We start from the raw sequence: 41,367 nt of genomic DNA, 5'->3' as shown, positions 1-41,367 counted from the left end.
CGTCCGCCACCAGCCGCCGGATCAGAGCCCAATCCTCCACAGAGATCACCCATCCAATCTGTCTGGGTGGCCTCGTTTTCGACCGTCGCTATGGCCTCGTTTTCAAGCGTCGTCGACAGGGCCACCGCTCCCCCGCGCACGCCGTACGACACGCCCGCGGGCGGTGCCAGAGCCACACCCAGCAGGCCCCGAAGGTGGCTGGGCCACCGCTCCCCTCCGCGCCGCCGTACGACACGCCCGCGGGCGGTGCGTGAGACATGTTCTGGGGCACGAGACCCTGCCTCACTCACCGCTCCTCCGCGCACGCCGTACGACACGCCCGCGGGCGGTGCCAGAGCCACATCCGACAGGCCCCAAAGGTGGCTGGGCCACCGCTCCCCCGCGCGCCGCGGGACGCTCAGGAGAGCGCGGAGCCCTGCTCCCACTCGGCGGCGGAGAGGTTCCAGTCCCCGAAGCCGTTCTCGAGGGTCATCTGCCGGTTCGAGCCGGTGACCTCGACGACGTCGCCCCGGCTGGTGCGGTCGTAGAGCCACTGGGCGTCGGCCAGGCTCATCCCGACGCAGCCGTGGGACACGTTGGCGCTGCCCTGGGAGCCGGTCGACCAGGGTGCGGCGTGGAGGAACTCGCCGGAGTAGGTGACCCGCATCGCGTACTGCACGTTGGAGAGGTCGTAGAACTCCGGGTCCGACTCGTCGACGCCGATCGTGGCGGCGCTCATCCTCTTGCGGCGGAACTTCTCGATGATGACCTTGGTGCCCGAACGCGTCTCCCAACCCGCCTTGCCCGCGCTGATCGGCATGGTGCGGGCGAGCTCGCCGTTGACGAACGTGCGCATCGTGTGGGTGCTGACGTCGACACGGCTGACGACGGAGTCGCCCACCTGGAAGTCGATGCTGCGCGACTCCTGCCCGTAGATCCCGTTGCCGGCGGGCAGGCTGTTGATGTCGAGGTCGACGGAGACGTCGGTGCCGGCCTTCCAGTAGCGCGCGGGCCGGTAGTGCACCTCGCGGTCGCTCAGCCAGTACCAGGAGCCCTTCTGCGTGGGCGTGCTGGTGACGCGCATGTGCTTCTCGAACAGCGCCCGGTCGGTGACCGGCAGGTCGAAGGTCACCACCACCGGCATCCCCACGCCGACGGTCTCGCCGTCGAGCGGCGCGACGGCGGCGTACGTCTGCTCGTCGAGGGTGAGGTCGACGGTGTGGAACGAGCGCGTGCGCTCGACGCTGCGGCCGTCGGCACGCGTCGCGGTGGCGGTGATCGAGTAGTCGGTGCCGGGCTCCAGCAGGCTCGAGGACGTCCACGTGCCGTCCGCCACGGTGCCCTCCACAGGTCCAGCGGGCGAGGTGACACGTACGGTGTCCAGCGAGCCACCACTGGCGGTCACGGTGACGGGCTCGTCGATCGGTACGGCGGCCGCGTCGGCGAAGCTGGTCGTCAGCCGGACCGGGGCCGGCCTGGCGTCCTCGGTGGCGCCAGGGGCTCCCGGACCGCCCTCGGCGTTGTCAACGGAGCCGGACGGCGTGCTGCACGCGGCCAGGCCCCCCGACAGCACCAGCAGCGTCGCCGCGACGGTCGTACGACGGCGTGCGGCGTGCGTGGAACCGAGTGCGCGTGAGCGCATGCGACCAACCCCCGTGCAGAGCGCCCGCCCGGGACGGGCGGTGGAAACAGAAGAACCCGTCCAGAGTACGTCCTGGACGGGTCCTTCCGAAAAGTGCGCGTGGCTCAGTGGGCGTGCTCGCCGCGGTAGTACTCGAAGACGAACCCGCACGTCACGACCGCGCCGACGGTGAAGCCGATGATGACCAGCCACCAGGCCGACATCGCCGTGCCGTAGACGATCACGCCGAGGGCGAGGGCGCACCACAGCGGCCACCACGAGTAGGGCGGGAAGAACCCCAGCTCACCGGCGCCGTCGGCGATCTCGCCGTCCTTGCGGTCCTCGGGGCGTGCGTCCATGCGCGAGGCGTGGAACCCGAGGTACATCGTGACCATGCCGAACAGCAGGGCGGTCATGACGAGCGCGGTGGTGCCGGTCCAGTCCTCGGCGAGGAACCAGTAGGCCGGGGTGACCACCGCGATGAACAGCGCGGTGATACCGAAGATCCATGCCTCGGCCTTCATCGGTCGTCCTCCTCGGTGGGCTTGTGGGGCTCGGCGGGCGAGTCGGCCCGGTTGCGCAGCATCTCCTCGCGACCGTCCACCTCCGGGGCGTCGGCGACGTCACCGTTGCGCTCGGCCTCGTTGTCGGCCAGCTCGAGCAGCGCGATCTCCGGGTGGTGCAGGTCGAAGGCCGGCGACTCGGAGCGGATGCGCGGCAGCGTGTGGAAGTTGTGGCGCGGCGGCGGGGAGCTGGTGGCCCACTCCAGCGAGCGGCCCCAACCCCACGGGTCGTCCACCTCGACCTTCGGCCCCTTGGCGGAGACGTAGACGTTGTAGAGGAACGGCAGCGTCGAGGCGCCGAGCAGGAAGGCACCCACCGTCGAGATCTGGTTGAGGGTGGTGAAGCCGTCCTCGGGCAGGTAGTCGGCGTAGCGGCGCGGCATGCCCTCGACACCCAGCCAGTGCTGGACGAGGAAGGTGGTGTGGAAGCCGATGAACAGGATCCAGAAGTGCAGCTTGCCGAGACGCTCGTCGAGCATCTTGCCGGTCATCTTGGGCCACCAGAAGTAGAACCCGGCGAACATCGCGAACACCACGGTGCCGAACACGACGTAGTGGAAGTGCGCCACCACGAAGTAGGAGTCGGACACGTGGAAGTCCAGCGGCGGGCTGGCCAGGATGACTCCGGTGAGACCACCGAAGAGGAAGGTCGTGAGGAAGCCGATCGACCACAGCATGGGGGTGTCGAAGGACAGGGACCCGCCCCACATCGTGCCGATCCAGTTGAAGAACTTCACGCCTGTCGGCACGGCGATGAGGAACGTCATGCCGGAGAAGAACGGCAGGTCGACCGCGCCGGTGACGAACATGTGGTGGGCCCACACGGCCACCGAGAGCATCGCGATGCCGAGGGTCGCGGCGACCAGGCCGACGTAGCCGAAGATCGGCTTGCGGCTGAAGACCGGGAGGATCTCGGAGATGATGCCGAAGAACGGCAGGGCGATGATGTAGACCTCGGGGTGGCCGAAGAACCAGAAGAGATGCTGCCACAGGATCGGCCCGCCGTGGGACGGGTCGAACACGTGGGCGCCGAGGATGCGGTCGGCCTCGAGCGAGAGCAGCGCGCCGGCGAGGATCGGGAAGACCAGGATCACGAGCATGCTGGTGATCAGCGTGTTCCACACGAAGATCGGCATCCGGAACATGGTCATGCCGGGCGCGCGCATGCAGATGATCGTGGTGATGAAGTTGACGCCACCGAGGATCGAGCCGAGGCCGGCCATCCAGAGGCCCATGATCCAGAGGTCGCCACCGACGCCCGGGCTGCGTACGGCGTCGGACAGCGGCGTGTAGGCGAACCAGCCGAAGTCGGCGGCGCCCTGCGGTGTGAGGAAGCCGGACGCCGCGATGAGGCCGCCGAACAGGAACAGCCAGTAGCTGAACATGTTGAGGCGGGGGAACGCCACGTCGGGCGCACCGATCTGCAGCGGCATGATCACGTTGGCGAAGCCGAAGAACAGCGGCGTGGCGAACAGCAGCAGCATGATCGTGCCGTGCATCGTGAACAGCTGGTTGTAGAGCTGGTCGTTGACGACCTGCGAGCCGGGGTAGGCCAGCTCGGAGCGGATCAGCATGGCCATCAGGCCGGCGATCAGGAACCACGCGAACGACGTGATCAGGTACATCTTGCCGATCAGCTTGTGATCGGTGGTGGTGAGGATGCGCACGGCCTGCTCACCCAGGGGCTTGCGCTCCGGCGGCGGTGCCGCGGCGTGCGGCGTGGCGGTGGTTGCGGCACTCACTCGCTGTGTCCTTCCGACTCGTCATCGAGACCGGCCTGGTCCCGGACGTAGCTGCCGCCGAGAATGGGCGCCTCGGCGGTGTTGCCGGCCTCGGCCAGGTCGGCGAGGTAGGCCTCGTAGTCCGACTGGCTGACGACCTCGACGTTGAAGAGCATCCGCGAGTGCGAGACACCGCAGAGCTCGTAGCACTTGCCGACGTACTCCCCCTCGACGGTCGGGGTGACCTGGAGCTTGTTGACCCGGCCGGGGATGACGTCCATCTTGACGAGGAACGACGGCACGCCGAAGTCGTGGATCACGTCGGGCGAGTGCAGGTTGAACTGGATGGTCTGGTCGACCGGGATGACCAGCGTCGGGATCTGTGCGCCGGTGCCCGAGGTGTAGACGTAGGAGCTGTAGGCGAACTCGCCGTCCTCGCCCGAGGCGGACGGGTTCTCCTGCTCACCGACGCCGTGGTTGAAGGTCCACGACCACTGCTGGCCGAGCACCTCCACGGTCATGTCGGGGTTGTCGTCGAGCTTGATGACCTCGTCCTGGACGCGCACGGTGTGGAAGAAGAACACCACGCACATCAGCACCGGGGCGATCGTGTAGAAGACCTCGAGCGGCAGGTTGTAGCGCGTCTGCCGCGGGACCTCGTCGTCGCTGCGGCGACGGAACTTCACCACGGCGTAGAAGATGAGGCCCCAGACGATGACGCCGGTCACCATGGCGGCGACCCAGGCCCACTTCCACAGCTCGTAGGTGTAGGGACCTTCGGCGCTGGCGCGGTCGGGCATCGCGAGGTTGCGGATCTGGTGCTGGTCGGCCTCGGAGCATCCGGCCAGAACCAGCATCGTCACGCCCAGCAGCGCGACCTTCAGGGTGCGCCTCGCAGGCACGCCTGAAAGGTTGGGGACTTGCAGACCCACTGACGAGCCTCTCTCTCGGTCCTTTTCGACGTACAGAGAGTATCCCCAACCGGCCACAGCGTGCCGGGCAGGGTCGGGTGTCGGGCGATCCGTGCAGGTCAGGCTCCGTCCTCGCGCCTGCACCGGGCGTCACGTGGCATAAGTTGCCCCTGTGACTGCCGCTTCGACCGGCCCAGGCGACCTCGACGCCGCCTCGTCCGCGCCGCTGCACCCCGCGGCCCGCGAGGTGCTGCTGGCCGCCCTCGACCGGGGGTACGCCGACCCGCGGCGGCTGCACCGCGCCGGCCGGGAGGCGCGGCTCCTGCTCGACAACGCGCGCGAGGCCACGGCGGACGCGCTCGGCGTACGCCCCGACGAGGTCACCTTCACCCCCAGCGGCACCCACGCGGTCCACCTCGGGCTGCTCGGGCTCGTGCGCGGCTCACGCCGTGGCGACGGGGTCGTGCACTCGGCCGTCGAGCACTCCGCGGTACGGCACGCCGTGGCGTGGGGCGCCCGGGGCGACGAGGTGGGCGTCACGGGAGACGGCCGCGTCGATGCCGGCGACCTCGTCAGGGGCGCGATCGCTCCGGGCACCGGCGTCGTCGCCCTCCAGACCGCCAACCACGAGGTCGGCACCGTCCAGGACGTCGGGGACCTCGAGCTGCCCGACGACGTGCCCCTCTTCACCGATGCCTGCGCGTCCATGGGCCGGCTGCCGCTGCCCGACGGCTGGGCCGCGGCCGCCGGTTCGGCCCACAAGTGGGGCGGGCCGGCCGGGGTCGGCGTGCTGCTGGTCCGCAAGCGCGCCAGGTGGCGCAACCCGTTCCCCGGCGACGACCGGGTCGACGAGCGTTCCACCGGCTTCGAGAACGTCCCCGCCGTCCTCGCCGCGGCCGCCTCTCTGCAGGCGGTCGTGGCCGAGCGCGACGAGGTCAACGCCCGCCAGCACGAGCTCGTCGACGTCGTACGCCGCCGCGTCACCGCCGAGGTGCCCGACGTCGAGGTCGTCGGTGACCCCGACCGCCGCCTCCCCCACCTCGTGACGTTCTCGTGCCTCTACGTCGACGGCGAGGCGCTGGTCACCGAGCTCGACCGCCGCGGGTTCGGGATCGCCAGCGGATCGGCGTGCACGGCGTCCACGCTGATCCCCAGCCACGTGCTGGAGGCGATGGGCGTGCTGACCCACGGCAACGTGCGCCTCTCGCTCCAGCGCGGGACGACGCGGGCCGACGTCGACGCGTTCTGCGACGCGCTGCCCGGGGTCGTGGCCGAGATCCGTTCGCGGGTGGGCCTGTGAGCCCCGCCCACGAGGTCGCGCTCGAGCTCGACTGCCGCGAGATGCCGTGCCCGATGCCCGTCATCGAGCTGGCCAGGCACCTCGCCGACGTCGAGGTCGGCGAGCTGCTCGCGGTGGTCGCGCGCGACCCCGCCGCCGCGGTCGACGTACCGGCCTGGTGCCGGATGAAGCAGCAGGAGTACGTCGGCGCGGACGCAGCCGACGACGGCGCCCCGCGCTACGTCGTACGACGCGTCAGGGTCGGATCGTCTTGAGGTGCGGCTCGAAGTCGGCGACCGCGTCGTCGCCGTAGGTCGCGGCGCAGCGGGCGAGGAAGTCGCTGCGGGAGATCTCGTACTCCTGGGTGCCGACCTGCTCCACGACGTAGACCGCGAGCAGGCAGCCGAGCTGGGCGGCGCGCTCGTGGCCGAGGCCCCAGGTGAGCGCGGCCATGAAGCCGGCGCGGAAGGCGTCGCCGACACCGGTCGGCTCGATCTTCTCGATCTCGGGCACCGCGGGCACCAGGACCGACTCCTCGCCCTCGCGGTCGATGCGGACGCCGGCGGGCCCGAGGGTGACCACCCAGGTGCCGACGCGCGAGAGGACGTCCTCGCGGGACCAGCCGGTCTTCTGGGTGATCAGGCTCGCCTCGTACTCGTTGGAGAACAGGATGTCCGCGCCGTCGATGAGCGGCCGGATCAGCTCGCCGTCGCCGAACGCGAGCTGCTGGGAGGGGTCGGCCAGGAAGCGGTAGCCGCGCTGGCGGCACTCCTCGGTGTGGCGCAGCATGCCCATCGGGTCGTCGGGACCGATGATCACGTAGTCGGGCTCGCCGACCCGGTCCACGATCGGCTTGAGCTCGATCTCGCGCGACTCGCTCATCGCCCCGGCGTAGAAGCTGGCGATCTGTGCGTGCGCGCTGTCGTTGGTGCACACGAAGCGTGCGGTGTGGCGGGTCTCGGAGACGTGCACCGAGTCGCAGTCGACGTTGTGCCGCTCGAGCCAGGAGCGGTACTCGGCGAAGTCCTCGCCGACCGCCCCGACGAGCACCGGACGCAGGCCCAGGTTGCCGAGGCCGAAGCAGATGTTGGCCGCGCACCCGCCGCGACGCACCTCCAGGTCCTCGACCAGGAAGGACACCGACAGCTTGTCGAGCTGGTCGACGACCAGGCTGTCGTTGAACCTGCCCGGGAAGGACATCAGGTGGTCGGTCGCGATGGATCCGGCTACGAGGAGGGACACGACTCGAAACACTACCTTTCGGTACAGCTCGGGATACGCATCAGTAGCCAATACGGTCGCTTGTATGACGACTTCGCGACGCCCCTCCTCCCTCGCCGGCGACGAGCTGGGGACCCCTGCCGAGATGGCCGCCGACGGTCGTGAGGCCAGCCGCAACCTCGGCCTGCAGGGTCGCCTCGAGCGCGCCGCAAAGGCGGCCGTGACCCCGGCCCCGAGCCTCCGGTTCGACGACTACCCGATCGAGGTCGGCAAGCGCGAGATCCGGGTCTCCGACGCCGCCGCCCGTATCGCCAACGCGCTGCACCTGCACCTGGATTGACGACTCCGCTGCGTACGGCGACCGTACGCATGACGAAGGGCCCCAGCCGACCGGCTGGGGCCCTACGTCGTGTCAGATCAGTGGAAAGAGTCGCCGCAGGCGCAGGAGCCGGTGGCGTTGGGGTTGTCGATCGTGAAGCCCTGCTTCTCGATGGTGTCGACGAAGTCGATCTCGGCACCGTTGAGGTAGGGGACGCTCATCCGGTCGACGACGACGGTCACGCCGTCGAAGTCGGTGGTCACGTCGCCGTCGAGCGTGCGCTCGTCGAAGAAGAGCTGGTAGCGCAGGCCCGAGCAGCCACCCGGCTGCACGGAGATGCGCAGGGCCAGGTCGTCGCGACCCTCCTGCTCGAGGAGGCTCTTCACCTTGCCGGCGGCGACAGCGGAGAGGTTGATCTGGTCGGTGCGGCGCTCGGTGGTCTCGACCTGCTCGGTCATCTCATCACTCCAGAAGTCTCGGGTTACTGCTTGCTTCAATGGTCGCACACCGGCCGATATTCCCCGTGCTCGCGCCCGCGCCCGTACACACGCGGACAGAAGTCACGCCGGCGCGAGGTGCTGAGCGTGGGACGCCGCCGAGTCGAGAGGTTGTGTCCGCGTGTCTACGCGGGCCCGGCGCGCCGCTCAGCGCGACCAGGTCCGCGCAACCCGGGCCGCGAGGTCCGCGAGGGCCTCGGCGGGGGCGCCGAGGGCCCGCTCCTCCCCCACCAGCTCCACGAGCGAGTACGCCGACTCGATGCCGAGGGCCCGCATCTCGCGGGAGCCGACGAGCACCTGGCCGGCGAGGGCGACACAGGGACGCAGGGCCTCCGACGCGATGCCGGCGACGCCGTAGGGGACCTTGCCGGCACGGCTGGAGAAGTCGAAGGCGCCCTCCCCCGTGACCACCAGGTCGGCAGCGCGCGCCCGTGAGGCCAGGGAGACCGCCTCGGCGACCAGGGCGATGCCCGGCTCGCGGGTGGCGCCGAGCGCGAGCAGCGCGTACCCGATCCCGCCCGCGGCGCCCGCCCCCTTCTCCAGGGACGTACGCCGGTCCGTGGCCGCCGCGAAGGACTCCAGCCAGCCGTCCACCTCGGCGATCCGGTCCTCGGCGAGGCCCTTCTGGGGGCCGAAGGTCTTCGTCGCGCCGAAGAGCCCGGTCAGCGGGTTGTCGACGTCGCTGGCGGCGACCAGCGTGACGCCGGCCAGGCGCGCCCGTGCCGGGGCGAGGTCGACCGACGTCACCCCGGCGAGCGCGGCGGGCCCGCCGTCGAGGACGCAGTCCGCCGTGGCGCCCAGCGCAGCCAGGACGCCGGCGCCCCCGTCGTTGGTGCCCGACCCGCCGAGGCCGACCACGACCGTCGTCGCACCGCCCTCCACCGCCGCCAGGACGAGCTCACCGACGCCTGCGCTGGTCGCGGTCTCGACATGGCCGGTCCCGGCATCGCCGGTCCCGACATCGCCGGAGTCGGAGCCGGAAGGCCCGGAGGTCAGGTGCAGGCCGGCGGCCTGCGCGCTCTCGACGTACGCCGTGTCGCCGACGCGGAGCACCACGGCGGGCACCGGCGACCCGTGCGGGCCGCTGACGGTGACGGCGGACAGCTCCCCGCCGAGGGCCGCGTGCAGCACGTCGACGAAGCCGGGGCCGCCGTCGGCCATCGGCGCGAGGTCGAGGTCGTCGCCGGGCGCCTGCCGACGCCAGCCCGCGGCGATCGCCTCCGCGGCCTGGACGGCGGTCAGGGTGCCGGCGAACTTGTCGGGGGCGATCAGCACGCGCATGGCGCCCATGATCCAGCACTGCCTCGCAACGGGTGCGTCGGGCATGCTTGGGCCATGAGCCTGGACACCGCATGATCGAACCCGTCGTCGCCGAGGTCACGGTCCCGGTCAGCACCACCGAGGCCTTCGTCGGCTTCACCGCCCAGATGGGCGAGTGGTGGGACCCGATGCTGACCCCCGAGCCCGCCACCTTCACCGGGATCTCGATCGACCCCGAGGGCCCCGTCGCGTCCGTGCACGGCGACGATGAGTTCGTCTGGGGACGCGTGATGAAGTGGGACCCCATCGGCCACTACACGCAGGAGCTCTGGCTCGACCACCCCGAGGACGAGGCGACCGTCCTCGACGTCCGCTTCACCGAGGGACCCGAGGGCACGCTGGTGCGGCTGGTGCACAGCGGCTGGGTCCCCGGCACCGAGGAGGTCCGCGAGAAGTTCACGCACTGGGGCGAGCTGCTCGAGCGGTACGCCGCCCACGTGTCGTGACCGCTCCGGTCGTCCGGCCGATGCGCGAGGAGGACCTCGAGGCGTTCGGCGAGATCACCGCGACCAGCTACTTCGAGGTCGACGCGCGCACCTACCAGCGGGCCTGGCCCGACCCCGTACGCCGTCCGCCCGGCCGCAACGCCCACTGGATGCGACGGACCGGCCGCGCGCTCGCCACCGACCCCGGCGGCTGCTGGGTGGCCGAGGTCGACGGCGAGGTCGTCGGCGGTGCCGTGTCACGCGTGCGCGAGCTGATGTGGATCCTCGCCTCGTTCGCGGTGCGGCCCGACCAGCAGGGCCGAGGCATCGGCACCCAGCTGATGGCCGCGGCCATGCACCACGGCCGGGGCTGCCTGCGCGGCATGTTCGCGGCCAGCGCCGACCCCGGGGCCGTCCGCCGCTACCGGCTCGCCGGGTTCGACCTGCACCCCCAGATGCTGCTCACCGGCGTCGTCGACCGCAGCGCCATCCCCGTCGTCGAGCGCGTCCGCGAGGGCACCGCCGCTGACGTGGAGCTGATGAACTCCGTCGACCGCAGGACGCGGGGCGCCGCGCACCTCGACGACCACGACCTCTTGCTCGACCAGTTCCGGCTGGTCGTCACGGACCACACCACCGGCTCGGGCTACGCCTACGTCGACGACGACGGCGTCCCCGTGCTGGTCGCCGCGACCAACCGGCGCACGGCGTCGGGGCTGATGTGGGAGGCGCTCGCGTCCTCCACCCCCGGGGCGCAGGTCGAGGTCCGCCACATCACCGCGGCCAACGCGTGGGCGCTCGACGTCGGGCTGGCGGCCCGGCTGGCGATCTACACCAACGGCTACCTCTGCGTGCGCCAGATGAAGCCGCCGGCACCGTACGTCCACCACGGCTCGCTGCTCTAGACCCTCAGGTCGCGGACCCCGGCTCCAGGCGTGCCCCGGCCGCGATGCGGCCCGACACCCGCGAGTCGCGGCCCACCAGCACGAGGTCGTCGTCGTGGGCGAGCCGACGCGTCGGCTCCGCGCCGACCCGTGCGCCCGCGAGCACCTCGCAGCGCTCGTCCAGCACGGTCGTACGGACCACGGCGCCAGCGCGGATGACGCAGTCCTCCATCACGACGCTGTCGTGGACCTCGGCACCCTTCTCGACCACGACGCCCGGGCCGAGCACGCTGCCCGAGACGAGCCCGGCGACGTCGGCGCCCGGGGACAGCAGGGAGTCGCGACACTCCCCCGTGGCCCGTACGCGCGAGGCGGGCCGGTCCGGCCAGTGCGAGATGACGGGCCGGTCGGGGGCGTCGAAGACGTCCACCTTGCCGGCCAGCAGGTCGCGGTGGGACTGGAGGTAGAGCCCCGGCTGGCCCACGTCGCGCCAGTAGCCGGTGAGCGGCACGGCGACGGCCCGACCGGTCGCGGCCAGTCGCGGGAGCAGGTGCTCACCGAAGTCGCCGATCCCGCTGTCGCCGTCGGCCTCGTCCTGGCCGTCCGAGGCCGCGCCCGACAGCTCGCGCCGCAGGTCGCGCAGCGTGTCGAGCAGCACCTCGGTGTCGTAGACGAAGATCTCGGTCGCGACCCTGCCCGCCGACGGGCGTGACGGCTTGTCCTCGACTGCGGTGATCGTGCCGTCCCGGCCGGCGAGGACGACGACGTTGTCGGACGCGTCCTTCTTGGTGACCTCGCTCGTCAGGACCGTGGCCACCCGGCCGGCGGCGACGTGCTCCTCCACCACCGGGGCGAGGTCCATGTTGAACACGTGGTCGGCGCTGCACACCACGAGCGTGCGGGCTCCGAACGACTCGATGTCGGCCGACATCCGCAGCAACAGGTCCCCGTTGCCGTGGGCGAACCCGCTCTCGGTCGCCGGCCCGGTGCCGGTCTGCGGGACGATCCGGCGGAAGCCGCCGCGATTGCGGTCCAGGCTCCAGGGACGCCCGCCCGAGAGGTAGTCGTCGATGGACGTCACCTGGTACTCCAGGGAGACCCAGACGTCCGCGAGGTCGGCGTGCACGAGACCCGACAGCGCGAAGTCGATGAGCTTGTGCACCCCGCCGTAGGGCAGCGCCGGTTTGGCGCGCTCCCTCGTCAGGACGTCCATCCGGGACCCCTGTCCCCCGGCCTGCACCAGGGCCAGCACCTCACCGCGTCGTGGCATGCCGAGAGCATGGCACTCCTGCGGGTGTGGCGCGCTCACCCCCTCGGGCAGATGGTACACGGGTGACCAGACTGCTGACGACTCTCGTCGCCTCCCTCGCTGCCGTGACGGCCGCCGCGTTCCCGCTCGTGGGCCCGGCGAGCCCCACATCGGCCCGGCCGGCGCAGGACTCCCGCGCCCTGCCCGCCTTCACCGACGTCTCGACCACCTGGCAGGCCAGCTGCGCGACGGCCTCGGGCGGTCGCGGTTCCGGGGACCGGGTGTGGTGCTGGGGCAGCAACGGCTGGGGCGCGCTCGGTCCCGAGGGGACGGACGGCTTCGTGCCACGTCCCCAGCGCATCGCCGGACGCTGGGTCCAGTTCGAGAACGCCGGCGGCGTCAGCTGCGGCGTACGCACCCGTGGACGCGGCTACTGCTGGGGACGCAACGACATGGGCCAGCTGGCTCGACCGGTCTCGGGCTACTCCCAGCCGCGGCCACAGCGGGTGCCGGGCCGGTGGCGCGAGATCCGCACGGACGGCGACACCACCTGCGGCATCCGCACCGGTGGCGCCCTCTACTGCTGGGGGCACGACAACAACGGTCAGGCGGGCGGCGTCGACACCCTCTACGTCGTCGAGCCCAAGCGGCTGGGGCGGGGCTTCACCTCGGTCACCCCGGGCGCCACCTCCTGCGCCACCGGGCGGGACGCGTCCGCCTGGTGCTGGGGACGCGGCGACCACAACCAGCTGGCCAACGGCAACAACACGAGCACCGGCGTCCCCCAGCGGATCCCCGGGCGGTGGCGGACCGTCGCGGTCGACGGCGGCACGGGCTGCGGCGTACGCCCCTCCGGCCGCGCCGCGTGCTGGGGGGAGAACACGACCGGACAGGTCCGACCCGGTGCCCCGAGCGACGTGGAGGTCGTGCGCACCCTGCCCGGCCGGTGGCGGGACGTCGATCCCGGCGGTCCGACCACCTGCGGGATCACCGTCACCGGACGCGGAGCCTGCTGGGGCTGGAACGGCGTGGGTACGGCCGGGGCGGGCCCCGGCACCGAGGTCACGGGCCTGCACCGGCTCCCCGGGCGGTGGTCCGAGCTGGAGACGCTGGGCTCGGGCACCTGCGGCGTACGCACCGACCGCCGCGCGTGGTGCTGGGGCTCCAACGAGCACGGCACCGTCGGCAACGGGTCCCTCGAGCCCCGCTTCACGCCGTACCGGCAGGACGGGCGCTGGACCACGGTCCGGCTGGCGCTCACCCACACCTGCGGCATGCGAGGCGGTACGGCGTGGTGCTGGGGGTACGGGACCGCGGGTCAGCTCGGCCACGGAGGGCTCGACAACCGCCTCACCCCCGTCCGCGTGCGCTGAGCGGGTGCCGGTCCCGCTGGGCGCCGCCATAGGATCGGGACATGAGCCTCGTCGACCTGCCGCTCCTCCCCCTCGGCAAGGGCCGTGACCTCGACGCCGAGCGCGGCGTCGAGTGCCCGGGCGACCTGCCCGCGGCGTCCGACCCCGACCTCGTCGCCCGCGCCCGCGCGGCCAAGGAGGCGCTCGGAGAGCGCGTCTTCGTGCTCGGCCACCACTACCAGCGTGACGAGGTCATCCAGTTCGCCGACGTCACCGGGGACTCGTTCAAGCTCGCCCGCGACGCCGCGGCGCGACCCGACGCCGAGTTCATCGTCTTCTGCGGCGTGCACTTCATGGCCGAGTCGGCCGACATCCTCACCGCGCCGAGCCAGCAGGTCGTGCTCCCCGACCTCGCGGCCGGCTGCTCGATGGCCGACATGGCCCGGCTGCGCCAGGTCGAGGACGCCTGGGACGCGATGGCCGACGCGGGCATCCAGGACGCGGTCGTCCCGGTCACCTACATGAACTCCAGCGCCGACATCAAGGCGTTCTGCGGCCGCAACGGGGGCGTGGTCTGCACGTCCTCCAACGCCGACGTCGCGCTCGACTGGGCGTTCGCCCAGAAGGGCGACGGCGACGCCAAGGTGCTCTTCCTCCCCGACCAGCACCTCGGCCGCAACACCGCCGTGCTCCAGATGGGCATCGGACTCGACGAGTGTGTCGTGTGGGACCCGCTTCAGCCCGGCGGCGGCCTGACCGTCGAGGAGCTCCGCAACGCGCGGATGATCCTCTGGAAGGGCCACTGCTCGGTGCACGGCCGGTTCTCCGAGGACGTCGTCGACGAGCTGCGGGCCCAGCACCCCGGCATCAACATCCTGGTCCACCCCGAGTGCAAGCACGAGGTGGTGCTCAAGGCGGACCTGGTGGGGTCGACCGAGTTCATCATCAAGACCATCGAGGCCGCCGAACCCGGCACGGTCTGGGCGATCGGCACCGAGCTCAACCTCGTCAAGCGGCTGGCCGACGCCCATCCCGACAAGACGATCGTCTTCCTCGACCGCAACGTCTGCTACTGCTCGACGATGAACCGCATCGACCTGCCGCACCTGGTCTGGGCGCTGGAGAGCCTGGTCGCCGGGACGGTCGTCAACCAGGTGACCGTCGACCCCGAGACCGAGGCCGACGCGCTCGTGGCGCTCCAGCGGATGCTCGACCTGCCGGGCAAGTCGCACCGCGACTGAGTCGGACCACGGGGCCCGATGACCGCACTGCGCACGATCGGCGACGCCGAGCGCCGCCGCCGGATCGCGGTGCGCCACGGCCTCGCGCCGGCGTACCGACTCGACTCCGTCACCGCCGTCACCGACGCGATGACGGTGCTGCACGCCACCGAGGCGGCCACCGTTCACCTCGCCGTGGCGGCGCGCTCGGACGGGCTCGAGCCCGCCGACGTCGACGACGAGCTCTACGAGGCGCGTCGGGTGGTCAAGCAGCTCGCCATGCGCCGCACGCTCTTCGTCTTCCCCCGCGAGCTGCTGCCCGCGGCGTGGGGCAGCGCGTCGGCCCGGGTCGCGACGTCGGAGCGCAAGCGCATCGCCAAGGCCATCGCGGGCGCCCGCATCGCCGAGGACGGCGACGCCTGGCTCGACGCGGCCCGCGCGGCCGTGCTCACGCGCCTGGCCGCCGGGCCGGCCTCCACCTCCGAGCTCCGCGCCGAGCTGCCGGAGCTCGCCGGGATGATCGGCGGCGACACCGACAAGCCGTACGACCGGCCCGTGCCGGTCGCTCCGTGGGTGCTCACGCACCTCGGCCTGGAGGGCGCGATCCTGCGGGGCCGCAACGCCGGCCACTGGCGGTTGAACAAGCCCACCTGGACGCGGACCGTCGACTGGCTGGGGCCGGTGCCGGACCCGCTCGAGGAGGCCGCCGGCTACGCCGAGCTCGTCCGCCGCTGGCTGGCCACCTTCGGGCCGGGCACGGCCGCGGACCTGCAGTGGTGGCTCGGCTCCACCAAGACCGCCGTCACCCGCGCCCTGGCCGACGTCGGAGCGGTCGAGGTCGTGCTCGACGACGGCTCGACCGGCTGGGTCAACCCTGACGACGTCGACGACACCGGTCCGGTCGAGCCCTGGGCCGCGCTCCTGCCGACCCTCGACCCGACCGTCATGGGGTGGAAGTCGCGGGCGTTCTACCTCGACCCGGCCCACGTGCCCTTCCTCTTCGACACCAACGGCAACGCCGGCACCACCGCGTGGTGGGACGGACGCGTCGTGGGCTGCTGGGTGCAGGACGACGCCGGCACCGTACGGCTGTCGCTCCTCGAGGAGGTCGGGCCCGACGGCCGGGCGGCCCTCGAGCAGGAGGCGCAGCGGCTCACTGCGTGGCTCGACGGCGTCGTCGTGGGGCACGTGTACGCCTCCCGGCAGATGAAGCACGCCAGGCTGCCCTAGCGACTGCGGGCTGGGCTCAGGCCACGACGAGCGGCAGCTCGAACCAGAAGACCGACCCGCCACCCACGCGCTCCTCCACCCCCATCGAACCGCCGTGGGCCTCCACGATCCGCCGGCACGTGGCCAGGCCGATGCCCGTGCCGTCGACGGTCTTGTCGAGCCGGGAGAGCGGGGCGAAGACCCGCTCGTGCTTGTCGTCGGGCACGCCGCGGCCGCGGTCGCGCACCTCGACCCGGCTGTGGCCGTCGCGGAGCACCGCCTCCACCTCGATCTCGGGCTCTGCCCCGTCGACGGTGAACTTCGCCGCGTTGTCGAGCAGGTTCATCAGCACCGACCGCAGCTGGGCCGCGTCGCCGCGGGCGGGCGGGAGCGGTCCGGTGCGTACGCTTCCGCGTGGGACCCGGCCGTCGAGGTCGTCGAGGGCCGAGGCCAGCTCGGCGTCGAGGTCGACGACGTCGTCACCGGGCGCGACCCCCTGCGACGCGAACTCCAGGAGGTTGCTGATCAGCTCGCCCATCCGGTCGACGCCCCGACGGGCCCGCGCGAGCGTGTCGGTCTGGTAGGGGTCGGTGATCTCGAGCTCGAGCGCCTCGAGGGACAGCGAGATCGCCGTCAGGGGGTTCTTGAGGTCGTGGCTCACCTGGCCGGCGAAGTGGGCCAGGCGGTCGTTGGAGGTGCTGAGCCGCGCATTGACCTCGCTGAGGCGGCGGGAGGCGAGCTCCAGCTCCAGCACGTCGACGACGCGGTCGGCGAGCTGCTCGAGGCCCCTGGCCGCCTCCGGCGTGACCTGGTGCACCTCGTTGTCGAAGACGCACAGCGTGCCGATGACGACGCCGGAGGGGGTGCGCAGCGGCTGCGAGCCGTAGTAGCGCACGTCGGCGAGCTCTCCGGTCGTCCACGGGTTCCCCGCGAACCGCGCGTCGCGCGCGGCGTCCTCGACCATGATCGGCTCGCCCGACTCGACGACGAGGCGACACATGGCGTTGTCCATCGGCGTGCTGTGTCCCTCGAAGCCCGACGTGGCCACCGGGTGCTGGGCGTCGCTGCTGAAGAGGTTGACCGCTGCGAAGGGCACCCCGGCCACCTGGGCGGCGAGCTCGACGAGCGCGTCGAGCTCGCGGCGGGGTGGACGCCCCAGCACGTCGTACGCCGCCAGCACGCGCTCGCGACGCCGGTCGTCGGCCGGTGCGCTCACAGCCCCGGCGCCTTCCAGACCGCCAGCCACCGCTGCAGGTCGGGCTCCATCGGCAGCTCCTCTCCCAGCAGGTCGCGCACGGACAACTCGAGCAGGGTGTCACGGGACTGATCGCCGGTGGGTGCGAACGGGTAGAACGTGCCCTGCTTGTAGAGGTAGGTCAGGCCGAAGCGCTGGCCGGAGGCGTTGACGAACGGCACCATCGAGCACAGCAGCCCCGACTCGAAGCCGTTGAGCTCGAGCGTGGTGTTGACGGCGTGGAGGTCCGTGCACAGCCCCGCCATGTCGGCCTTGTCGCCGGTGACGACGAGCCAGGTGAAGCCGAAGTCGTCCTCGGTGACCTCGACGTCCGGCGCCTCCGGGTCGTCGCGGATCAGCGCGAGCATGTCGGCTTGGGTCTGCGCGAAGGCGGCCCCGGCCGCGGAGCGGTAGCAGACCGACCCGGTGCCCGTCGGCTCGAACCCGAGCGCCGTCTGGAGCGTGATCGCCGCGCTCGGCACGTGGAAGAGCGCGTCGAGGTTGTTGCGTCGCGGCTGCACCCGACCCCGCATCGCCTCCCACAGTCCCATCGTCGCGCCTCAGCCGGTCGGCCGGCTCAGCTCGGCCTGGATGCGGGCCAGCTGCTCGAGCCGCTGCTGGAGCGGCGGGTGGGTCGCCATCAGGCCGCTGAGGCCGCCGCTGAGGGCCGGGACGATGCACAGGGCGCTGGCGGCGCTGCCGGCTCGCAGGTCACGCTGCGGGGTGGCGGCCGCCTCTCCGCTGATCTTCTGCAGCGCGCGGGCCAGCGCCCCCGGCTTGAGCGTCAGGTAGGCGCCCGCGCGGTCGGCGCTGAGCTCGCGGTAGCGCGAGAGCAGCCGCAGCAGCAGGTAGCTCACGGCGTACACGACGAGGCTCACGACCACGGCCACCAGCACGGCCGGGAGGCTGCTGCTGTTGCGGGAGCGTCCCATCCCACCGAACTGGGCGAAGCGCATCAGCAGGCCGGCCGCGATGCCGGCGGAGGAGGCGACGGTCATCACGAGCACGTCGCGGTGCGCGACGTGGCTGAGCTCGTGGGCCAGGACGGCCTCGAGCTCCTCCGCGTCGAGCGTCTGGAGGATCCCGGTGGTGACGCACACGACCGCGCGGTCGGGCGAGCGACCGGTCGCGAAGGCGTTGGGCACCGCGAGGTCCGAGATGCCGACCCGTGGCTTCGGCATGTCGGCCAGTGCGCACAGCCGGTCGATCATGCCGTGCAGCTCGGGCGCCTCCTCGGTTGACACCTCCCGGGCACGCATCGCCCGCATGGCGACCGAGTCGGAGCTCCACCACTGCCAGAACGCCATGCCGATCGCGATCACCGCCACGACCGGTGCGTAGCCCCAGCCGACGGCGTAGATCACCCCGACCACGAGGCCGACGAAGAGCGCCCCGAGCAGGAACATGGTGAGGGTCATCCGGGCGGTGAGCCCGGAGTCCTTGATGAAACGCGAGGTGGCCACCGGAAGGGGCCTGTCAGCCAGGGATCAGGCCGTCGTCGCCCAGGAGCTCACGGACCTCGTCGATCGTCGCGTCCGGGGGCGGCAGGATCAGGTCGGACTCGTCGAGGGACTCCAGCGCGTGGTGCGTGCCGCTGGAGCGCACGGCGGCGAGCAGGCCCTCGAGCGCGGTGCGGAACATCGCCTCGTCACCGGACTCGATGGCGTGCTCGATCTGGTTGTCGAGGCCGTTGAGGGCGTCGAGGGCGTGGTCGTCGAGGTCGTACTGACCCTCGCCGAGGATGCGGACGATCATGCCCGTCCGCCCTCGGTGGACTCGCCCTCGGTGCGCACGGCCTCGGGCTCGGCGGCCAGGATGTCGCCGCCGTCCTCGCCCGCCTCGATGGCCTGCGGGGTGCTGGAGGCCTTGAGCCGGGCCAGCTCGGCCTCGACGTCGGAGCCGGAGCTGAGCGCGTCGAGCTCGCGGGAGATGTCGTCGCCGGCGTTGAGCTGCGAGGCGTCGTCGAGCGCGCCGGAGGCGATGAGCTCGTCGATGGCCTGGCCCCGCGCCTGCATCTGGGCGGTCTTGTCCTCGGCCCGCTGGATGGCGAGGCCGACGTCGCCCATCTCCTCGCCGATGCCCGACATCGCCTCGCCGATGCGCGTCTGCGCCTCCGCGGCGGTGTAGGTCGCCTTGATCGTCTCCTTGCGGGTGCGGAACGCCTCGACCTTGGCCTGCAGCCGCTGCTGGGCCAGGACGAGCTTCTCCTCCTCGCCCTGGAGCGTGGCCTGCTGCTCCTTGAGGCTGGTGATCTGGGAGGCGAGCCCGGACTTGCGGGTCAGCGCCTCGCGGGCGAGGTCCTCGCGGCCCGCGCCGATCGCCTTCTCGGCCTGCCCCTGCAGCTTGGCGGCCTGCTGTTCGAGCTGGTTGACCTGGAGCTCGACCCGCTTGCGGCTGGTGGCGACGTCGGCGACGCCCCTCCGCACCTTGGAGAGCAGCTCGAGCTGGCGCTGGTAGCTGTAGTCGAGGGTCTCGCGGGGGTCCTCCGCCTTGTCCAGGGCCTTGTTGGCCTTGGAACGGAAGATCAGGCTGATGCGCTTCATGAGACTCATCGGGGTGGAGACCCTCTCTTGGTCATGCGGGGGTGGTGGCTGTGACGTCCGGAGACGTGCGGACTGTGTCCTCACCCTAGAACCAAACCCAAGCCGGAGGTAGGGCATCGGCGCGACACCGGTCCCGGCGGGTCGCGGCGATAGGCTGGTCGCCACATCCCCCCGGCACCCCGATCGGCCCCTGCCGATCACCGTCCGGTCCCTCCCCGAAGTCACGTGAAGGCAGCACCCGTGTTCCGACGTTCCACCCCCGAGCCCGACCTCCCGCCGACCACCGACAAGGTGGGCGGCAAGGGCCGCCCCACTCCGTCGCGCAAGGAGGCCGAGGCCGCCGCACGTGCTCGCGCCAAGGTGCCGCGGACCCGCAAGGAGCAGGCGGCCGCCCAGCGCGCCGCCCGCGGCGACGCGTCCCGCAAGATGCGCGCCGCGATGAAGACCGGGGACGAGCGCTACCTGCCGAGCCGCGACCGGGGCCCCGTACGCCGCTTCATCCGCGACTTCGTCGACTCGCGCTTCTCGTTCATCGAGCTCATGGTCCCGCTGCTGATCGTGTCGATGGTGCTCGGCTACTCCGGCAACCCGAGCATGATCCAGCTCGGCAACACCGTCCTGTTCACCACGCTGCTGGTGATCGTGTTCGACATCGTGATGCTCCGCTTCCGCCTGCGCCGCGAGCTCTCCCGCCGCTTCCCCGACGAGCCGCTGAAGGGCACGACGCTCTACGCCGCGATGCGCTCGCTGCAGATGAAGTTCCTGCGCCTGCCCAAGGCGCAGGTCAGGATCGGCGAGAAGCTCCCCGAGACCTATCGATGAGCCCCCGCCGATGACACACAGCCACTCCGGCGGCCCGACCGCCGACGTCTCCGTGCGAGTGGCCTGGGCCGACGACGCCGACGCGATCGCCGCCGTGCAGGTGCGGGCGTGGCCCGAGCTGTACGCCGGCCTGCTCCCCGCTGAGGCGTTCCCCAACGACGTCGAGGCGGTCGCGGCCCAGTGGCGCCAGTCCCTGGCCAGGCCTGCCGACGCCCGCAACCGGGTGCTGGTGGCCCTTGAGCGCAACCGCGTGGTGGGCTTCGCGCTGACCTGCCCGGCCGCCGACCCCGACTGCGACCCCGTGGCCGACGGAGAGCTGGCCGAGGTCACCCTCGACCCCGCCGAGCGCGCCAAGGGGCACGGTTCCCGGCTCCTCCAGGCGGCCGTGGACACGTTGGCCGCCGACAGGTTCAGCCGCGCCGTGACGTGGGTCAACGCCGGCGACGACGCGCTCCGCACCTTCCTCACCGAGGCTGGATGGGCCCCGGACACGGCCCACCGCGAGCTCGACCTCGACGGCACCGGCGCGACGACCGTCAAGCAGGTCCGCCTCCACACCGCGATCGCCTGAGGCCGACCAAATCCACCCCTACGGTGCTTGATTTTCCTGTGACGCGCGTCACTATGGAGTGCCGGCTACTTCGCCGGCCGACCACGGGGGTCCCCAGATGCTCGGTCCGCTTCCCGCACTGCACAGGTTCCTGCTCATCATCGCCGCGCTCGTCGTCTGCGTCGGCCTCGGGCTGTGGTTCGGCGCCATCCCCGAGGTCCCCGTCAACCTCCGCCTCGGCCTGCTCGCCGGCGGTGCGGCCGGAGCCGCCGCGGCCTTCGTGCTGGTCCACGACTTCCACCACCGCGAGGCACGTCCGGCCCGCGCCCGCCGTCGCGCCCACTAGGCGACCACCAGGCGACCACCAGGCGTCCGACCGGCCCGTCGCACCGACGTCGGCATCACCTAGCCTCGGGGCGTGACCGAGGCCGCCCTGACCCCGAGCGAGCGCTCGGCGATCGTCCGCGACAGCTTGGCGGTGGGGGTGGCCACCGGGGCGTACGGCGTCGGGTTCGGTGCCGTGTCGGTCGCCTCCGGACTGAGCGTGGCGCAGACGTGCGTGCTGTCCCTGCTCATGTTCACCGGCGCCAGCCAGTTCGCGCTCGCCGGGGTCGTCGCCGCCGGCGGCGCTCCCCTGTCCGGCGCGGCGACCGCCCTCCTGCTCGGCACCCGCAACACGCTCTACGGACTCCGGATGGGGCCGCTGCTCCGGTGGCGTGGGTGGCGGCGGGCGGCGGCGGCACACGTGCTGATCGACGAGTCGACGGCGATGTCGGTCAACCGCGAGACCACCGAGGCGGCGCGACTCGGGTTCCTCACGACCGGCGTCTCCGTCTTCGTCCTGTGGAACCTCGCGACCGCGATCGGAGCAGTCGCGGGCGAGGCCGTCGGCGACCCGCGGACCTACGGGCTCGACGCCGCCGTCGGCGCCGCCTTCCTGGCCCTGCTCTGGCCGCGTCTCAAGGACCGTCGCAACGTCCTCGTGGCTGGGCTGGCCGCCGTGGTCGCGCTCTCGATGGTGCCCCTGGCCGCACCGGGCGTGCCGGTGCTCGCAGCCGGTGGGGTGGCGCTCCTCGTCGGTGTGTTGGCGAGGCGGCAGGACCCCACCGAGATCCCGGGGCCCGACGACGTGGCAGGAGGTCACCGCTGATGTGGACGGCCGTCCTGCTGGCGGGAGTGGGCTGCTACCTGCTCAAGCTCGCCGGCCTCTCCCTCCCCGAGAGGGTGCTCAGCCACGCCACGGTCGAGCGCGTGGCCGACCTCATCCCCGTCGCCCTCCTCGCCGCCCTCGTCGCCGTGCAGGTCGGCTCCTCCGGCACCGCGCTCACCCTGGACGCGCGCGCCCTCGGGCTCGGCTTCGCGGTGGTGGCGCTGCTGCTGCGACTGCCGTTCCTCGTCGTCGTCGTGGGAGCAGCCGCCGTGGCAGCACTGGCCCGCCTGGTCTGAGGCCGCTTCCGGGCCGGGTCAGCCGATGTCGAGGAACGCGTCCAGCCCGACCGTGAGTCCGGGGTGGTCGCCGATCGAGCGGACGCCCACGAGCACCCCCGGGGTGAAGGAGACCCGGTCGAGCGAGTCGTGCCGGATCGTGAGGGTCTCCCCCGCCGCGCCGAGGACGACCTCCTGGTGCGCCACGAGCCCGCGGATGCGCAGACCGTGCACGCGTACGCCCTCCACGTCGGCGCCGCGGGCGCCCTCGAGGCCGGTCGACGTCGCGTCGGGCATCGGCGCGCTGCCGGCGTCGCGGCGGGCCGCGGCGATCAGCTCGGCCGTACGCCGGGCGGTGCCGGACGGCGCGTCGGCCTTGTCGGGGTGGTGCAGCTCGACGACCTCGACGGACTCGAAGAAGGGAGCCGCCTGGGCGGCGAAGCGCATCATCAGGATCGCGCCGATCGAGAAGTTGGGCGCGATCAGCACACCGACCCCCGGCGCGTCCGCGAGCCACGCCTCGAGCTGGTCGAGCCGTGACCGGTCGAACCCGGTGGTGCCGACGACGGCGTGGATGCCGTGCTCGATGCAGAACCTGAGGTTGTCCATCACCACGTCGGGATGGGTGAAGTCGACGACCACCTCGGCCCCCGACCGGACCAGCTCCGCGACGTCGTCGCCGGCATCGACGGCCGCCACCAGCTCGGTGTCGTCGGCGGCCTCGACCGCCCGGCAGACCTCTGCGCCGACCTTGCCGCGCGCGCCCAGCACGCCGACCTTGCGGGGGGCCTCTCCTGGTGTGCTCACACCACCCACCGTATCGGCCGGACGGCGTCACCAGAGTGGCGGTGGCTGACTGGTGGACCCGGGTCTGGCAGGCTGTGGGCCATGCCTGCCTCGACCATCCCGCCGCGCATCAAGTGGGCCGTCGACCTCATGGACGTCCAGCCGGGCGACCAGGTCCTCGAGATCGGCTGCGGCCCCGGCGCCGGCGCCGAGGCCATCTGCAGCAAGCTGGAGACCGGCAAGCTGTTCGCGATCGACCGCTCCGAGTCCGGCGTGGACCGCACCAAGCGCCGCAACCAGAAGTACGTCGACGCCGGCCGCCTCGTCGTGCGCCAGATCGACCTCGCCACGCTGCGGGTGCCGGTCAAGCGGCTCAACAAGGTCTTCGCCTTCAACGTGAACCTGTTCTGGGTGCGCGCCTGCGACGACGAGGTCGCCCTCCTCCACGAGCGGGTCGTCCCCGGCGGAGCGGTCTACCTCTTCTACGAGGCCGCGCGACCCGAGCTGGTGCCCAACATCGTCAAGAAGGCCTCCGAGAACCTGCTTCGCGGCGGTTTCCGGGTCAGCGTGGTCGAGCAGAAGGCTCCCCCGGTCATCGGGATCATCGCGCGACGGTGAGCGCTGCACGCAGCGGAGATCCGGTCAGCACTGATGGTGGTTGAGCAGCGGCACGGCTGAGCGTGTGAAGCCGTGACCCGCGCTGCTCAACCAGCGGTCGGGCCCACGACCGCCAGCAGCTCGGGCTGCGTGAAGAGCTCCTTCGCCAGCAGGGCGACGTCCTCGAGGGTGACCGCCTCGATACGCGCGACCACCTCGTCGATCGTCAGCAGCTCGTCGTGGATCAGCTCGACCTTGCCGAGGCGCGACATCCGCGAGCCGGAGTCCTCGAGGCCCAGCACGAGACCGCCCTTGAGCTGGCCCTTGCCGCGCTCGAGCTCCTCGGCGGTCAGGCCGTCGGCGGCCACCTTGGCGAGCTCGTTGCGCACGGTCTCGAGCACCGCGTCGTACTTGCCGGGCAGGCAGCCGACCGAGACGCCCACGACGCCGGCGTCGGCGTGGTGGGTGGCGAAGGAGTAGACGGAGTAGGCCAGGCCGCGCAGCTCGCGCACCTCCTGGAACAGCCGGGACGACGTGCCGCCGCCGAGCGCGGTGTTGAGCACGCCGAGGGCGTAGCGGCGCGGGTCGGTGCGGGTGATCCCCTTGACGCCGAGGACGAGGTTGACCTGCTCCTGGGGGCGTACGGTCCGCGACTCGCCGGGGTGCACGCGGCGGGCCTTCTCGGACTGCTCGGAGGGCGCCGGGGCGGCCTCGCCGTCGAGGAACCCGCCACGGCCGAAGGCCTTCCTGACCTGGCGCACCACGGTCGCGTGGTCGACGTTGCCGGCGACCGAGACGACCATGTTGTCCGGGCGGTAGTGGCGGACGTAGAAGCGGTGGATCTGTGCGCGCGTCATCGCGGTGATCGACGCCTCGGTGCCCGCGATGGGGCGCCCGAGCGGGGTGTCGCCCCACGCCTGGTGGGCGAAGAGGTTGTGCACCACGTCGTCGGGGTCGTCGTCGTGCATGGCGATCTCGTCGAGGATCACGTCGCGCTCGGCCTCGACGTCCGCCTCGGTGATCGTGGAGGCGGTCACCATGTCGCCGAGCACGTCGACCGCGGTGGGCAGGTCCTCGTCGAGCACCCGCGCGTGGAAGACGGTGTACTCCTTGGTGGTGAAGGCGTTGAACTCGCCTCCGACCGCGTCGAGCGCGACGGAGATGTCCATCGCGCTGCGCTCGGGGGTGCCCTTGAAGAGCAGGTGCTCGAGGAAGTGCGAGCAGCCGTGCAGGGCCGGCGTCTCGTCGCGCGACCCGACGGCGACCCACACGCCGATGCTCGCCGAACGGCTGCCGGCCATCTGCTCGGTCACGACCCGCAGGCCGCTGGGCAGGACCGTGCGGCGTACGCGGGAGGTCACCGCGCCGTCGGCGTCCTTGACGGTGTGGAGGGTGCGGGTGGTGCCGTTCTTCTGCACGGGGGTCCTTCCGGGATGGGGTGAAGCGCCACGACCGGCCGGCCTGACGGCCGACCGGTCGTGGGGTGGAGCGTCAGACGAGGGTCACTCGTCGCCGGCCTCGGGAGCCGCATCGGAACCGGCCTCGGCCGACTCCTCGGATCCCTCGGACTCCTCGACGACGGGGACCAGCGAGAGCTTGCCGCGGTCGTCGATCTCGGCGATGGAGACCTGGACCTTCTGGCCCACCGAGAGCACGTCCTCGACGGCCTCGACGCGCTTGCCGCCGGCCAGGGCGCGGAGCTTGCTGATGTGCAGCAGGCCGTCCTTGCCGGGCATGAGCGAGACGAAGGCACCGAAGTTGGTCGTCTTCACGACCGTGCCGAGGTAGCGCTCGCCGACCTCGGGCATGGTCGGGTTGGCGATCGCGTTGACCGCGGCCTTGGCCGCCTCGGCGGCCTCGCCGTTGGTCGCACCGATGTAGACCGTGCCGTCGTCCTCGATGGACAGGGTCGCGCCCGTGTCGTCCTGGATCTGGTTGATGACCTTGCCCTTGGGACCGATCACCTCGCCGATCTTGTCGACGGGGACGCGGACGGTGATGATGCGCGGCGCGTGGACCGACATCTCCTCCGGGGCGTCGATGGCCTCGGCCATCACGTCGAGGATCGCCAGGCGCGCGTCGCGGGCCTGGGTCAGCGCGGCGGCCAGCACCTCGGCGGGGATGCCGTCGAGCTTGGTGTCGAGCTGGAGCGCGGTGACGAACTCACGGGTGCCGGCGACCTTGAAGTCCATGTCGCCGAAGGCGTCCTCGGCACCGAGGATGTCGGTCAGCGCGACGTACTGCGTCTCGCCGTCGACCTCGTCGGAGATGAGCCCCATCGCGATGCCGGCGACGGAGGCCTTGAGCGGCACGCCCGCCTGGAGCAGCGAGAGGGTGGAGGCGCAGACCGAGCCCATCGAGGTGGAGCCGTTGGAGCCCATGGCCTCGGAGAGCTGGCGGATCGCGTAGGGGAACTCCTCGCGGGAGGGCAGCACCGGCAGGAGGGCGCGGCGCGCCAGGGCGCCGTGGCCGACCTCGCGACGCTTGGGCGAGCCCACGCGACCGGTCTCACCGGTGGAGAACGGCGGGAAGACGTACTTGTGCATGTAGCGGCGGTGCTTCTCCGGGGACAGCGTGTCGAGCTGCTGCTCCATCTTGAGCATGTCGAGGGTGGTGACACCCAGGATCTGGGTCTCGCCGCGCTCGAACAGCGCCGAGCCGTGGACGCGCGGGATCACGTTGGTCTCGGCGTGCAGCGGACGGATGTCGGCGAGGCCGCGGCCGTCGATGCGGACCTTGTCGCGCAGCACGCGCTGGCGGACCAGGCTCTTGGTGAGCGAGCGGAACGCCGCGCCGATCTCCTTCTCGCGGCCCTCGAACTGGCCGGAGAGCTTCTCGAGCAGCGCGCCCTTGATCTCGTCGACCTTGAGCTCGCGCTCCTGCTTGTCGCCGATGGTCATCGCGGCGGCGGTGTCGTCCTTGGCCGCGGCCTCGACGGCGGCGTAGACGTCGTCCTCGTAGTCGAGGAAGACCGGGAAGTCCTGGACCGGCTTGGCGGCCTCGGCCGCGAGCTGGGCCTGGGCCTCGACGAGCTGCTTGATGAAGGGCTTGGCGGCGTCGAGGCCACCGGCCACGACCTCCTCCGTCGGCGCCTGGGCGCCACCCTGGACCAGCGCGATGGTGTCCTCGGGCGCCTCGGCCTCGACCATCATGATGGCGACGTCGCCGGCCTCGGTCACGCGGCCCGCGACGACCATGTCGAAGACCGCCGACTCGAGCTGCGAGTGGGTCGGGAAGGCGACCCACTGGCCATCAATGAGCGCCACGCGGACGCCGCCGACCGGGCCGGAGAACGGCAGGCCGGAGAGCTGGGTGGACAGCGACGCCGCGTTGATCGCGAGCACGTCGTAGGGCATGTCGGGGTCGAGCGCCATGACGGTGATGACGACCTGGACCTCGTTGCGCAGGCCCTTCTTGAAGGTCGGGCGCAGCGGGCGGTCGATCAGGCGGCAGGTGAGGATCGCGTCCTCGCCCGGGCGGCCCTCGGAGCGGAAGAACGAGCCGGGGATCTGGCCCACCGCGTACATCCGCTCCTCGACGTCGATCGTCAGGGGGAAGAAGTCGAAGTGGTCCTTGGGCGTCTTGCCCGCGGTCGTCGCCGAGAGCAGCATGGTCTCGTCGTCGAGGTAGGCGGTGACCGAACCGGCGGCCTGGCGGGCCAGCAGGCCGGTCTCGAACTTGACGGTGCGCTTGCCGAACTTGCCGTTGTCGAGGACGGTCTCGACAGCGGAGATGATGGGTTCACTCATGGAAGCAGGATCCTGCTTTCTCTTCGCGGAGCGATCCGCGGCGTCCACCCCTCATGTGGTGGACCATCGAAGGTCCCGCGGGGCCGGTCTTCGATCGAGGCCCGCAGCTCTCCCGAGCCGGAGGCTGGGGATCTGAAGGCCACTACCGAGGACCGGGCGACGAGGCGGGTCGCTCCTGTTGGGTGGTTGTTCAGTTGTTCCGGGTCGACACTAGCGCGACCGATCCCGGATGTGAGAGGAGCGGCCCCCCGTGGCGGGGAGCCGCTCCTGACGCGATCAGCGACGCAGGCCGAGGCGCTCGACGATGGAGCGGTAGCGCTCGATCTCGGTCTTCTGCAGGTAGTTGAGCAGACGACGGCGCTGGCCGACGAGCAGCAGCAGGCCACGACGGCTGTGGTGGTCGTGCTTGTGCGTCTTGAGGTGCTCGGTGAGGTGCGAGATGCGGTGGCTGAGCAGCGCGATCTGGACCTCGGGGGAACCGGTGTCGCCCTCGGTCAGGGCGTACTCGGCGATGATCTTCTTCTTGGTCTCCGCGTCGGTACCAATCGACATGGGGGCTCCTTCGGTTCTCGTTGCGCGGCGCGCCCGGGCCTGTTCACCGGGGCACTCTGGTTCCGCGGCCGTCGTGACGGCGTGTCACCCTCCCGGGCAACCGCAGAAGCATATCGAGGCGCCGGACCTGCGGCCCAATCCGCGCCGCGCTCGGAGACGTACGAGACCCTCGGGTCAGTCCGCGGCGGTCCTCAGACGGCCGGCGGGGGCGGCGGGTCGGACTCGTCCGTGCGCTGCGTGGTGGCCTGGCGGCCGTGCGCGTCGGTCGTGGTGGCCGTGGTGGTGTGGCGCCGCTTGGTGTTCTGCTGCACGACCGTGAGCACGAGCCACAACACGCCGGCGAGCACCAGGATCCAGCCGAGCGTGGTGACCTCGAGCGGCCCGACCTGCTGGGTGTTGAACGCCAGCGCCAGGATCAGTCCGACGACGATGAGGCCGATCGGCCCTCCGAAACCCATGACGGTCTCCATTCTGTAGGGGATGCGGCCCGGTCCAGACCGGGCCGGGGCAGAGTCTGGCCTGCGCCCGGTCCTCTGTCACCCCCCGGTGGGGTACCGGACGTGCGACGATCCACCGCATGGGTGGTGAGAAGCGCATCGGCGTGTGCAACCTCTGCGAGGCGATCTGCGGGCTCGAGCTGACGATCGAGGGCCGCGAGGTCGTCGCCGTGCGCGGCAACCGCGCCGACCCCCTGTCGCGCGGCCACGTCTGCCCGAAGGGCGTCGCGATCGCGGACGTGTACGCCGACCCGGACCGGCTGCGACGCCCGGTGCGTCGCGTCGGCGAGGGCGCCGACGCCCGGTGGGAGGAGATCGGCTGGGACGAGGCGTACGACCTGGTCGCCGACAACGTCGCCCGGGTGGTCAACGAGCACGGCGACGACGCGCTCGGCGTCTACCTCGGCAACCCCAACGCCCACAGCCTCGGCTCGATGACCCACGGCACCGCGATGTTCAAGTCGTTCCGGACCAGGAACCGCTACTCCGCGACCTCCGTCGACCAGCTCCCCCACCAGCTCGTGGCGCACCTGATGTTCGGCCACCAGCTGTTCCTGCCGATCCCCGACATCGACCGCACCTCGTGGTTCCTGGTCGTCGGCGGCAACCCGATGGCCTCCAACGGCAGCCTGATGACGGTGCCCGACTTCCCCCAGCGCGTGCGCGACCTCAAGGCTCGCGGCGGCCGGATGGTGGTCCTCGACCCGCGCCGCACCGAGACCGCGAAGGTCGCCGACGAGCACCACTTCGTCCGGCCCGGCACCGACGCGTGGGTGCTGCTCGCGATGCTGCACGTCCTCACGACGGAGACCACGCCGACGACAGCGTCGTACGTCGACGGGGTCGACACGGTCGTGGACCTGGTCGCCGAGTTCACGCCCGAGCGCGCCGAGGCGATGAGCGGCCTGCCGGCGACGGAGGTCCGGCGGCTGGCCCACGAGCTCGCGGCCGCGGACGCGGGCGTGGTCTACAGCCGGATCGGCGTCTCGGCGGGCCCGTGGGGGACCGTGTGCCAGTGGGCCGTCAACTGCCTCAACGTGCTCAGCGGCAACCTCGACCGACCGGGCGGGGCCATGTTCACCACGCCGGCGATCGACGCGGTGGGCACCGGGCTGATCGGCCGCGGCCACCACGACGCGTGGCGCTCGCGGGTGCGGGACCTGCCGGAGACCGCCGGCGAGCTGCCGGTCGCGGCGCTGCGCGAGGAGATCGAGACGCCCGGCGAGGGCCAGGTCCGGGCGCTGCTGACGGTCGCCGGCAACCCGGTGCTCTCGACGCCGGACGGCGCCCGGCTCGACGCCGCGCTGCGCGGCCTCGACTTCATGGCGGCGGTCGACATCTACGTCAACGAGACGACGCGCCACGCCGACGTGATCCTGCCGCCGACGACGGTGCTGGAACGCGACCACTACGACCTGGTCTTCCACCTGCTCGCCGTGCGCGACACGGCCCGGTTCACCCCGGCGGTGTTCGACAAGGAGCCCGACCAGCGCCACGACTGGGAGATCTTCCGGGAGATCACGCTGCGCACCACCGCGCGGCTGGAGCGCAAGGCACCGCTCAAGAAGCGGCTGGTGCAGCGCGCGCGGCTGACCGCGACCCCGACGTTCCTCGTCGGGCAGCTGCTGCGTCGCGGGTCGAGCGGGGTGACCCTGAAGAAGCTGCGCGCGCGCCCCGCGGGCATCGACCTGGGGCCGTTGCGTGGCGGCCAGCTCCCCGACCGGTTGCCGTCGAGGGGCAAGCGCCTCGACCTCGCGCCGGCGCTCGTGGTCGAGGACGTCGCTCGGCTCGCCGCAGTCCCAGCGCCGACCGGCGACGACCTGCTGCTGATCGGCCGCCGCCACCAGCGCGACTGCAACTCGTGGATGCACAACTCCGAGCGGCTCACCAAGGGCAGGCCACGGCACCACCTGCTGATGAACCCCACCGACCTCGCCGCGCGCAGCATCGCCGACGGGGGGCTCGTACGGGTCACCTCACGCGTCGGCTCCGTCGAGGTCGAGGTCGCCGCCTCCGACGACCTCATGCCGGGCGTGGTGTCGCTCCCCCACGGCTACGGCCACGCCGGCGACGGCGTGCTGATGGCTCGCAGCCGAGAGGTGCCGGGCGTCTCGGTCAACGACCTCACCGACCCCGAGCTGCTCGACGTGTCGGGCAACGCCGCGCTCAACGGCGTCCCGGTGGTGGTCACCGCCTGCTGACGTCGCGCTCCCGGCGCTCGCCCTCCCGTCGGTCATCGTCCTTCTTCCGTGTGGGTGCCGGCTCCGCCTCGGCCTCGGCCGGCACCAGCGGGTTGGTCACCGCGGGGGTGGTCGCGCGGTCCGGGACGGGGAAGGCCGCTCCCTCGAGGTCCTCACGCTGCGCGGCCCGGCGGGCCGGGAAGGCGCGCTCGCCGAGCGGGAAGACGTTCCATCGCGTGACGTCGCCGAGCATCCACGGGACCGTACGGCCCTGCTGGCCGTGGCACCGCACGTCGAGCGGGCGCCCGTCCTGGTCGTAGAGCTGGACACCGACGAGCGGCTGGCCGTCCGCGTCGTAGGCCGCGATGTTGCAGACCTGCTCACCGCGGTTCATCACGCCGAGGTCCTTCGTCCACGAGCTGTCGTAGAAGCCGTTCGCGCGGTCGCGCTCCCACTGCACGTCGCTGACCTTCTCCGCGGCGAACGAGGTCACGCCCAGCGCGAGCACGTTCAGTCCGACGACCAGCAGGCGAGCGGCGACGCCGCGCGACCCGGTCGGCGCGGACCCGGGCCACAGTCGACCCAGGCCGACCAGGGTGCTGCCGACCACGCACACGGCCAGGACGCCGAGGCCGACCCCGGGGCTCACGCCGGGCAGCCACGCCAGGCTCCACGGCGTGTAGCCGGGCACCAGGATGCAGAAGGCGACCGCTGCCACCCAGGCGCGGAACACCCACCACGCGGGCCGCAGCGCGACCACCACGGACCAGGCGGGGGCGACCCTCGGCCGCGCCACCTGGTCGTCCCACCAGCCGCGGACCCCGTCGAGCAGCTCGGACGCGGACCGTCCTCGTGGCACCCGGACGCGCCGTCGGGCGACCGGGTCGAACCCGGCCGCGGCGCGCAGCTCCCGGGCGTACGCCTCCGGGTCGCCGAGCACTCCCCCGCCGTGCTCGGCGACCTGGTCGGCCAGGTCGGCCTCGAGGCCCTCGGTGAGTTCGAGCCGGTCCTCCTCGGGGAGGTCGGCGAGCAGCTCGCGGACGCGCGCGACGAAGGCCGTGACGTCGGGACGGACGGGCAGCTGGGTGGTGTTCATGCGCTGGCTCCTCGGGCAGGGGCAGGGGCGGCGGGTCCGGCGAGGAGCCCGTCGAGGGTCGTGGCGAAGGCGTGCCAGTCGTCGCGCTGGCGGGCGAGCTGCTCGCGACCGATGGGCGTGATGCCGTAGTACTTGCGGTGCGGGCCGCTCTCGGACGGCACGACGTACGACGTCAGCGCGCCGGCGGCGTAGAGGCGGCGGAGGGTGCCGTACACCGAGGCGTCGCCGACCTCGGCCAGTCCTCCCTCGCGCAGACGGCGCACGATGTCGTAGCCGTAGCCGTCCTCGTCCTGCACCACGGCGAGGACCGCGAGGTCGAGCACTCCCTTGAGGAGCTGGGTCTGATCCATGCGGCGCACACTACTACGCATCCCGCAGTAGTGCGGCGTGCGCAGGCTTCGGCGTGTCCCAGCGCCCGACGGCAACTGCCCGAAAGAAGCACTCCCGCCCCCATCAGTGGGGGCGGGAGTGTGAGGACGGACCCGTTACCGGGCTCGGCGGGACACGGGTGGGCGTACGTCAGGCGCTGACGTCACCCAGCACGGCGAGGACGTCGTCGGGCGTCCGGGCCGCGTCGAGGGCGGCGATCTGGGCGTCGTCGGTGAACGCACCCGCGAGGGCCTGGAGCACCGTCAGGTGGTCGTCGCCGGCACCGGCGATGCCGACGACGTACTTCGCAGGGCTGCCCTTCCAGTCGATCGGCTCGTCGTAGCGGATGAAGGAGATCGCCGTGTGCCGGATCAGCGCCTTCGCCTCGTTGGTGCCGTGCGGGATGGCGAGACCGTTGCCCATGAAGGTCGAGACCGACGTCTCGCGCTCGTGCATGGCGTCGACGTACGCCTCGTCGACCGCGCCGGCTGCGACCAGCAGCCTGCCGGCCTCGGTGATGGCCGCGTCGCGGTCCCTGGCCTGTCCGCCGAGCACGATCGCTTCCCGGCTCAGTACGTCGCTCATCTGGCGCCTCTTTCCTCGCAGGTGTCGTGGTGTTGTCAGTCGGTGTGTCAGTCGGGTGGGTCAGTCGGGTGCTGCTCATCAGACCACACCGTCGGGGCGACGGATCGGGCCCGAGAACGTCGGGCCCGGCCCTCCCGGGGGATGGAGAGCCGGGCTCGACGTCAGGTACGTCCGGGCGGGGCGGTCAGGCCGGGTTGTTGTTCTCCCGGACCAGCTCCACGATCTCGTCGTACCTCGGGCTGCCCATGAAGTTGTCGACCGACACGTGGACGGCCGACGGGGTCTTCTGGCGGGCCCGGTCGGTGAGGTCCTGGTGGGTGACCACCAGGTCGACGTCGTCGGTGAGGTTGGCGATGGCCTTGTTGACCACCGTCACCTCGGTGTGACCGGAGTCGTGGATCTTCTTGCGGAGGACCGATGCCCCCATGGCCGAGGACCCCATGCCGGCGTCGCAGGCGAACACGATGGTGCGGATCTCACGGGTCTCGGTGGCGGCGCCGGCGCCGCCGCCGACCAAGGCGGAGGACGCGACGGACTGCTTGCCCTTCATGGCCTCCATCGAGGCGGTCGCGTGGACCAGCTGGTCGTCGGCCTCCTCGGCCTTGTCGGTGCGGAGCAGGAATGACGCCACGAGGAAGGTCACCGCCGCGGAGCCGAGCACCGCGATCGTCACGCCGAGGTAGCTGTCAGTGGCCACCTGCGCGTAGACCGCGAAGATCGAGCCGGGGGCGGCCGGAGCACGCAGGCCGACGTCGAAGAGGACGTTGAGGAACACGCCGGTCATGCCGCCCGCGATCATCGCCACGATCAGCTTCGGCTTCATCAGCACGTAGGGGAAGTAGATCTCGTGGATGCCGCCCAGGAAGTGGATGATCGCGGCACCCGGGGCCGAGGCCTTGGCCAGGCCTCGACCGAACACCATGTAGGCGGTGAGCAGACCCAGACCGGGGCCGGGGTTGGCCTCGAGGAGGAACAGCACGGACTTGCCCTGCTCGACCGCCTCCTGGGTGCCCAGCGGCGTCAGCACGCCGTGGTTGATCGCGTTGTTGAGGAAGAGCACCTTCGCGGGCTCGATGATCAGCGACGTCAGCGGGAGCAGGTTGTTGGTGACGAGCCAGTCGACCCCCTCGCCGAGGCGGTCGCTGATCCAGGTGACGATCGGGCTCATCACGAAGAAGGCGAACGTGGCCAGGATGCCGCCCCAGATGCCGGCGGCGAAGTTGTTGACCAGCATCTCGAAGCCCGGCTTGATCTTGCCGTCCCAGATGGCGTCGATGTGCTTCATCGACCAGCCGCCGAGCGGGCCCATGATCATGGCGCCCATGAACATCGGGATCTCGGTACCGGCGATGACGCCCATGGTGGCGATCGCGCCCACGACGCCACCGCGGGTGTCGTAGACCATCCGTCCACCGGTGTAGCCGATGAGGATCGGCAGCAGGTAGGTGATCATCGGCCCGACGATGCCGCCACCGGCGAAGTCGCCCCAGCCGCCGATCTCGGCGACCCAGCTTCCGGCGCTGTCGCCGATGCCGAGCTTCGGCAGCCAGCCCACCTCGATGAAGAGGGCGGTGATGAGGCCCCAGGCGATGAAGGCGCCGATGTTGGGCATGACCATGTTGGAGAGGAACGTGCCGAACTTCTGCACGTGCACCCGCGCGCCCGACCGGGTGGCGGGAGTGGTGTCTGTGGTCGCCATTGGTTGTGTCCTCCATGAGAGCTCGACGGGGGTGACCCCCGTCACACGATCTCTGGATTAAACCTCACGATCGGGCCTGTTGCCAAGCGTTCGGGCATGATCTGTGCCCGAATCTGTGGTTTTACCGAAAACGGGAGGTTGGCCTAGCTGCCCAGCTGGCTCTCGAAGAGCGCCTTCTCCGCCTCGTCGTTCCACGTGTCGCCGGGCCCCAGCTTCTCGGCGACGTCCGGCAACGTCTCCCTCAGCTCGTCGAGCCCCATGAGGGGGAGGTCGTGGATCTGGGGGAAGATCAGCACCTTCCCGGAGTAGCGACCGTCGACCAGTGCCTGGAGGCCGTCCTTGGCCGCCAGCATGCCGCCGACGGCGCCGACGATGGATCCCGGGGAGAGGTCGCCCTGGTTGGCCAGGTCCACCACCTGCTGCTGGTCGTGGATGGTCAGGCCTGAGGTCCCGGTGTACTGGGCGTTGTCCAGGTAGACCGCGCTCAGGTTCAGCGGCGCCAGCGTGCCGTTGGGAACGCCGGCGAAGAAGACCAGCATGCCGTCGGACTTCATCAGTGTGTCGGCCTCGGCCATCACGGCGGAGATCGGGACGCTGACCACCACGTCGTCGGCACCCTGGCCGTCGGTGATCCCCATGACGAAGTCGTGGAGGGACTGGTCCGCGGCCTGGGAGTTGAAGGTGAGCAGCTCGCAGTCGTTGCTCTCCGCCAGGTGGGCCAGACGGTCCTCGAGGCTCTTCAGGCGCTCGTCGCTCACCTCGGTGGCGACGATCGTGCGGGGGCCGTCGGGCTGCTGGATGGCCCGCTGGACGTGCATCAGCCCCATGGGGCCACCGGCGCCCACGAAGACCGTCGTGCCCCGCGGACGCAGGTCACAGCGGTTGCGCGCCTCTCCGTAGGAGGCGGCGATGTCCGGACCCCGGCCGCCGAGGTAGGCGGTGTAGTCGTAGTGCAGACGACCGACGTCGGTGTCCACCAGGCCGTCGAGGGCGGTCTCGCCCACCATGTTGAGGGTGCCCCGCCGGGCAATGTGTCGGGCCACGGCACCCACCGTCGCCGCGGAACGAGGATCGAGGATGACGATGTCGTCGAAGCCGGCGCCGTCGGTCAGCTCGTCCACCAACGACTGGTAGTCGTCGGTGCCGATGCCGTTGCGCACGACCGTGGTGGCCGAGGTGCGCTCCACCAGCTCCTGCACCGAGGCCGGCGCGTCGGTCATCACGATGGTGGCCGGAGCGTCCAGCCCCGAGGAGAAGAGGTAGTCCCGCTCGTCCCCGGGCCGGCCGACGATCCACATGGTCCCGCCGGCCCGGGGTTCGAGCCGGCGACGCTGGGTGTAGGCGGCCATCACGCAACCCCACGGCTCCAGCGTGGACCCCTCGGCGTACCCCATCGTGTCGGGGAGGGGCAGCAGGCAGGCGCCGTCGTCGGTCTCGAGCATCTCCGAGCCCATCAGGTGGTACTGGATCAGCCCGCCGGGGATCGTGTAGCCGTAGGCGGTGCTCTTGCCGTCCTGGTAGATGTCGGGCTGCACGGCCAGCCGCTGGCCCGCGTGGTACCGGTCCTTGAGGTTGTCGCCGACCTCGATGACGGTGAGGCTGACCTCGTGCCCCAGTCGGGTGGGCTCCTTGGACAGGTCGCGGTCGTAGAGCTTCGGGTGGCTGCCGCCCTGGCGCATGATCTTCACGTCGGAGAAGCAGAGGCCCACGCTGTCGATGCGCACCAGCATGTGGTCGGCATCGGGTGACGGGATGGGGAGCAGCTCGGGCTGGTCGTCCTTGCCCATGTTCTCCTCGCCCGCGCCCCACAGGTTCCAGGCCCAGGCAGCTTCGGGCAGCTCGAGGTCGGCCGCGCGGTACCGGTCGTACGCTGATGTCATGGTTCCTCCGTGGTGAGGTGGATGGAGCCTCCGTGAGGGAGGCGCGGAGTCGGTCGGCACGGGGCCTCAGTGGCCGAGCAGCTCCCGCACAGCAGCCCGCGCGGCCATCGGGTCGGGGGCCCCCAGCGCAGCCTCGGCCGCGGCCTCGCAGGTCTCGAAGCTGACCTTGCCCAGCTGCGCGCCGACGGGGCGTACGGCTCGCGCGGCCATCGAGAGCGACGAGATGCCCATGCCGATGAGCGCCGTCGCCAGCAGCGGGTCGGCCGCGGCCTCGCCGCAGACCCCGACGGGCTTGCCCGCCTCGACTCCCGCGTGCGCCGTGATCGCGATCAGCTGGAGCACCGCCGGCTGCCACGGGTCGGTCAGGTGGGCGAGGTCGGTGGCCATGCGGTCGGCGGCCATGGCGTACTGGGTGAGGTCGTTGGTGCCGATGGAGAGGAAGTCGACGACCTCGAGCATCCGGTGGGCGAGCAGCGCCGCGCTGGGGATCTCGACCATGACGCCGGCCTTGAGCCCGCGCGCGTGCACCTTCTCGGCGAAGTCGGCGGCCTCGGCGACGGTCGCGACCATCGGCGCCATCACCCACGTCTCGGTGCCGGTGCGCTCGGCCGCCGCGGCGATGCCGTCGAGCTGGCGGTCCATCAGGCCCGGGTTGCCGAAGCTCAGCCGCAGGCCGCGTACGCCGAGGGCGGGGTTCTCCTCCCCCTCCTGGGTCGCGAACGCGATCGGCTTGTCGGAGCCGGCGTCGAGGGTGCGTACGACGACGTAGCGACCGTCGGAGTAGGGCGAGAGGACGTCGGAGTAGATGTCGGCCTGCTCCTCGACGCTGGGCTCGTCCTTGCGGTTGAGGAAGCACAGCTCGGTGCGGAACAGTCCGACCCCCTGCACGGGCTCGGTGCCGGCGGACGCGGCGGACGGCCCGTCGGCGACGTTGGCCAGCAGCTTGATTGGCAGTCCGTCGGAGGTCGACGCCGGGCCGTTCCAGCTGGCGAGCTCCTCGCGCAGGCGGCGGCTCTCCTCGACACGGGCGGACGCCTCGTCGGGGTCGGCGCCCTGCTCGACGACACCGGTCTCGCCGTCGACCACGACGAACGCGCCGGCAGGGATCTCCATGCACCCCGCGGCGCCGACCACGCACGGGATGCCGAGCTGGCGGGCGATGATCGCGGTGTGGCTGGTGGCGCCTCCGCGCTCGGTGACGAGCGCGGTGACAAGTGCGGGGTCGAGTCCCGAGGTGTCGCTCGGGGCGAGGTCCTCGGCGACCAGGATCGACGGCTCGCTCGGGGTCGGCACGCCCGGCGGGGGCTCACCGACGAGGTGCGCGACGACCCGGCGCTCGATGTCGCGCAGGTCGGTGACCCGCTCGGCCATCAGGCCGCCCATGTTGGTGAAGATCGTGACGAACTGCTCCACCGCGCCCTGCACGGCCTTGACCGGGCCCTGCCCGGACTGGAGGTTCTTGGCGACGGCGGAGCGCAACCCCTTGTCACGCGCGAGGCCGGCGCTCGCCGTGAGCACCTCGGCCGCCGCGCCCTGGGCGTCGGCGGCCTTGGCGGAGAATGTCTCCGCCACGGCGACCGCCGCCTCGTCGTACGCCGCCAGCGCGGCCTCCGCGTCGGCGAAGTCTCCGTCACCGAAGCGGGCGATCGCGTCGGGCGACACCTCCCCCCGCACGTGGAGGACGGGCCCTGCGGCGACGCCCGGCACGACCGGGGTCCCGCTCAGGGAGTTCGCGGATGAGCTCGCCGGTGTGGTCATGGACACACCGTAGATCACTCAGTTGTTGACAAGCAACACATTCGGTACTAAAACAACACATACACAGATCCCCCGGGAGGTGGACCGATGTACGCCGAAGAGCGCCAGCAGGCGATGGCTCACCTGATCAGTCGTCGCGGCCGGCTGTCCGTCGTCCAGCTCGCCGAGCAGTTCGAGGTCACCACCGAGACCGTCCGCCGCGACCTGTCCACCCTGGACCGGATGGGGCTGGTCCGTCGGGTGCACGGCGGCGCCGTGCCCGCCGGGTCCCTCACCGTCATCGAATCAGGCATCGTCGAGCGTGACCAGTCCAACACGCAGGCCAAGGAGGCGATCGCCAACGCGGCCGTCGCCCTCCTCCCGCCGCCCGACTCCATCGTGGTCATCGACGCAGGCACCACGACCGCCCGCTTCGCCGCCGCACTCCCCCGCGATCACCGCCTCACCGTCATCACGCACGCGGTGCCGGTGGCGACGCGGCTGGCCGGCCTGCCGCAGATCGAGCTGCACCTGCTTCCGGGCAAGGTCCGGCCCACCACCCACGCCGCCGTCGGCGCGGACACCGTCGCCACCCTCGCCGATCTCCGCGCGGACGTCGCGTTCGTCGCGACCAACGGCATCACCGTGGGGCACGGGCTCACCACCCCCGACAGCGACGAGGCGGCCACCAAGCGCGCGATCATCGCCTGCGCCCGCAGGACCGTGGTGCTGGCCGACTCCACCAAGCTCGGGGTCGAGACCGCCGTACGCTTCGCGACCCTCGACAGCGTCGACGTGCTGGTGACCGACAGCGACATCGACGCCGCCGACCGCCGGGCGCTCGAGGGCGCCGGCATCGAGGTGGTGGTCGCATGATCCTCACCCTGACCCCCAACCCGAGCGTCGACCGCACGGTCGCCCTCGACGGCGAGCTGAGCCGCGGCCAGGTCCACCGGGTCGCCTCGGTCACCTCGCAGGCCGGCGGCAAGGGCGTCAACATCTCCCGCGCTGCCGTCAGCGCCGACATCCCGAGCATCGCCGTCGTGCCCGCCGCCAAGGACGACCCGTTCGTCCTCGAGCTGCTCGGGGCCGGCATCGACTGCCGGCCGGTGCAGCCGGCGGGAGACGTACGCGTCAACCTCACCATCACCGAGCCCGACGGCACCACGACCAAGCTCAACTCCCCCGGCGCCGCCGTGCTCCCCCTCCACCTCGAGCTGATGGCGCAGGCCGTGCTGGTCCGCGCCTCGAGCGCGGACTGGACCGTGCTCGCCGGCTCGCTGCCCGCGGGCGCACCCGCCGGCTTCTACGCCGACCTCGTACGCCGCCTGCACGAGGTGGGTGGCCGGGTGGCCGTCGACACCAGCGAGGCGCCGTTGCAGGCGCTGGTCGACGCGCTGTCGCACTCGGCCCCCGACCTGATGAAGCCCAACGGCGAGGAGCTCGCCTCGTTCACCGGCGCCGACGCCGACGAGCTCGAGTCCGACCCCGCCGCCACCGCGGCGGCGGCGCGCCAGCTCGTCGACCGCGGCGTGGGCGCCGTCCTGGCCACCCTCGGCGGCAACGGCGCCGTCCTCGTCACGTCCGAGGGGGCGTGGCACGCCAGCCCGCCGCCCACCACTGTCGTCAGCACCGTCGGTGCCGGCGACTCCAGCCTCTTCGGCTACCTGCTCGGCGACATCCGGGGGCTGCCCGCCCCGGAGCGCCTGGCACTGGCCGTCGCCTACGGCAGCGCCGCCGCAGGTCTCCCCGGCACCACCATCCCCCAGCCGTCGCAGGTCCGCCCGGACCTCGTCGGCGTCACCGCCTTCGGAGGCACAGCATGACCGCACTCATCACCACCGACCTCGTCAGGCTGGGCGCCGACTGGGGCTCGGACAAGCACGACGTCATCCGAGCGCTCGCCGACGTCGTCGACGGCGCCGGCCGCGCCACCAGCAAGGACCAGCTGGTCGAGGACGCCTTCGCCCGCGAGTCCACCTCGGCCACCGGACTGCCCGGCGGCATCGCCATCCCCCACTGCCGCACGTCCGGCGTCGAGGTCCCCACGCTCGCCTTCGCGCGGCTGGAGCCCGCCGTCGACTTCGGGGCCAAGGACGGCCCTGCCGACCTGGCGTTCCTCATCGCGGCCCCGGCCGGAGGCGACGCCGACCACCTCACCATCCTCACCAAGCTGGCCCGCGCCCTGGTGAAGCCCGCCTTCACCGACGCCCTGCGCGCCGCCGAGACCGACGAGGACGTCGTCGACCTGGTCACGCACGAGCTCGGCGAGCCCGCCCCCGCTGCCAAGGCTGCCGCACCCGCCGCCGCAGCAGCCGCCGCGGCACCCACGGCCGCCGCCTCCGCTGCCGCCCCGGCCGCCCCGGCGACGTCCGGCACCTCGACGTCCCTCGTCGCCGTCACGGCGTGCCCCACCGGCATCGCCCACACCTACATGGCGGCCGAGGCCCTCGAGGCCGCCGCCGAGCGCGCGGGCGTCGCGCTCCAGGTCGAGACCCAGGGCTCCGCCGGCTCGACGCCACTGGCGCCGTCGACGATCGCCGCCGCCGGTGCGGTGATCTTCGCCGTCGACGTGGGCGTCCGTGACCGCTCGCGGTTCGCCGGCAAGCCGATGGTCAGCTCCGGTGTGAAGCGACCCATCGACGACGCCGACGCGATGATCGCCGAGGCCCTGCGCTACGCCGCCGACCCGGCCAGCGCCCCCAGGGTCGAGGGCACGGCGTCCGAGGCCGGTGCCACGGACGGCGGCAAGGAGTCCTTCGGGGCCACGGCTCGCCGCGTCCTGATGACCGGTGTCTCCTACATGATCCCGTTCGTCGCCGCGGGCGGCCTCCTGATCGCCCTCGGCTTCCTCTTCGGCGGCTACGAGATCGTCAACGACGGCCAGTCGATCGCGGTCGACAACACGTTCTTCAACCTGCCCGACGTCGACGAGCTCGGCCTCGACCACGCGCTCGGCGGCAGCGCGTTCTTCGCCTACCTCGGCGCACTGCTGTTCACGCTCGGCGCTGCTGCCTTCGGCTTCCTCGTCCCGGCTCTCGCCGGCTACATCGCGTACGCCATCGCCGACCGCCCGGGCATCGCGCCGGGCTTCGTCATGGGTGCCATCGCCGGCACGCTCAACTCCGGCTTCCTCGGCGGCATCGTCGGCGGCGTGCTCGCCGGCATCGTGGCGCTCTGGATCACCCGGTGGAAGGTGCCCACGTGGATGCGTGGCCTGATGCCGGTGCTGGTGATCCCGCTGCTGGCGACCCTCATCTCCGGCTTCGTCATGGTGGTCATCCTGGGCAAGCCGC

The 41,367-nt window shown here is 71.7% G+C and carries 42 protein-coding genes (1 of these 42 cut by a window edge); 18 read left to right on the top strand and 24 right to left on the bottom strand.

Annotation, left to right across the window (positions count from 1 at the left end; all coding sequences use genetic code 11):
* Positions 1-397: 397 nt before the first annotated feature.
* The 4 genes from IEZ24_RS15210 to ctaC form a co-directional block, all read right to left on the bottom strand.
* Positions 398-1,621, bottom strand: a complete 1,224-nt coding sequence (locus IEZ24_RS15210) for a L,D-transpeptidase (protein ID WP_129454813.1) — start codon at positions 1,619-1,621, stop codon at positions 398-400.
* Between the two features lie 104 nt (positions 1,622-1,725).
* Positions 1,726-2,124: a cytochrome c oxidase subunit 4 gene (locus tag IEZ24_RS15205; protein ID WP_129454812.1), complete on the bottom strand. Its 399-nt coding sequence runs from the start codon at positions 2,122-2,124 to the stop codon at positions 1,726-1,728.
* Positions 2,121-3,845 (bottom strand): aa3-type cytochrome oxidase subunit I, encoded by a 1,725-nt coding sequence (gene ctaD / locus IEZ24_RS15200; protein WP_224745394.1) that lies wholly within the window; start codon positions 3,843-3,845, stop codon positions 2,121-2,123. Before ctaD ends, IEZ24_RS15205 begins: the two co-directional genes overlap by 4 nt.
* A gap of 56 nt (positions 3,846-3,901) precedes the next feature.
* Entirely contained in the window at positions 3,902-4,786 is an 885-nt protein-coding gene (gene ctaC, locus IEZ24_RS15195) for an aa3-type cytochrome oxidase subunit II (protein ID WP_242498447.1), read from the bottom strand.
* A 181-nt stretch (positions 4,787-4,967) separates the two neighbouring features.
* Here ctaC and IEZ24_RS15190 point away from each other — a divergent pair, with 181 nt between their 5' ends.
* Positions 4,968-6,095, top strand: a complete 1,128-nt coding sequence (locus IEZ24_RS15190; RefSeq protein WP_129454810.1) for a cysteine desulfurase family protein — start codon at positions 4,968-4,970, stop codon at positions 6,093-6,095.
* Positions 6,092-6,349, top strand: a complete 258-nt coding sequence (locus tag IEZ24_RS15185; protein WP_242498446.1) for a sulfurtransferase TusA family protein — start codon at positions 6,092-6,094, stop codon at positions 6,347-6,349. The genes IEZ24_RS15190 and IEZ24_RS15185 overlap by 4 nt, the downstream gene beginning before the upstream one ends.
* Here IEZ24_RS15185 and IEZ24_RS15180 read toward each other — a convergent pair.
* The gene (locus tag IEZ24_RS15180; RefSeq protein WP_129454809.1) at positions 6,330-7,316 is read right to left on the bottom strand and encodes a carbohydrate kinase family protein; all 987 of its coding nucleotides are present in this window, start codon (positions 7,314-7,316) and stop codon (positions 6,330-6,332) included. The two genes, IEZ24_RS15185 and IEZ24_RS15180, sit on opposite strands and share 20 nt — an antisense overlap.
* A 64-nt stretch (positions 7,317-7,380) precedes the next feature.
* Here IEZ24_RS15180 and IEZ24_RS15175 point away from each other — a divergent pair, with 64 nt between their 5' ends.
* A complete protein-coding gene (locus IEZ24_RS15175) occupies positions 7,381-7,635 on the top strand; it encodes a hypothetical protein (RefSeq protein WP_129454808.1) in 255 nt (84 codons plus the stop codon).
* A 77-nt stretch (positions 7,636-7,712) separates the two neighbouring features.
* On the opposite strand, the gene erpA is transcribed toward IEZ24_RS15175, so the two are convergent.
* Positions 7,713-8,072, bottom strand: coding sequence for an iron-sulfur cluster insertion protein ErpA (gene erpA / locus IEZ24_RS15170; RefSeq protein WP_090971856.1), 360 nt, complete (start codon positions 8,070-8,072; stop codon positions 7,713-7,715).
* Between the two features lie 186 nt (positions 8,073-8,258).
* Positions 8,259-9,392 carry a glycerate kinase family protein gene (locus IEZ24_RS15165; protein WP_129454807.1) on the bottom strand — a complete coding sequence of 378 codons (1,134 nt, stop codon included), beginning with the start codon at positions 9,390-9,392 and terminating at the stop codon, positions 8,259-8,261.
* Between the two features lie 71 nt (positions 9,393-9,463).
* On the opposite strand from IEZ24_RS15165, the gene IEZ24_RS15160 reads away from it, so the two are divergent.
* Complete coding sequence (locus IEZ24_RS15160) at positions 9,464-9,877, top strand: SRPBCC family protein (protein WP_129454806.1); 414 nt, start codon at positions 9,464-9,466, stop codon at positions 9,875-9,877.
* Entirely contained in the window at positions 9,874-10,761 is an 888-nt protein-coding gene (locus IEZ24_RS15155; RefSeq protein WP_207206776.1) for a GNAT family N-acetyltransferase, read from the top strand. The genes IEZ24_RS15160 and IEZ24_RS15155 overlap by 4 nt, the downstream gene beginning before the upstream one ends.
* A 4-nt stretch (positions 10,762-10,765) precedes the next feature.
* On the opposite strand, the gene IEZ24_RS15150 is transcribed toward IEZ24_RS15155, so the two are convergent.
* Positions 10,766-12,010: a glucose-1-phosphate adenylyltransferase family protein gene (locus IEZ24_RS15150; protein WP_165356059.1), complete on the bottom strand. Its 1,245-nt coding sequence runs from the start codon at positions 12,008-12,010 to the stop codon at positions 10,766-10,768.
* 62 nt (positions 12,011-12,072) lie between these two features.
* Between IEZ24_RS15150 and IEZ24_RS15145 the strand changes: the two genes are divergently transcribed.
* From IEZ24_RS15145 to IEZ24_RS15135, 3 genes are read left to right on the top strand one after another with little or no spacing between them, the layout of a single operon-like run.
* Positions 12,073-13,362 (top strand): RCC1 domain-containing protein, encoded by a 1,290-nt coding sequence (locus tag IEZ24_RS15145; protein ID WP_165356058.1) that lies wholly within the window; start codon positions 12,073-12,075, stop codon positions 13,360-13,362.
* 41 nt (positions 13,363-13,403) lie between these two features.
* Positions 13,404-14,582, top strand: coding sequence for a quinolinate synthase NadA (nadA, locus tag IEZ24_RS15140; protein ID WP_129454803.1), 1,179 nt, complete (start codon positions 13,404-13,406; stop codon positions 14,580-14,582).
* Between the two features lie 18 nt (positions 14,583-14,600).
* Positions 14,601-15,791, top strand: coding sequence for a winged helix DNA-binding domain-containing protein (locus tag IEZ24_RS15135; RefSeq protein WP_224745358.1), 1,191 nt, complete (start codon positions 14,601-14,603; stop codon positions 15,789-15,791).
* A gap of 16 nt (positions 15,792-15,807) precedes the next feature.
* Here the strand turns inward: IEZ24_RS15135 and IEZ24_RS15130 are convergent, their stop codons facing one another.
* Genes IEZ24_RS15130 through IEZ24_RS15110 form a run of 5 tightly spaced genes read right to left on the bottom strand, consistent with a single transcriptional unit; the run spans position 15,808 to position 19,556 of the window.
* A complete protein-coding gene (locus IEZ24_RS15130) occupies positions 15,808-16,986 on the bottom strand; it encodes a sensor histidine kinase (protein WP_165356057.1) in 1,179 nt (392 codons plus the stop codon).
* A complete protein-coding gene (gene pspAB, locus IEZ24_RS15125) occupies positions 16,983-17,555 on the bottom strand; it encodes a PspA-associated protein PspAB (protein WP_129454801.1) in 573 nt (190 codons plus the stop codon). Before pspAB ends, IEZ24_RS15130 begins: the two co-directional genes overlap by 4 nt.
* Positions 17,556-17,564: 9 nt before the next feature.
* A complete protein-coding gene (gene htpX, locus IEZ24_RS15120; RefSeq protein ID WP_129454800.1) occupies positions 17,565-18,467 on the bottom strand; it encodes a zinc metalloprotease HtpX in 903 nt (300 codons plus the stop codon).
* A 13-nt stretch (positions 18,468-18,480) separates the two neighbouring features.
* Positions 18,481-18,759: a PspA-associated protein PspAA gene (pspAA, locus tag IEZ24_RS15115; RefSeq protein WP_129454799.1), complete on the bottom strand. Its 279-nt coding sequence runs from the start codon at positions 18,757-18,759 to the stop codon at positions 18,481-18,483.
* Positions 18,756-19,556, bottom strand: a complete 801-nt coding sequence (locus IEZ24_RS15110; protein ID WP_207206775.1) for a PspA/IM30 family protein — start codon at positions 19,554-19,556, stop codon at positions 18,756-18,758. The genes pspAA and IEZ24_RS15110 overlap by 4 nt, the downstream gene beginning before the upstream one ends.
* Before the next feature lie 231 nt (positions 19,557-19,787).
* Here IEZ24_RS15110 and IEZ24_RS15105 point away from each other — a divergent pair, with 231 nt between their 5' ends.
* The 5 genes from IEZ24_RS15105 (at position 19,788) to IEZ24_RS15085 (ending at position 22,365) form a co-directional block, all read left to right on the top strand.
* Positions 19,788-20,369, top strand: coding sequence for a DUF3043 domain-containing protein (locus IEZ24_RS15105; RefSeq protein WP_129454798.1), 582 nt, complete (start codon positions 19,788-19,790; stop codon positions 20,367-20,369).
* Positions 20,370-20,379: 10 nt separating this feature from the next.
* Positions 20,380-20,940 (top strand): GNAT family N-acetyltransferase, encoded by a 561-nt coding sequence (locus IEZ24_RS15100; protein ID WP_129454797.1) that lies wholly within the window; start codon positions 20,380-20,382, stop codon positions 20,938-20,940.
* A gap of 97 nt (positions 20,941-21,037) precedes the next feature.
* On the top strand, positions 21,038-21,265 hold the full coding sequence (locus tag IEZ24_RS15095) for an OapA N-terminal domain-containing protein (protein WP_129454796.1): 228 nt from the start codon (positions 21,038-21,040) through the stop codon (positions 21,263-21,265).
* 72 nt (positions 21,266-21,337) lie between these two features.
* Positions 21,338-22,069 carry an AzlC family ABC transporter permease gene (locus tag IEZ24_RS15090; RefSeq protein WP_129454795.1) on the top strand — a complete coding sequence of 244 codons (732 nt, stop codon included), beginning with the start codon at positions 21,338-21,340 and terminating at the stop codon, positions 22,067-22,069.
* On the top strand, positions 22,069-22,365 hold the full coding sequence (locus IEZ24_RS15085; RefSeq protein WP_129454794.1) for an AzlD domain-containing protein: 297 nt from the start codon (positions 22,069-22,071) through the stop codon (positions 22,363-22,365). Before IEZ24_RS15090 ends, IEZ24_RS15085 begins: the two co-directional genes overlap by 1 nt.
* Positions 22,366-22,383: 18 nt before the next feature.
* Here IEZ24_RS15085 and dapB read toward each other — a convergent pair whose 3' ends face one another.
* Entirely contained in the window at positions 22,384-23,151 is a 768-nt protein-coding gene (gene dapB / locus IEZ24_RS15080; RefSeq protein ID WP_129454793.1) for a 4-hydroxy-tetrahydrodipicolinate reductase, read from the bottom strand.
* 81 nt (positions 23,152-23,232) lie between these two features.
* Here dapB and IEZ24_RS15075 point away from each other — a divergent pair, with 81 nt between their 5' ends.
* Positions 23,233-23,748 (top strand): class I SAM-dependent methyltransferase, encoded by a 516-nt coding sequence (locus IEZ24_RS15075; protein ID WP_129454792.1) that lies wholly within the window; start codon positions 23,233-23,235, stop codon positions 23,746-23,748.
* An 86-nt stretch (positions 23,749-23,834) separates the two neighbouring features.
* On the opposite strand, the gene IEZ24_RS15070 is transcribed toward IEZ24_RS15075, so the two are convergent.
* From IEZ24_RS15070 to IEZ24_RS15055, 4 genes are all read right to left on the bottom strand, one after another.
* A complete protein-coding gene (locus tag IEZ24_RS15070) occupies positions 23,835-25,145 on the bottom strand; it encodes a M16 family metallopeptidase (protein WP_129454791.1) in 1,311 nt (436 codons plus the stop codon).
* An 84-nt stretch (positions 25,146-25,229) separates the two neighbouring features.
* Positions 25,230-27,476 (bottom strand): polyribonucleotide nucleotidyltransferase, encoded by a 2,247-nt coding sequence (locus IEZ24_RS15065; protein ID WP_129454790.1) that lies wholly within the window; start codon positions 27,474-27,476, stop codon positions 25,230-25,232.
* A gap of 276 nt (positions 27,477-27,752) precedes the next feature.
* Positions 27,753-28,028, bottom strand: a complete 276-nt coding sequence (gene rpsO, locus IEZ24_RS15060) for a 30S ribosomal protein S15 (RefSeq protein ID WP_056906479.1) — start codon at positions 28,026-28,028, stop codon at positions 27,753-27,755.
* Between the two features lie 191 nt (positions 28,029-28,219).
* Positions 28,220-28,486, bottom strand: a complete 267-nt coding sequence (locus IEZ24_RS15055) for a DUF6458 family protein (RefSeq protein WP_129454789.1) — start codon at positions 28,484-28,486, stop codon at positions 28,220-28,222.
* Positions 28,487-28,605: 119 nt separating this feature from the next.
* Here IEZ24_RS15055 and IEZ24_RS15050 point away from each other — a divergent pair, with 119 nt between their 5' ends.
* A complete protein-coding gene (locus IEZ24_RS15050; RefSeq protein WP_129454788.1) occupies positions 28,606-30,726 on the top strand; it encodes a molybdopterin-dependent oxidoreductase in 2,121 nt (706 codons plus the stop codon).
* Here the strand turns inward: IEZ24_RS15050 and IEZ24_RS15045 are convergent.
* The 6 genes from IEZ24_RS15045 to ptsP all read right to left on the bottom strand — a co-directional run bounded on the left by IEZ24_RS15045 (position 30,713) and on the right by ptsP (position 38,092).
* On the bottom strand, positions 30,713-31,801 hold the full coding sequence (locus IEZ24_RS15045) for a DUF1700 domain-containing protein (RefSeq protein WP_129454787.1): 1,089 nt from the start codon (positions 31,799-31,801) through the stop codon (positions 30,713-30,715). The genes IEZ24_RS15050 and IEZ24_RS15045 overlap by 14 nt on opposite strands.
* Entirely contained in the window at positions 31,798-32,151 is a 354-nt protein-coding gene (locus IEZ24_RS15040; protein WP_129454786.1) for a PadR family transcriptional regulator, read from the bottom strand. The genes IEZ24_RS15045 and IEZ24_RS15040 overlap by 4 nt, the downstream gene beginning before the upstream one ends.
* Positions 32,152-32,320: 169 nt before the next feature.
* The gene (locus tag IEZ24_RS15035; RefSeq protein WP_129454785.1) at positions 32,321-32,755 is read right to left on the bottom strand and encodes a PTS sugar transporter subunit IIA; all 435 of its coding nucleotides are present in this window, start codon (positions 32,753-32,755) and stop codon (positions 32,321-32,323) included.
* A 184-nt stretch (positions 32,756-32,939) separates the two neighbouring features.
* The gene (locus IEZ24_RS15030; RefSeq protein ID WP_129454784.1) at positions 32,940-34,454 is read right to left on the bottom strand and encodes a PTS mannitol transporter subunit IICB; all 1,515 of its coding nucleotides are present in this window, start codon (positions 34,452-34,454) and stop codon (positions 32,940-32,942) included.
* 143 nt (positions 34,455-34,597) lie between these two features.
* Positions 34,598-36,334: an alcohol dehydrogenase catalytic domain-containing protein gene (locus IEZ24_RS15025; RefSeq protein WP_129454783.1), complete on the bottom strand. Its 1,737-nt coding sequence runs from the start codon at positions 36,332-36,334 to the stop codon at positions 34,598-34,600.
* Between the two features lie 66 nt (positions 36,335-36,400).
* Positions 36,401-38,092, bottom strand: coding sequence for a phosphoenolpyruvate--protein phosphotransferase (gene ptsP / locus IEZ24_RS15020; RefSeq protein ID WP_129454782.1), 1,692 nt, complete (start codon positions 38,090-38,092; stop codon positions 36,401-36,403).
* Between the two features lie 87 nt (positions 38,093-38,179).
* On the opposite strand from ptsP, the gene IEZ24_RS15015 reads away from it, so the two are divergent.
* The 3 genes in view from IEZ24_RS15015 to IEZ24_RS15005 are tightly spaced (each overlapping or abutting the next) and all read left to right on the top strand, a layout consistent with a single transcriptional unit that may run on beyond the window.
* Positions 38,180-38,947, top strand: coding sequence for a DeoR/GlpR family DNA-binding transcription regulator (locus IEZ24_RS15015; RefSeq protein WP_129454781.1), 768 nt, complete (start codon positions 38,180-38,182; stop codon positions 38,945-38,947).
* Positions 38,944-39,897 carry a 1-phosphofructokinase family hexose kinase gene (locus IEZ24_RS15010; protein WP_129454780.1) on the top strand — a complete coding sequence of 318 codons (954 nt, stop codon included), beginning with the start codon at positions 38,944-38,946 and terminating at the stop codon, positions 39,895-39,897. Before IEZ24_RS15015 ends, IEZ24_RS15010 begins: the two co-directional genes overlap by 4 nt.
* Positions 39,894-41,367: the 5' portion of a PTS fructose transporter subunit IIABC gene (locus IEZ24_RS15005; protein ID WP_129454779.1), read on the top strand. 593 nt of this gene lie beyond the right edge of the window; 1,474 of the gene's 2,067 nt are visible here — the first part of the coding sequence; its start codon is at positions 39,894-39,896; its stop codon lies off the right edge, out of view. The genes IEZ24_RS15010 and IEZ24_RS15005 overlap by 4 nt, the downstream gene beginning before the upstream one ends.

The organism is Nocardioides ganghwensis (assembly GCF_014779655.1).
GTDB lineage: Bacteria > Actinomycetota > Actinomycetes > Propionibacteriales > Nocardioidaceae > Nocardioides > Nocardioides ganghwensis.
Note: the sequence above shows the minus strand (reverse complement) of the source record. Positions and strands in the feature narration are given on the sequence as shown.

Excerpts from the sequence above, each read along its gene's own strand:
- IEZ24_RS15010 (WP_129454780.1), top strand. The coding sequence starts at position 38,944 with ATGATCCTCACCCTGACCCCCAACCCGAGCGTCGACCGCACGGTCGCC.
- IEZ24_RS15030 (WP_129454784.1), bottom strand. The coding sequence starts at position 34,454 with ATGGCGACCACAGACACCACTCCCGCCACCCGGTCGGGCGCGCGGGTG.
- pspAA (WP_129454799.1), bottom strand. The coding sequence starts at position 18,759 with ATGATCGTCCGCATCCTCGGCGAGGGTCAGTACGACCTCGACGACCAC.
- pspAB (WP_129454801.1), bottom strand. The coding sequence starts at position 17,555 with ATGGGACTGTGGGAGGCGATGCGGGGTCGGGTGCAGCCGCGACGCAAC.
- rpsO (WP_056906479.1), bottom strand. The coding sequence starts at position 28,028 with ATGTCGATTGGTACCGACGCGGAGACCAAGAAGAAGATCATCGCCGAG.
- IEZ24_RS15045 (WP_129454787.1), bottom strand. The coding sequence starts at position 31,801 with ATGAACACCACCCAGCTGCCCGTCCGTCCCGACGTCACGGCCTTCGTC.
- ptsP (WP_129454782.1), bottom strand. The coding sequence starts at position 38,092 with ATGACCACACCGGCGAGCTCATCCGCGAACTCCCTGAGCGGGACCCCG.
- IEZ24_RS15210 (WP_129454813.1), bottom strand. The coding sequence starts at position 1,621 with ATGCGCTCACGCGCACTCGGTTCCACGCACGCCGCACGCCGTCGTACG.
- IEZ24_RS15175 (WP_129454808.1), top strand. The coding sequence starts at position 7,381 with ATGACGACTTCGCGACGCCCCTCCTCCCTCGCCGGCGACGAGCTGGGG.
- IEZ24_RS15025 (WP_129454783.1), bottom strand. The coding sequence starts at position 36,334 with ATGACATCAGCGTACGACCGGTACCGCGCGGCCGACCTCGAGCTGCCC.
- IEZ24_RS15055 (WP_129454789.1), bottom strand. The coding sequence starts at position 28,486 with ATGGGTTTCGGAGGGCCGATCGGCCTCATCGTCGTCGGACTGATCCTG.
- IEZ24_RS15015 (WP_129454781.1), top strand. The coding sequence starts at position 38,180 with ATGTACGCCGAAGAGCGCCAGCAGGCGATGGCTCACCTGATCAGTCGT.
- IEZ24_RS15135 (WP_224745358.1), top strand. The coding sequence starts at position 14,601 with ATGACCGCACTGCGCACGATCGGCGACGCCGAGCGCCGCCGCCGGATC.
- erpA (WP_090971856.1), bottom strand. The coding sequence starts at position 8,072 with ATGACCGAGCAGGTCGAGACCACCGAGCGCCGCACCGACCAGATCAAC.
- IEZ24_RS15095 (WP_129454796.1), top strand. The coding sequence starts at position 21,038 with ATGCTCGGTCCGCTTCCCGCACTGCACAGGTTCCTGCTCATCATCGCC.
- IEZ24_RS15085 (WP_129454794.1), top strand. The coding sequence starts at position 22,069 with ATGTGGACGGCCGTCCTGCTGGCGGGAGTGGGCTGCTACCTGCTCAAG.
- IEZ24_RS15040 (WP_129454786.1), bottom strand. The coding sequence starts at position 32,151 with ATGGATCAGACCCAGCTCCTCAAGGGAGTGCTCGACCTCGCGGTCCTC.
- IEZ24_RS15035 (WP_129454785.1), bottom strand. The coding sequence starts at position 32,755 with ATGAGCGACGTACTGAGCCGGGAAGCGATCGTGCTCGGCGGACAGGCC.
- IEZ24_RS15075 (WP_129454792.1), top strand. The coding sequence starts at position 23,233 with ATGCCTGCCTCGACCATCCCGCCGCGCATCAAGTGGGCCGTCGACCTC.
- nadA (WP_129454803.1), top strand. The coding sequence starts at position 13,404 with ATGAGCCTCGTCGACCTGCCGCTCCTCCCCCTCGGCAAGGGCCGTGAC.
- IEZ24_RS15110 (WP_207206775.1), bottom strand. The coding sequence starts at position 19,556 with ATGAGTCTCATGAAGCGCATCAGCCTGATCTTCCGTTCCAAGGCCAAC.
- IEZ24_RS15065 (WP_129454790.1), bottom strand. The coding sequence starts at position 27,476 with ATGAGTGAACCCATCATCTCCGCTGTCGAGACCGTCCTCGACAACGGC.
- IEZ24_RS15050 (WP_129454788.1), top strand. The coding sequence starts at position 28,606 with ATGGGTGGTGAGAAGCGCATCGGCGTGTGCAACCTCTGCGAGGCGATC.
- IEZ24_RS15165 (WP_129454807.1), bottom strand. The coding sequence starts at position 9,392 with ATGCGCGTGCTGATCGCCCCCGACAAGTTCGCCGGCACCCTGACCGCC.
- IEZ24_RS15205 (WP_129454812.1), bottom strand. The coding sequence starts at position 2,124 with ATGAAGGCCGAGGCATGGATCTTCGGTATCACCGCGCTGTTCATCGCG.
- IEZ24_RS15100 (WP_129454797.1), top strand. The coding sequence starts at position 20,380 with ATGACACACAGCCACTCCGGCGGCCCGACCGCCGACGTCTCCGTGCGA.
- IEZ24_RS15160 (WP_129454806.1), top strand. The coding sequence starts at position 9,464 with ATGATCGAACCCGTCGTCGCCGAGGTCACGGTCCCGGTCAGCACCACC.
- IEZ24_RS15150 (WP_165356059.1), bottom strand. The coding sequence starts at position 12,010 with ATGCCACGACGCGGTGAGGTGCTGGCCCTGGTGCAGGCCGGGGGACAG.